The organism is Comamonas koreensis, from assembly GCF_014076495.1.
In the GTDB taxonomy this organism is placed as follows: Bacteria; Pseudomonadota; Gammaproteobacteria; order Burkholderiales; family Burkholderiaceae_C; genus Comamonas; species Comamonas squillarum.
On sequence record NZ_CP043575.1, the window covers coordinates 3,793,801 to 3,851,471 of the forward strand.

General features: G+C 58.4%; 49 protein-coding genes (2 of these 49 only partly in view). 33 read left to right on the forward strand and 16 right to left on the reverse strand.

All coding sequences use genetic code 11. The features are described from left to right. Nucleotides 1–118, reverse strand: the 5' portion of a protein-coding gene (locus F0Q04_RS17190; RefSeq protein ID WP_232539384.1) for an IclR family transcriptional regulator. Its footprint begins 722 nt before the window's first position; the window shows 118 of its 840 coding nt (coding positions 1–118); the start codon lies at nucleotides 116–118; its stop codon lies beyond the left edge, outside the window. Between the two features lie 127 nt (nucleotides 119–245). Between F0Q04_RS17190 and F0Q04_RS17195 the strand changes: the two genes are divergently transcribed. The 3 genes from F0Q04_RS17195 to F0Q04_RS17205 all read left to right on the forward strand — a co-directional run bounded on the left by F0Q04_RS17195 (nucleotide 246) and on the right by F0Q04_RS17205 (nucleotide 3,077). Beyond that, entirely contained in the window at nucleotides 246–1,463 is a 1,218-nt protein-coding gene (locus F0Q04_RS17195; protein ID WP_182342409.1) for a CaiB/BaiF CoA transferase family protein, read from the forward strand. Between the two features lie 150 nt (nucleotides 1,464–1,613). Further along, nucleotides 1,614–2,615, forward strand: a complete 1,002-nt coding sequence (locus tag F0Q04_RS17200; protein WP_182342412.1) for a YhdH/YhfP family quinone oxidoreductase — start codon at nucleotides 1,614–1,616, stop codon at nucleotides 2,613–2,615. A 54-nt stretch (nucleotides 2,616–2,669) separates the two neighbouring features. Beyond that, nucleotides 2,670–3,077 (forward strand): hypothetical protein, encoded by a 408-nt coding sequence (locus tag F0Q04_RS17205; protein ID WP_116924318.1) that lies wholly within the window; start codon nucleotides 2,670–2,672, stop codon nucleotides 3,075–3,077. Here F0Q04_RS17205 and F0Q04_RS17210 read toward each other — a convergent pair. Beyond that, nucleotides 3,070–4,677, reverse strand: a complete 1,608-nt coding sequence (locus F0Q04_RS17210) for a hypothetical protein (protein ID WP_182342415.1) — start codon at nucleotides 4,675–4,677, stop codon at nucleotides 3,070–3,072. The two genes, F0Q04_RS17205 and F0Q04_RS17210, sit on opposite strands and share 8 nt — an antisense overlap. Here F0Q04_RS17210 and F0Q04_RS17215 point away from each other — a divergent pair. Beyond that, entirely contained in the window at nucleotides 4,671–5,051 is a 381-nt protein-coding gene (locus F0Q04_RS17215; RefSeq protein WP_198424328.1) for a hypothetical protein, read from the forward strand. The two genes, F0Q04_RS17210 and F0Q04_RS17215, sit on opposite strands and share 7 nt — an antisense overlap. 121 nt (nucleotides 5,052–5,172) lie before the next feature. Here F0Q04_RS17215 and F0Q04_RS17220 read toward each other — a convergent pair whose 3' ends face one another. The 3 genes from F0Q04_RS17220 to F0Q04_RS17230 form a co-directional block, all read right to left on the reverse strand. Continuing rightward, nucleotides 5,173–6,129 (reverse strand): FecR domain-containing protein, encoded by a 957-nt coding sequence (locus tag F0Q04_RS17220; RefSeq protein WP_116924321.1) that lies wholly within the window; start codon nucleotides 6,127–6,129, stop codon nucleotides 5,173–5,175. After that, nucleotides 6,129–6,632: a sigma-70 family RNA polymerase sigma factor gene (locus tag F0Q04_RS17225; RefSeq protein WP_182342418.1), complete on the reverse strand. Its 504-nt coding sequence runs from the start codon at nucleotides 6,630–6,632 to the stop codon at nucleotides 6,129–6,131. Before F0Q04_RS17225 ends, F0Q04_RS17220 begins: the two co-directional genes overlap by 1 nt. A 123-nt stretch (nucleotides 6,633–6,755) precedes the next feature. Continuing rightward, the gene (locus F0Q04_RS17230) at nucleotides 6,756–7,418 is read right to left on the reverse strand and encodes a TetR/AcrR family transcriptional regulator (protein ID WP_165841101.1); all 663 of its coding nucleotides are present in this window, start codon (nucleotides 7,416–7,418) and stop codon (nucleotides 6,756–6,758) included. 256 nt (nucleotides 7,419–7,674) lie between these two features. Here F0Q04_RS17230 and F0Q04_RS17235 point away from each other — a divergent pair, with 256 nt between their 5' ends. The 11 genes from F0Q04_RS17235 to F0Q04_RS17285 all read left to right on the forward strand — a co-directional run bounded on the left by F0Q04_RS17235 (nucleotide 7,675) and on the right by F0Q04_RS17285 (nucleotide 23,314). Beyond that, complete coding sequence (locus tag F0Q04_RS17235) at nucleotides 7,675–8,751, forward strand: alcohol dehydrogenase (protein WP_182342420.1); 1,077 nt, start codon at nucleotides 7,675–7,677, stop codon at nucleotides 8,749–8,751. A gap of 25 nt (nucleotides 8,752–8,776) precedes the next feature. Next, on the forward strand, nucleotides 8,777–10,207 hold the full coding sequence (locus tag F0Q04_RS17240) for an NAD-dependent succinate-semialdehyde dehydrogenase (protein ID WP_182342422.1): 1,431 nt from the start codon (nucleotides 8,777–8,779) through the stop codon (nucleotides 10,205–10,207). Between the two features lie 67 nt (nucleotides 10,208–10,274). Further along, nucleotides 10,275–13,556: a carboxyl transferase domain-containing protein gene (locus F0Q04_RS17245; RefSeq protein ID WP_182342424.1), complete on the forward strand. Its 3,282-nt coding sequence runs from the start codon at nucleotides 10,275–10,277 to the stop codon at nucleotides 13,554–13,556. A gap of 71 nt (nucleotides 13,557–13,627) precedes the next feature. After that, nucleotides 13,628–15,253, forward strand: a complete 1,626-nt coding sequence (locus F0Q04_RS17250; RefSeq protein ID WP_182342426.1) for an AMP-binding protein — start codon at nucleotides 13,628–13,630, stop codon at nucleotides 15,251–15,253. Then, nucleotides 15,250–17,055, forward strand: coding sequence for a class I adenylate-forming enzyme family protein (locus F0Q04_RS17255; protein ID WP_182342428.1), 1,806 nt, complete (start codon nucleotides 15,250–15,252; stop codon nucleotides 17,053–17,055). Before F0Q04_RS17250 ends, F0Q04_RS17255 begins: the two co-directional genes overlap by 4 nt. Before the next feature lie 155 nt (nucleotides 17,056–17,210). Beyond that, on the forward strand, nucleotides 17,211–18,422 hold the full coding sequence (locus tag F0Q04_RS17260) for an ABC transporter substrate-binding protein (protein WP_182342430.1): 1,212 nt from the start codon (nucleotides 17,211–17,213) through the stop codon (nucleotides 18,420–18,422). 523 nt (nucleotides 18,423–18,945) lie between these two features. Continuing rightward, nucleotides 18,946–20,739, forward strand: coding sequence for an IPTL-CTERM sorting domain-containing protein (locus tag F0Q04_RS17265; protein WP_182342433.1), 1,794 nt, complete (start codon nucleotides 18,946–18,948; stop codon nucleotides 20,737–20,739). A gap of 189 nt (nucleotides 20,740–20,928) precedes the next feature. Continuing rightward, nucleotides 20,929–21,138, forward strand: coding sequence for a hypothetical protein (locus tag F0Q04_RS17270; RefSeq protein ID WP_116924331.1), 210 nt, complete (start codon nucleotides 20,929–20,931; stop codon nucleotides 21,136–21,138). Beyond that, a complete protein-coding gene (locus F0Q04_RS17275; RefSeq protein ID WP_116924332.1) occupies nucleotides 21,119–21,427 on the forward strand; it encodes a hypothetical protein in 309 nt (102 codons plus the stop codon). The genes F0Q04_RS17270 and F0Q04_RS17275 overlap by 20 nt, the downstream gene beginning before the upstream one ends. Before the next feature lie 282 nt (nucleotides 21,428–21,709). Further along, nucleotides 21,710–22,288, forward strand: a complete 579-nt coding sequence (locus F0Q04_RS17280) for an IPTL-CTERM sorting domain-containing protein (protein WP_182342435.1) — start codon at nucleotides 21,710–21,712, stop codon at nucleotides 22,286–22,288. Between the two features lie 165 nt (nucleotides 22,289–22,453). Beyond that, nucleotides 22,454–23,314 carry a hypothetical protein gene (locus F0Q04_RS17285; RefSeq protein WP_232539385.1) on the forward strand — a complete coding sequence of 287 codons (861 nt, stop codon included), beginning with the start codon at nucleotides 22,454–22,456 and terminating at the stop codon, nucleotides 23,312–23,314. Nucleotides 23,315–23,373: 59 nt separating this feature from the next. Here the strand turns inward: F0Q04_RS17285 and F0Q04_RS24260 are convergent, their stop codons facing one another. Together F0Q04_RS24260 and F0Q04_RS17290 are read right to left on the reverse strand one after the other, a co-directional pair. Next, on the reverse strand, nucleotides 23,374–23,541 hold the full coding sequence (locus F0Q04_RS24260; RefSeq protein WP_332839227.1) for an IS3 family transposase: 168 nt from the start codon (nucleotides 23,539–23,541) through the stop codon (nucleotides 23,374–23,376). Between the two features lie 115 nt (nucleotides 23,542–23,656). Further along, nucleotides 23,657–24,757 (reverse strand): acyltransferase family protein, encoded by a 1,101-nt coding sequence (locus tag F0Q04_RS17290; RefSeq protein ID WP_182342437.1) that lies wholly within the window; start codon nucleotides 24,755–24,757, stop codon nucleotides 23,657–23,659. Between the two features lie 2 nt (nucleotides 24,758–24,759). Between F0Q04_RS17290 and F0Q04_RS17295 the strand changes: the two genes are divergently transcribed. After that, nucleotides 24,760–25,173 (forward strand): hypothetical protein, encoded by a 414-nt coding sequence (locus F0Q04_RS17295; RefSeq protein WP_182342439.1) that lies wholly within the window; start codon nucleotides 24,760–24,762, stop codon nucleotides 25,171–25,173. A 434-nt stretch (nucleotides 25,174–25,607) separates the two neighbouring features. On the opposite strand, the gene F0Q04_RS17300 is transcribed toward F0Q04_RS17295, so the two are convergent. Beyond that, nucleotides 25,608–26,558: a hypothetical protein gene (locus F0Q04_RS17300; RefSeq protein WP_182342441.1), complete on the reverse strand. Its 951-nt coding sequence runs from the start codon at nucleotides 26,556–26,558 to the stop codon at nucleotides 25,608–25,610. A 324-nt stretch (nucleotides 26,559–26,882) separates the two neighbouring features. On the opposite strand from F0Q04_RS17300, the gene F0Q04_RS17305 reads away from it, so the two are divergent. Both F0Q04_RS17305 and F0Q04_RS17310 read left to right on the forward strand, forming a co-directional pair. Then, the gene (locus tag F0Q04_RS17305; protein WP_182342443.1) at nucleotides 26,883–27,074 is read left to right on the forward strand and encodes a helix-turn-helix transcriptional regulator; all 192 of its coding nucleotides are present in this window, start codon (nucleotides 26,883–26,885) and stop codon (nucleotides 27,072–27,074) included. Nucleotides 27,075–27,363: 289 nt separating this feature from the next. After that, entirely contained in the window at nucleotides 27,364–28,017 is a 654-nt protein-coding gene (locus F0Q04_RS17310) for an inovirus Gp2 family protein (protein WP_182342445.1), read from the forward strand. A 74-nt stretch (nucleotides 28,018–28,091) separates the two neighbouring features. Here the strand turns inward: F0Q04_RS17310 and F0Q04_RS17315 are convergent, their stop codons facing one another. Both F0Q04_RS17315 and F0Q04_RS17320 read right to left on the reverse strand, forming a co-directional pair. After that, nucleotides 28,092–28,463, reverse strand: coding sequence for a hypothetical protein (locus F0Q04_RS17315; RefSeq protein WP_182342448.1), 372 nt, complete (start codon nucleotides 28,461–28,463; stop codon nucleotides 28,092–28,094). An 8-nt stretch (nucleotides 28,464–28,471) separates the two neighbouring features. Beyond that, nucleotides 28,472–28,969 (reverse strand): hypothetical protein, encoded by a 498-nt coding sequence (locus tag F0Q04_RS17320; protein ID WP_182342451.1) that lies wholly within the window; start codon nucleotides 28,967–28,969, stop codon nucleotides 28,472–28,474. 256 nt (nucleotides 28,970–29,225) lie between these two features. Here F0Q04_RS17320 and F0Q04_RS17325 point away from each other — a divergent pair, with 256 nt between their 5' ends. Next, complete coding sequence (locus F0Q04_RS17325; protein ID WP_182342452.1) at nucleotides 29,226–29,513, forward strand: helix-turn-helix domain-containing protein; 288 nt, start codon at nucleotides 29,226–29,228, stop codon at nucleotides 29,511–29,513. 130 nt (nucleotides 29,514–29,643) lie between these two features. On the opposite strand, the gene F0Q04_RS17330 is transcribed toward F0Q04_RS17325, so the two are convergent. After that, on the reverse strand, nucleotides 29,644–29,949 hold the full coding sequence (locus F0Q04_RS17330; protein ID WP_182342455.1) for a hypothetical protein: 306 nt from the start codon (nucleotides 29,947–29,949) through the stop codon (nucleotides 29,644–29,646). A 304-nt stretch (nucleotides 29,950–30,253) separates the two neighbouring features. On the opposite strand from F0Q04_RS17330, the gene mads1 reads away from it, so the two are divergent. The 5 genes from mads1 to F0Q04_RS17355 are packed head-to-tail and all read left to right on the forward strand — an operon-like array spanning nucleotide 30,254 to nucleotide 41,876. Then, complete coding sequence (gene mads1 / locus F0Q04_RS17335) at nucleotides 30,254–30,457, forward strand: methylation-associated defense system helix-turn-helix domain-containing protein MAD1 (protein ID WP_182342458.1); 204 nt, start codon at nucleotides 30,254–30,256, stop codon at nucleotides 30,455–30,457. Beyond that, on the forward strand, nucleotides 30,454–33,381 hold the full coding sequence (locus tag F0Q04_RS17340; protein ID WP_182342460.1) for an SNF2-related protein: 2,928 nt from the start codon (nucleotides 30,454–30,456) through the stop codon (nucleotides 33,379–33,381). The genes mads1 and F0Q04_RS17340 overlap by 4 nt, the downstream gene beginning before the upstream one ends. A 47-nt stretch (nucleotides 33,382–33,428) precedes the next feature. Beyond that, the gene (locus tag F0Q04_RS17345) at nucleotides 33,429–36,605 is read left to right on the forward strand and encodes a site-specific DNA-methyltransferase (protein WP_182342463.1); all 3,177 of its coding nucleotides are present in this window, start codon (nucleotides 33,429–33,431) and stop codon (nucleotides 36,603–36,605) included. Next, on the forward strand, nucleotides 36,605–39,991 hold the full coding sequence (locus F0Q04_RS17350) for a DEAD/DEAH box helicase family protein (RefSeq protein WP_182342466.1): 3,387 nt from the start codon (nucleotides 36,605–36,607) through the stop codon (nucleotides 39,989–39,991). The genes F0Q04_RS17345 and F0Q04_RS17350 overlap by 1 nt, the downstream gene beginning before the upstream one ends. Before the next feature lie 52 nt (nucleotides 39,992–40,043). Beyond that, entirely contained in the window at nucleotides 40,044–41,876 is a 1,833-nt protein-coding gene (locus F0Q04_RS17355; protein ID WP_182342469.1) for a DUF262 domain-containing protein, read from the forward strand. A 189-nt stretch (nucleotides 41,877–42,065) separates the two neighbouring features. On the opposite strand, the gene F0Q04_RS17360 is transcribed toward F0Q04_RS17355, so the two are convergent. The 5 genes from F0Q04_RS17360 to F0Q04_RS17380 form a co-directional block, all read right to left on the reverse strand. After that, nucleotides 42,066–42,725 carry a hypothetical protein gene (locus F0Q04_RS17360; RefSeq protein ID WP_182342472.1) on the reverse strand — a complete coding sequence of 220 codons (660 nt, stop codon included), beginning with the start codon at nucleotides 42,723–42,725 and terminating at the stop codon, nucleotides 42,066–42,068. After that, entirely contained in the window at nucleotides 42,718–43,809 is a 1,092-nt protein-coding gene (locus F0Q04_RS17365) for a phage capsid protein (protein ID WP_182342475.1), read from the reverse strand. The genes F0Q04_RS17360 and F0Q04_RS17365 overlap by 8 nt, the downstream gene beginning before the upstream one ends. A 97-nt stretch (nucleotides 43,810–43,906) precedes the next feature. Further along, nucleotides 43,907–44,935, reverse strand: coding sequence for a YqaJ viral recombinase family protein (locus tag F0Q04_RS17370; RefSeq protein WP_182342478.1), 1,029 nt, complete (start codon nucleotides 44,933–44,935; stop codon nucleotides 43,907–43,909). 143 nt (nucleotides 44,936–45,078) lie between these two features. Then, nucleotides 45,079–46,074 carry a DUF932 domain-containing protein gene (locus tag F0Q04_RS17375; protein WP_182342480.1) on the reverse strand — a complete coding sequence of 332 codons (996 nt, stop codon included), beginning with the start codon at nucleotides 46,072–46,074 and terminating at the stop codon, nucleotides 45,079–45,081. 18 nt (nucleotides 46,075–46,092) lie between these two features. Further along, entirely contained in the window at nucleotides 46,093–46,416 is a 324-nt protein-coding gene (locus F0Q04_RS17380; RefSeq protein ID WP_232539386.1) for a hypothetical protein, read from the reverse strand. Nucleotides 46,417–46,834: 418 nt separating this feature from the next. Here F0Q04_RS17380 and F0Q04_RS17385 point away from each other — a divergent pair, with 418 nt between their 5' ends. The 9 genes from F0Q04_RS17385 to F0Q04_RS17430 form a co-directional block, all read left to right on the forward strand. Further along, nucleotides 46,835–48,601, forward strand: a complete 1,767-nt coding sequence (locus tag F0Q04_RS17385) for a DEAD/DEAH box helicase (protein WP_182345762.1) — start codon at nucleotides 46,835–46,837, stop codon at nucleotides 48,599–48,601. A 581-nt stretch (nucleotides 48,602–49,182) separates the two neighbouring features. Further along, complete coding sequence (locus F0Q04_RS17390; protein WP_182342482.1) at nucleotides 49,183–50,178, forward strand: HNH endonuclease; 996 nt, start codon at nucleotides 49,183–49,185, stop codon at nucleotides 50,176–50,178. Between the two features lie 510 nt (nucleotides 50,179–50,688). Then, complete coding sequence (locus tag F0Q04_RS17395) at nucleotides 50,689–51,753, forward strand: Sir2 family NAD-dependent protein deacetylase (RefSeq protein ID WP_232539387.1); 1,065 nt, start codon at nucleotides 50,689–50,691, stop codon at nucleotides 51,751–51,753. A 256-nt stretch (nucleotides 51,754–52,009) separates the two neighbouring features. Next, nucleotides 52,010–52,483 carry an HAD domain-containing protein gene (locus tag F0Q04_RS17400; protein ID WP_182342485.1) on the forward strand — a complete coding sequence of 158 codons (474 nt, stop codon included), beginning with the start codon at nucleotides 52,010–52,012 and terminating at the stop codon, nucleotides 52,481–52,483. Between the two features lie 64 nt (nucleotides 52,484–52,547). Beyond that, a complete protein-coding gene (locus F0Q04_RS17405; protein WP_182342488.1) occupies nucleotides 52,548–53,009 on the forward strand; it encodes a hypothetical protein in 462 nt (153 codons plus the stop codon). A gap of 195 nt (nucleotides 53,010–53,204) precedes the next feature. Beyond that, nucleotides 53,205–53,939, forward strand: a complete 735-nt coding sequence (locus F0Q04_RS17415; RefSeq protein WP_182342494.1) for a hypothetical protein — start codon at nucleotides 53,205–53,207, stop codon at nucleotides 53,937–53,939. Beyond that, entirely contained in the window at nucleotides 53,926–54,789 is an 864-nt protein-coding gene (locus F0Q04_RS17420; protein WP_182342497.1) for a PP2C family protein-serine/threonine phosphatase, read from the forward strand. Before F0Q04_RS17415 ends, F0Q04_RS17420 begins: the two co-directional genes overlap by 14 nt. Before the next feature lie 241 nt (nucleotides 54,790–55,030). After that, entirely contained in the window at nucleotides 55,031–55,993 is a 963-nt protein-coding gene (locus F0Q04_RS17425) for a helix-turn-helix transcriptional regulator (RefSeq protein ID WP_182342500.1), read from the forward strand. Nucleotides 55,994–56,864: 871 nt separating this feature from the next. Continuing rightward, nucleotides 56,865–57,671, forward strand: partial view of a DEAD/DEAH box helicase gene (locus F0Q04_RS17430; protein ID WP_332839211.1) — the 5' end (the start) only. Its footprint extends 2,463 nt past the window's final position; only the first 807 of its 3,270 coding nucleotides appear in the window; the start codon lies at nucleotides 56,865–56,867; its stop codon lies beyond the right edge, outside the window.

Consider the following 57,671-nt stretch of genomic DNA (forward strand, 5'->3'; position numbering starts at 1 on the left):
CCAGACCGCGCGCCAGGTTCATCGAGAACTGGCGGTCTTGCGTGAGGTCATGGGGGCTGACAAGCCCGGGCAGAGGGATGGTGTGCACGGCAGGTTTGGCGGTGGTTCGTGTGGTCATGATTGGGCGGCGGCCTTTCCAGGTCAATCGTTTGAGCCGAGTGTTTCGCTAAGCGAAACATGCTATTGCAGCTGCCCATCCGCTGTGGGACAAAGCGGCTATTGCGCTTACTGCACGAAGAGTTTTCATGACCCACCACAAGACCAAGACCAACCCGGGCTCGCTGGCCGGCGTACGCATTCTGGACATGGCCACGGTGCTGGCTGCGCCCAGTGGCGCGACCATGTGCGCCGACCATGGCGCCGATGTCGTCAAGCTGGAGCTGCCCGATGGCAACGATGCGCTGCGCCACATGCAGCCCATCAAGGATGGATCGCCGCTGTGGTGGAAGGTGGCGAACCGGGGCAAGCGCGGCATCACCTTGGATGTGCGCAAGCCGCAGGGGCGCGAGCTGCTGCTGGCCATGCTGGCGCAGTTCGATGTGCTGGTGGAGAACTTTCGCACCGGCAGCCTGGACCGCTGGGGCCTGGATATTGCCACCCTGCACCGCGCCAATCCGCGCCTTATCGTGGTGCGCCTGACCGGCTTTGGCCAGACGGGGCCCTACAGCGCCCGCGCCGGCTTTGCGCGGGTGTTTGAGGCGATGAGCGGCTTCACCAACCTGACCGCACCTGCAGGTGGCGCGCCGATGCACAGCAACTACCCGATCGGCGATTCGGTCGCCGGCATCTTTTGCGCGTTCTCGATCGCTGCAGAAATGGCCCGCCTGCGTGCCGACCCCGAGGCGCTGGGCGTGGAGGTGGACCTGTCAGCCACCGAGGCGCTGTTCCGCATTCTGGACCCGCTGCCCGTCGAGCATGAACAGCTGGGCCTGGCCCGGCGCGGCGAAGGCAATCTGGCCACCTACACGGCGCCGTCCAACATGTACCGCAGTGCCGATGGCGTGTTCTTCTCGATGGTGGCGTCATCGCAGGCCGTCTGGCTGCGGCTGTGCAAGGCCATGGACAAGCCCCAGCTGGCAGACGACCCGCGCTTTGGCAGCCTGCCCCAGCGCGTGGCCCATGTGCATGCGCTCGATGCCATCGTCAGCGGCTGGTTTGCCGAGCATGGCTTTGTGCAGATCAGCCAGAAGCTGGAGGCCTGCGAGATTCCGTTCAGCAAGGTCTATGACATCGCCGATATCGAGGCGGACCCGCATTTTCAGGCGCGCGAGGCCATCATCCGCCTGGCCGATGCCGACCATGGCAGCCTGCCTGCGCCCTGCATTGTTCCGCGCATCATCGGCCGCGACATGCCGGTGCCCCGAAGCGGCCCGGCACTGGGCGAGCACAACGCCGAGGTCTATGCCGCCTTCGGCATCTCGGCCGATGAACTGGCACAGCTGCGCGCGCAAGGCGTGGTCTGACCGTATACCTCATTAGAGTCGCTAACACGACCCCGCAAACCGAAGGTTTGCGATTGAGACTAGGCGTCGAGCCGCAGGCAGTACAGTAGTACGACAAGGTTCGGCAACGACGTATCAAGGGTTGTGTTAGCGACTCTTCAGGAGAACTGCATGAACCGCTACCAGGCCATGGTCACGCGCAGCGCGGACCAAGCCATCCACTCCCAGATAGAGACCCTGCAGCGCGGCGAACTTGCGCCCGGCGAAGTGCTGGTCCAGGCCCACTATGCGGGCGTCAACTACAAGGACTGTTTGTCGCTGCATGGGGCCGCCAGGATCATCACGCAGTTTCCCCGGGTGGCAGGGATCGAGGTGGTGGGTGAAGTGCTTGAATCGCGCAGCGAGCAGTTCCGGCCCGGGGACATGGTGCTCAGCCATGGTTTCGGGCGCGGCATGGATGTCGATGGTGGTTTTGCGGAGCTGGTGCAGGCCCCCGCCGAGCACCTGCAAGCCCTGCCCGCAGGCCTGAGCGCTGAGCAGGTCGCCATCCTCGGCGTGCCCGGCTTTACTGCGGCGATGGCGCTGGAGCGCTTTGAGGAGCTGGGCCTCCAGCCTGACAGCGGCCTGGTCGCCATCTCCGGCGCCGGCGGCGCCGTGGGCCGGCTGGCCATCCATATGCTGCACCGGGCCGGTTACCGCACCGCCGCGCTGACCCGCAACCTTGCCAACGAAACGGCACTGCGCGCGCTGGGCGCCAGCCAAGTGATCGACATCAGCCAGGTGGTGGATTCCAAGCGCCCCATCGAAAAGCCGCAGTTCGCTGCCGGCATCGACAACGTGGGCGGCGCGGTGCTGTCATGGATGCTGCGGTCTCTGGCCGATGGCGGCCTGCTGGCCAGTGTGGGCAATGCCTCGGGCAACAGCTTTGACGGCAGCGTACTGCCCTTTATCATGCGCCGCGCCCAGATGTTCGGCATCGTCGCCAACGCCCCTTGGCCGCAGCGGCGCCGGCTGTGGGACAAGCTGGCGGGCGACTGGAAGCCGGACTTTGCCGCGCTGCAATCCGATGTGCACTTTATCGGGCTGGACGACCTGCTGGGGCATGCGGCGCGGCAGCTGGAGGGGGCGACGAGTGGGCGCACGGTGGTGCGGTTTGGGGCGGCGGCCGCATAGGCCAATACCGAGCCTCCGTAGAATGGCCGATTTCAGCGAGTGCTTGGATCTGCGATGAGGGTGGTAGCGCGAAAGGTATTTCCGGACATTCGACTCCCAGTTGGCGAGACCGATGTTTTTGACAACCGTCGCCACGCCGCATCGCTGGAAATCGTCGTGAAAAGTCTGGTGGACAACACCGTCGCTCTGCACATTTCGATCCCACATTACGAAGTGCTGCTGGAGACCGATGAAGGCAACCACAGCGCCTACTGGTGCAGCGGGCAATTCAAAGGCGGCATCGTCTTTGAAATTGCAGCGGGCGGCCTGCTCTCGCGGGAGCAGGCCATGCCAGGTTTACTGACATCGGCCGCGGCCCTTTTAGATGTTCACGAATGGTTTATCGCCACCAGCGGAATTTGCGTTTCGGTGGTTTCAACGACGCAGCCTTTTTGTCTCTTGAAGCCGCACGGCGCTAATTAAGCGGCACCTGGCCCAGGCCCACTAGATTGCCATAGCGGTCACGCAGACGGACGTAAGAGTTGGAAAGGGCAAACGCATCTTGCAGCTCGATCGGACCCGAGGAACCCGATGTACCCGTGGCAGTGGGCCACTGGCATTCGCCTCGCAGCATCTGCGTGTTGAACTGGCACCGCACGGAGCCATCGTCATTGGTCACAAACTCACCCTCTCTGCGATTGAGGGTGACGGTCAAAGGCCTTCCGGCATACGACAAGCCCGGAAAATACCACTCACCAAACAACTGGTCTTCCAGTGTCTGCCAGGGCTGCAGAGGCAAGCGGCGCATCCGTTTGGCGGACTCTCCCGGGAATTGCACCATCGCCTCTGCCAAGCTGCCAGCCGGCATGCCATACCCACCCGTGCGGCCGGAAACCTGTACCATGACCTCGCCTTCGTCCCGTACCAGCTCGCCACTGGACGCGGCACCGCCTACGCTGCGGCCACCCCGGTACTGTTGCAAGCTAAATCGGGCGCTGCTGACATCTCTCAATTCTGGATCGGGTGCGAAGTCGCCCACCCCCATAGCGAAAGTCGGCTGTCCATCGGCCCGGTAAGCAAATACCTGCATGACCATTTTTCCGCCCTGCACATCCAGGCTCACGCCACGCCCAGGCTTGCCCGTCAGCTCATCGTCCATCACCCAGGTGCCATTGCTGGGCTGGTAGGCAGGCCGCTGCGCATAGCCAAAAGTGCCTGGCATAAACGATTCAAGCCCATTGGCGCAGCAGCCGACGATGACACCCCCGCTGTATGGATAATCCGCGCGCGTATTGATGCCCAATAACTGCAATGGCGCAGCACCTTCGGCTTGCAGGCTGACGGCGCCAGCAACTTGAGCGCCCAAGAGGCGGAACTGCGCCTCTTTCACCACGGGTGCTTGCCCAGCATCTGCAGCATTTGCAGCAACGCAGCGGATGCTGTCGCTTGGCGTAGTGAGGCTGCACTCCAGCGTCTCGCTCGTTTGGCCATCGGATAGCGTCAGACGCATGGGTTCGGTGGGACTGGTCTTGAGCATCGCAAACCAGCTTTTCTCGACCTGGCCCTGCGCATTCAATCCAAACCAACGCGCCATCCTTGAAGAAGTCTTCCACTGCTCAGTCTGGTAATAGGCGGCATCTGGCGCGGTAAAAATAAAGCGCTCGATGTCCTTTGCTGGTTCGCCAGGCAGCTGCATGGTTCCCTGCAAGCCATTGCGAAAGCTGAGCTTCACATCGCCAATGCTTTTGTCTTCTTGCGCATCGCGCGGCTCGCTGCCAAAACTGCGGCCTCCTTGGTAGCGCAGCAGCGGGGCTGTGACGGTGTCGCCCTCCATCTGTCCCGTGGCAGCGTAGAAAGTAGCATCGCCATTTTTCTCGTAGCCAAATACCTGCATAAAGAAAGTATTGCCCTGCACATCAATGGCAAAACCTCGGCCTGGTTTGCCATCTACTTCATCGCTGATGACCCAGGTGCCTGCCTGTGGCGTAAAACTGCGTGCTGCCCAGTTGGGAGATAGGGACAGACCCAGTGCAGATACTGCGAGAATGGATGCCAGCTTTGGAATGCGCGTTTGGTGTGCCACTTTATCTCCCTGGATTGAATCATTTTCAGATGCACGTCATTTGTACTTATCACCTGGATGCCAGCGATGCGGACGAAGCTGGATTCCATGAATACCATTATGAGTATTACATCTTCCAATTCTCTGAAGGCGAAGAAAGTTTCTTTGCGCGCAGCTATACCGATGAGCCCCATAGGGCGCACTTTCTCAATGCAGAAAAAGCCGGTCGATCACGACCATTGACGACCAAGGATTCAGGCGCACCACTTTTCCTGGAAGCACAGGCCTATTTAAGGCAGGCGGGGAAAACCGAGCTGAGCTGGCTCAGCGGTAAAGGCAATGGTTATGAGCCGCTGCAAAACCCGGTGATTCAGGACCCCATCAAACAGCGCTGATGCCTTCGCAAGCACACAAAGACCAGCACAAATCGCCGGTTGCAGATAAGCGATACCGACGTTTGGCGGCCCTGGTGGGTGCGCCGATTCAAAGCGATGGATGGCGCACCCAGCACCCCGATTAACGCCTCACCACCCTCACCACCCCATGCGCCAACCGCTCGATCCGCACCGGCAGCGACTGCGCCAGCAGCGCCAGGCTGGCGTCCGTATCTTTGAGCGACAAGGCGCCCGATAGCCGCAGCTGGGCAACCGCAGGATCACACTGCAGCGGTCCCGCACGGTAGCGGGCGATCTCGGCAACGACGTCGGCCAACGGCATATTCTTGGCCAGCAGCATGCCCTGCTCCCACAGCGCGGCGCTGGCTTGCACATCGGATTGTGGGCCGATATGGCTGGTGCTGAAATCGGCGGTGTGCCCTTCTTGCAGCACTTGGGTGGCGCCCTGCTGGTTGGTAATGGCGACGGCGTGGCTAAAGACCGCCACGCGGCTGGTGCCCGCATCCACACGGCGCACGCTAAAGCGTGTGCCCAGCGCCCGCACGGTGCCTTGCCGTGTCTCCACGACAAAGGGGCGGTAGCTAGGCGAAGGGTCGGCCTGCGTGGTCACCAAAATCTCGCCTCCGAGCAGCCGCACCAGGCGCTCCTTCGCGTTGAAATGGATCGCCACCGCGCTGGCGGTGTTGAGCGTCAAGGTGGAGCCATCGGGCAGCAGCATGGAGCGCGATTGCCCCACGGCGGTGGCCTGGTCGGCCATCCAGTCCCGCCAGGACAGCTCGCGCCAGGCCAGCCAGCCGGCCGGGGCCGCCACCAGCAAGCCACCCAGCCAGGCCAGGCTTTTGCGCCGGTCGGGCCGTTGCACGGCGTGCAAGGTTTGCTGGCAGACCTCGGCTGGCACTTGGGCAAACATGCCCAGCATGGCTTCGGCCTTGTGCCAGGCGGCCTCATGCGCGGGGCTTTGGCGGCGCCATTGCTCAAAACGCGCCTGCTCCTTGGCCGTGGGCGTTTCGTAGCGCAGCACGATGAGCCAGTCGGCCGCTTCGCTCAGCAAGGTATTTTGTGCGGCAACACCGGCCATCACGCGGCCTCCAGGCACAGCAGCAAGGCCTTGTGGATATGGCGGCGCACGGTGATCACCGGCATCGCGACCTGGTCGGAGATCTGCTGCAGGCTCAGGCCTTCGAGCTGCGCCAGCAGAAAAACCTGGCGCGTCTTGGGCGCCAGGCCTGCCAGCAGCCGGTCGATCTGCACCAAGGCTTCGATGACCTGCATCTGGGTCTCGGGCGATGGCGCATGCGGCTCGGGCAAGGCCTGCAAGGTCTCCAGGTAGGCGCGCTCGATCTCGCGCCGGCGCCACAGATCGACGACCAGGCCCTTGGCCACATGGGTCAGGAAGGCGCGCGGCTCGTCAGCAGCGCCCAGGTGGCGGGGCGAGAGCATCAGCCGCAAAAAGGTGTCATGGGCCAGGTCTGCCGCATCGCCTGCATTGCCCAGACGGCGCCGCAGCCAGGACTGCAGCCAGGCATGGTGGTTCTTGTAGAGCGCTTCGATGGGCGAAGCCGAGTATCCGGGAGATGCCATGCGATGTCCGCGCCCTGGTGCCACAGTGAATAGTTGAGAATGAATCTCAATTATATTCAAATGTAAAGACCGTCTTTACGCAGGACATTGGCGGCTGCCTGGCGCGCCAGTGGCGCGGGTAGATCAGCGCTGCGCAATAGGCGGCACCGGCAGCACATACTGCCCCGTCCAGCCGACCAGGCGCAGCGCCATCTGCGTCATCTCCTGGCACAGCGCCTCGATGGACAGCTTGCCATTGGGCTGGTACCAGCGGTGCGTCCACTGCACCATGCCGCTGATCGCAAAGGCGGTCACCTTGGGGTTGCCGACCTGGAAAACACCGGCCTCCACGCCGTTGACGATGAGCCGCGTCACCAGCGCATCAAAACCGTGGTACTTGCTGCGGATATCGCTGATTTTTTCCGGGCTCAGGCTTTTTTCCTCTTCGAGCAGGATGACCGAGAAGGTGCTCAGTTCGATCTTGCGGCGCGTGTAGGTGTCGATAAAAAACTCGAAGCGCCGCACCGGGTCCTTGTCCTCCAATTGCTCGCACTGGCTCACCGCCTCGTAAAGGCCAGCAAACACCTTGTCAAACAGGCGCTCGAGCAGCTCGTGCTTGGACTTGAAGCGCTTGTAGATAAAGGGCTTGGTCACGCCGATCGAGGCCGCTATCTCGTCGAGCGTCGCGCTCTTGAAGCCGCGTTTGTAGAACAGCTCGGCGGCGGCATTGATGATCAAGGTGTCCTTGTATTCCTGGATCTGGTTTTTGGCATCGCCTGCATTGGTGTCGGTGGGTTGAAGCTGCACTGTTGAATATCTCCTGGTGGGCGTGGGGGCTGCGGTGGTGACGCGCGCCGGCACGCTGTACGCATGGCCCCAGCATAGTGGAAAGGCGGGCGGTTTTGCACAAGATGCCAAGCAGCATCCATGCGTGAAATCCCCAATAGTACCAAACGATACTGATCAGTATCTTTGGACTTTTCCAACGCTGAGCTCGCGCCAGGCCCTTGCCGACGCGCCGCGCCTGCAGCCACAGAGCCCTTTGATTACAGGAGACAAGCGCATGTCGAACGCAACCGCCAGCCCTGGCGAACAGCTGAGTTACCAGGTCGTCGATTTTGGCCAACCGCTGCAACTGGCGCGCCGCGCCATTGCCTCGCCCCAAGGCAGCGAGGTGCTGGTGCGCATCAGCGCCTGCGGCGTCTGCCACAGCGATCTGCACATGGCCGAGGGCTTTTTTGACCTGGGCGACGGCCGCCACTTCGGCCTGGAAAAAGTGCTCAAGCCGCCGCGCACCCTGGGCCATGAAATCGTCGGCACCGTGGCCGCCAACGGGCCCGATGCCCAAGGCGCGCTGGGCCGCTCGGTGATCGTCTTCCCCTGGATTGGCTGCGGCCAGTGCGCGCTTTGCGCCCGGGGTGATGAACACATGTGTGCCCGCCCCGAGAGCCTGGGCACCACGCGGGATGGCGGCTTCAGCACCCATGTGCGCGTGCCCCATCCGCGCTACCTGATCGACCATGCCGGCATTGATGCCGCCTTTGCCGCCACCCTGGCCTGCTCGGGGCTGACGGCCTACTCGGCCCTGAAAAAAGTGGCGCCAGCGACCGAGCAAGCGCCGCTGGTCATCATCGGCGCGGGCGGTGTGGGGCTGGCTGCGGTGGCGCTGGCCAAGGCCCTGCATGGCCTGGGGCCCATCGTTGTCGATATCGACCCGGCCAAGCGCCAGGCCGCGCTGGGTGCCGGCGCCAGCCGCGTGGTGGACCCGGCAGAAGCCGAGGCCGCCAAGACCCTCGCGCGCTCCAGCGCCGAAGGCGTGTCGGCTGTGCTCGATTTTGTCGGCTCCACGCGCACGTTCGAGTTTGCCAATACCGTCGTCGGCAAGGGCGGCAAGATCCTGATCGTGGGCCTGTTTGGCGGCAGCGCCAGCATCCAGCTGCCGCTGATCCCCATGCGCGCCATCTCCATCGGCGGCTCCTATGTGGGGTCGCTGGCCGAGCTGCGCGAGTTGGTGGCGCTGGCCCAGCAAGGGGTACTGCCGTCCCTGCCGCTCAGCAGCCGCCCGCTGGGCGATGTGCAGACCGTGCTGGACGAGCTGCGTGCAGGCAAGGTCACCGGCCGCGCCATTTTGCAAAGCTGAAGCCAGAAAGAATAAGGAGCACCGCATGAACTACCAAGTCCAATTGCTGATCGACGGCCAGTGGCGCGACAGCAGCAGCCAGGAGTGGCTGGACATCACCAACCCCGCCGATGAAAGCACGATTGGCCGAGTGGCCAAGGCCAGCCGCGCCGACCTGGATGCCGCGCTGGCCGCCGCCCAGACCGGCTTTACCGCCTGGCGCACAACCTCGGTGATGGAGCGCTCGACCTATCTGCGCAAGGCCGCCGCGCTGGTGCGCGAGCATGCCGAGGAAATGGCGCTGATGCTGGTGCACGAGCAAGGCAAGCGCCTGACCGAGGCGCGCATCGAGCTCTCAGGCGCCAGCGAGGTGCTGGAATGGTTTGCCGAAGAGGCGCGCCGCTGCTATGGCAGCATGATCCCGCCGCGCTCACCCGAGCTGCGCCAGTATGTGCAGTATGAGCCGGTGGGCCCCGTGGCGGCGTTCACGCCCTGGAACTTCCCGATCAACCAGGCCGTGCGCAAGATCGCGGCCGCGCTGGCGGCCGGTTGCTCGATCATCGTCAAAGGCTCGGAAGAGACGCCGGTGGCCCTCGCCCGCTTTGTCCAGGTGCTGGAGCAGGCCGGCCTGCCCGCAGGCGTGCTCGGCCTGGTCTATGGCGTGCCCGGTGATATCTCCGAGCACCTGATTGCCTCACCCGTGGTGCGCAAGATCTCGTTCACCGGATCCACCTCGGTGGGCAAGCTCTTGAGCGCGCAAGCGGGCGCAGCGATGAAGCGCGTGTCGATGGAGCTGGGCGGCCATGCGCCCGCCATCATCTGCGACGACGCCGACCTGGCGCGCAGCCTGAAGCTCCTGGGTGTGCAGAAGTTCTGGAACGCCGGCCAGGCCTGCATCTCGCCGTCGCGCTTTCTGGTGCAGGCACCCTTGTATGACGAGGCCATTGCGGGTTTCCAGCGCATTGCCGAAGGCTATGTGATGGGCAATGGCCTGGACAAGGCCACTCGCATGGGCCCGCTGGCCAACCCGCGCCGTGTGGCTGCCATGCAGGCGCTGGTGGATGACGCGGTGGCCAAGGGCGCCCGTGTGGTGACGGGCGGCAAGGCGCCGGACGGCAAGGGCTACTTTTTTGCGCCCACCGTGCTGGCCGATGTGCCGCAGGATGCGCGCATCTTCAACGAAGAGCCCTTTGGCCCGATTGCCGCCTTTGCCCGCTTTGACAGCGATGCCCAGGCACTGCAAGAGGCCAACCGCCTGCCCTGGGGCCTGGCCGCCTATGTGTTCACCGGCTCGGCTACACGCGGCGAGTGGTTCAAGAACGAGATCGAAAGCGGCCTGGTCGGCATCAACTCGATCGCGCTGGGCTACCCCGAGCAGCCGTTTGGCGGCGTCAAGGATTCGGGCTATGCCAGCGAAGGCGGCGCCGATGCGCTGGCCTTCTACCTCAGCAGCAAGTTTGTCAGCCAGACCATCTGAGCGCGCGGGCCCGCAGCCTGCGGGCCCCTTGCGCGGCGCACCGCGATTGAAGAGACAAAGGAGTTCCATGCACAAGGTATTGATCGCCAACCGGGGGGAGATTGCGGTGCGCATTGCGCGCACGGCCGCAGACCGGGGCATCGCAAGCGTTGCAGTCTATGCCAGCGACGATGCAGCCAGCCTGCACCGGCGCGCGGCCGACCATGCCCGCGCATTGGGCGCCCAGGGCGCAGCCGCCTATTTGAATGGCGCGCATCTGATTGAGATTGCCCGCCAGGAAGGCTGCGATGCCATCCACCCCGGCTACGGCTTTTTGAGCGAGAACGCGGCCTTTGCGCAAGCCTGCAGGGCAGCGGGCCTGCGCTTTATCGGCCCCTCGGCCCAGGCGCTGGAGACCTTTGGCGACAAGGCCCAGGCGCGCGCGCTGGCAGAGCGCGAACAGGTGCCGGTGGCGCAAGGCACGCACAGCGCCACCAGCCTGGCACAGGCCCAGGCCTTCATGCAGCAGCTGGGCGGGCCGGTGATGCTCAAGGCGCTGGCAGGCGGCGGCGGGCGGGGCATGCGCGCGGTGATGGCCGTGGAAGACCTGGGCGCAGCCTTTGACCGCTGCAGCTCCGAAGCGCTCAGCGCCTTTGGCCGCAGCGATCTGTATGTGGAGCAGCTCATCGGCGGCGCCCGCCATATCGAGGTGCAGATCGTGGGCGACGGCAGCGGCGCGGTGCAGCACCTGTTTGAGCGCGATTGCACTTTACAGCGCCGCCACCAGAAGCTGCTGGAGATTGCACCCAGCCCCTTCATCAGCGCCGCGGTGCGCGCGCAGCTGCTGCAGCATGCCTGCCGCCTGGGCGCCGCGATGCACTACCAAGGCCTGGGCACGGTGGAGTTCCTCGTCGACAGCCGCAGCGGCCAGTACATCTTTATCGAATGCAATCCGCGCCTGCAGGTGGAGCACACCATCACCGAGGCCATCACCGGCCTGGACCTGGTGGCGCTGCAGTTTGCGCTGGCCGATGGCGCCAGCCTGCAAGACCTGGGCCTGGACCAGGCACGGCCGCTGCCCTGCCAGTTTGCGCTGCAGGCGCGTGTGAACATGGAAAGCATGCAGCCCGATGCCCAGGCCCTGCCCACGGGCGGCACCCTGGCGCGCTTTGAACCGCCCACCGGCCCGGGCGTGCGCGTGGACAGCTTTGGCTATACCGGCTACGAGACCTCGGGCAACTATGACTCCCTGCTCGCCAAGGTGATCGTCAGCGGTCCCAGCCAGTTTGAGGTGCTCTGCGCCAAGGCCGACCGGGCGCTGGCCGAGTTCCATATCCAGGGCCTGGAGACCAACCTGGACTACCTGCGTGCGCTGCTGCGCGATGCGCAGGTGCTACGCGGCGAGATCGATACCACCTATGTGGAACGCCAAGGCCCGGCGTTGCATGCGGCTGCCACGGTGCTGGCAGCACAGCGCCAGCCTGATCCGCAGCGCACCAGCGAGAACGCCGCGCAGACCGGCACCAACGACGAGCCCGCTTTGCCAGAAGGCGCCCATGCGGTGCGCGCTGCGATGCGCGGGCGGCTGATTGCGCTAGAGCGGGATGCCGATACCGTGCAGGCCAGGGGTGCCTCGGTGGCAGTGCTGGAGGCGATGAAGCTCGAGCACAGCGTGGACCTGGCCCAGGGCGGCCGCTTTGTGGCTCGCGCGGCGCTGCTGGGCGAGGTGGTGGCGGCGGGCACCCTGCTCGGCTGGGTGCTGCCCGATGCATCGGCCAATGCGATGGCCGCAGAGCAGCAACAGGCCGACCTCGATGCGATACGCCCCGACCTGGCCAAGGTGCTGCAGCGCCAGCAGGGCCTGATGGATGCGGCCCGCCCTGAAGCGGTGGCCAAGCGCCGGCGCCACGGCAAGAACACCGCACGCGAGAACCTCGACCAATTGCTCGATGCCGGCAGCTTTGTGGAATACGGCGGCCTGACCTTGGCCATGCAACGCGGCCGTCGCAGCGAGGAAGAGCTGATTCGCGTCAGCCCCGCCGACGGCACCATCACCGGCCTGGGCCGTATCAACGGCCCGCAGTTTGGGCCCGAGCAGTCGCGCTGCGCGGTGATGGCCTATGACTACACGGTGTTTGCCGGCACCCAGGGCTTTATGGCCCACCGCAAGATGGACCGCATCGTGCATACCAGCGAACGCCTGGGCCTGCCCTTTGTGCTGTTTGCCGAAGGCGGCGGCGGGAGGCCCGGCGACACCGACTATGTGGGCGTGTCGGGGCTGGAGTTCACGACCTTCACGCACATGGCGCGGCTGTCGGGCAAGGTGCCCACCATCGGCGTGGTCTCGGGCCGCTGCTTTGCCGGCAATGCCGCCTTGCTGGGCTGCTGCGATGTGATCATCGCGACGCAGGATGCCAGCATCGGCATGGCCGGCCCGGCGATGATCGAAGGCGGCGGTCTGGGCGTGGTGGCGGCCGATGACGTTGGGCCAGTGAGCGTTCAGACCCGCAACGGCGTGATCGACCTGCTGGCCCGCGACGAGACCGAGGCGGTGACCCTGGCCCAGACCTACCTGGGCTTTGTGCAGGGCAAGCTGCCGCCCGGCGCGCATGCCGACCAGCGCCTGCTGCGCGCGCTGGTGCCCGAGAACCGGGTCAAGGGCTACGACATCCGCGCGGTGGTGCAGACCTTGTTTGACAGCGGCAGTTTTCTGGAACTGCGCGAGCACTTTGGCCGCAGCGTCGTCACCGGCTTTGCCCGGCTGGAAGGCCAGGCCGTGGGCGTGCTGGCCAACGATGGCAGCCACCTGGGCGGCGCGCTCGATGCCAACAGCGCAGACAAAATATCGCGCTTTCTGGAGCTGTGCGACAACTACGGCCTGCCGGTCGTGTCGCTGTGCGATACGCCGGGCTTTATGGTGGGGCCAGAGAGCGAGAAGGCTGCAGCCGTGCGGCACTTTGCCCGCATCTTTGTGACGGCCAGCCATATCAAGGTACCCGTGCTGGCCATTGTGCTGCGCAAGGCCTATGGCCTGGGCGCGCAGGCCATGCTGGGCGGCAACCTGTTTGTGCCGGTGGCCACCGTGGCCTGGCCCACCGGCGAGCTGGGGCCCATGGGCATTGAAGGCTCGGTACGCCTGGCCTACCGGCGCGAGTTGGAAGCACTGGAGGACGCCGCCGAGAAGGCCGCCTATTTCCAGGCCAAGACCGATGAGATCTATGCCCAGGGCAAGGCGCTGAATGTGGCCAGCTACAACGAGATCGACGATGTGATCGACCCGGCGCAGACCCGCAACTGGCTGGCCAGCATGCTCGCCAGCCTGCCAGCGGCCAGCCCGGGGCGGGCGGCATCGGGTGTATCGCCCTGGTAGCCAACCCGCCCCCGCCTCACCCAAACACTGCGACCGAGATCCCCAAAAACACCAGGACCGTAGGAGACACCATGAGCCCCATCGCATACCGGCAACAAGAAAAGCCCTTGCATGAGTACCTGCGCCAGCATGCGCGCACCCAGCCCGACAAGCCGGCCTTTATCTGGTACGGAGCCGCCATCAGCTGGGCGCAGCTGGACCAGATGAGCGACACCTTTGCGCACCAGCTGCAGCAGCGCGGTGTGGGCAAGGGGGACCGGGTGGCCCTGTTCATGCAGAACTGCCCGCAGTATGTGATTGCGCATATCGGCATCCAAAAGCTGGGCGCGGTGGTGGGGCCCTGCAGCCCGCTGTTCAAGGGCCATGAGCTGGAGTACCAGCTCTCCGACTTGGGCGCCAAGGTGATCGTCGCGGCCGATGTGCTCTACGAGATCGTGCAGGCGGCGCGCCCCAAGACGGCGATTGAACATGTGTTCCTCACCCACTACGCCGACCTGCTGCCGGCCCAGCCGACGATCGACCTGCCCGCCGAGATCGGCACGCCCAAGCGCCATATCGATGGCACGACCGACTTTGTGGACTGCCTGCGCACGCCTCTGCGCGCGCCCGATGTGGGCCCGCTGGACATGGACGATGTGGCGCTGATGACCTATACCTCGGGAACGACCGGCCTGCCCAAGGGGGCGATGCTGAGCTACCGCAACGCCCTGTTCAAGGCGCATGCCGCGGCCGACAACAACCCGATCCGCGATGACGACACCATGCTGGCCGTCGCGCCGCTCAACCACATCGCGGGCATGCTGATCGGCCTCAATGTCACGCTCTACACCGGCATCCGCTGCGTGCTGCTGTACCGCTTTGACCCCGTGCAGGTGCTGCAGGCGCTGGCGCGCTACCGGGTGACCTGGTGGTACAGCGTGGCGAGCATGAATGCAGCGGTGATGCAGGTTGACGCTGCACACAGCTACGACCTCAGCGCGCTGCGCATCAACCCCAGCACCAGCTTTGGCATCACCATCAACCAGGCGCTGGCCGAGCAGTGGCGCGGCTTTGCGCCCAACTGCCAACTGTTCGAGGTGACCTATGGCATGTCCGAAACCCATACTTGGGACACCTCGATGCCCGTCGATGCCATCAAATGGGGCGCGCACGGCATTCCGATCGACGGGGTGGAATGCCGCGTGATCGACGCGGGCACCGGCCAGGACCTGCCCGTCGGCCAGGTCGGCGAGCTGGTCTTGCGCAGCCCGGGTAACTTCAAGGGCTACTGGAACAAGCCCGAGGCGACGGCCAGCACCTTGAAGGACGGCTGGGTGCACACGGGCGACATGGCCAAGATCGACAGCGATGGCTACCTGACCTTTGCCGGCCGCTTCAAGGAGATGATCAAGGTCTCGGGCTACAGCGTCTTCCCCGAGGAGGTCGAGTCCATCATGATCAAGCACCCCTCGGTCGCGCAGGTGGCAGTGATCGGCATCGATGACCCAAGCAAAGGCCAGGCTGTCAAGGCGGTGGTGATTGCCCGCAAGGGCGCGCCGGCGGTGAGCGCGCAGCAGCTGATCGACTGGTGCCGCGAGCAGATGTCGGTCTACAAGGCACCGCGCGAGATCGAGTTTCGGGAGGCGCTGCCGACGACGGGTACCGGCAAGGTGCTGCGGCGCCTGTTGAAGGACCCGCAGAAAGCGAGCGCCGCATGAACGCGCAAGCCCACCCCGTTGCGGCGCTGGATAACCAGGCGCTTTTGGAACTCTTGCAGCGCGATGGCGAACTGGTCACCGAGCGCCTGGCGCACTGGGCGCGTACCAAGGGCGAGCAGCTCTTCTACCTGTATGGCGAAGACGATGTGCGCCTGAGCTATGCCGAGTTTGACCGCATCACCGATGCCATCGCCGGCAATCTGGCCGCTGCCGGTATCGGCCGGGGCATGCCGGTGTCGGTGTTCATGCGCAACCAGCTCATCAGCGCCTTGGCCATGTTTGGCATCTGGAAGGCCGGCGCCATCTTTGCACCGATCAACTTTGGGCTGACCGAGCGCCTGCTGGCCTACCAGATTGGCGACACCCAGCCGGTGATGCTGCTGGCCGAACGCGCGCTGGTGCCGGCCCTCAATGCCATTAGCGAAGAGCTCAGCCAGGTCGCGCCCTTGGCCCATGTGGTGGTCTACGAGCCGCCCGCCGGCAGCCATGATGCGGTGACGGGCGGCCTTGCCTACCGCGGCCCGCAGTTGGAGACGGACTGGGCCGCGCTGCTGCAGCCCGCAGCCAAACCGGATGTGGCCCTGGCCTATGACGACCTGTGCAACATCATCTACACCTCGGGCACGACCGGGCCATCGAAAGGCGTGGTGCAAAGCCACCGCTGGATGAACCAGTACACCTATTTGTTCCGCCAGATGCTCAACGGCCACGACGTGGTCTACAACGACCTGCCGATGTACCACGTGGGCGGCGCGGTGTTCAATGTGGTGCGGGCGGTGTGGGCCGGCAGTGGCCTGGCCTGCTGGGACCGCTTCAGCCCCAATGACTTCTGGCGCCGCATTGCGCTCAGTGGCGCCACCAGCGCGGTGCTGGTGGACACGATGATCTCCTGGCTGGCCAAGGCGCCGCCAGCGGCCACCGACCACCACAACAGCCTCAACAAGGTCTACATGCAGCCACTGCCCCAGCGCCATGCGGAGATTGCGCGCCGCTTTGGCTTTGACTTTGTGACGGCCGGCTTTGGCCAGACGGAGTCGGGCATGTCCTGCTTCACCATCATCGAAGAGACAGACGCCAGCTGCGAATCCCCGCCCGCCTACCGGCGCGGGCAGACGCGCGAGGCCATCCGCGCGCAGGCGGCCGCCCTGGGCCTGGAGCTGCTGGGCCCGGCGCAGGCCGGCCAGGTGGGCAAGGGCTACCTGGGCCATCCGAGCCTCTTTGTAGAGGCAGCGGTGCTGGACGAGCGCGATGGTGAATGCGCCGTGGGCGTGGCCGGGCAGCTGGCTTTTCGGTCCAAGCTTCCCTATTACCTGCTGGTCGAATACCTGGGCAAGCCCCAGGCCACCGCCAAGGCCTTTCGCAATCTCTGGTTCCACACCGGCGACTCGGCGCTGCGCCATGCCGATGGCAGCCTGAGCTTTGTCGACCGCATGGGTGACCGCATCCGGGTGCGGGGCGAGAACATCTCATCCTTCCATATCGAGGACATGGTCAACCAGTACCCGGCCGTCGAAATGACGGCCGCCTTTGCGATCCCCGCGCACGAGGGCGATGAGGACGATGTCGTCGTCTATGTCGTGGCGCGCGAGCAGCAGCTGATCGACCGCCAGGCGCTGCACGACTGGTGCGAGCGCAAGATGCCCAAGTTCATGCGCCCGCGCCATATCCGCGTGGTCGAGCAGTTCCCGCGCACGCTGACGCAAAAGATCGAGAAGTTCAAGCTCAAGGCGATGATCCTGGCCGAGCTGCAGGGCCAGCATGCCAACGAGACACCACCCACCAAGGAGCGCCGCATGACCTGACACCCCCGCCCTGCCCCACCTGGCTTTGCGCCAACCCCTTTGTGTGATCCGCTACGCCGTGCCCACCAGGCCCAACCCCTTGCCCTGAACCCTTTGACAGCGGGGCAAACCCACCTGGCCGTGGCCAACGATAAAAATACCAGGAGACCATTTCCATGAAGTTCAGAACCACTTGTTTGACGACCCTGCTTGCATCTGTTGGCCTGGCCTCTGGCGCATGGGCGCAGGGCATATCCGACAACGCCGTGCGCATTGGCGTGATCAGCGATACCTCCAGCGCCTACGCCGATATTGGCGGCAAGGGCACGGTCGCAGCTGCCACGATGGCGATCAAGGATTTTGGTGGCAAGGTGCTGGGCAAGCCGATCGAGCTGCTGTCGGTGGACCACCAGAACAAGGCCGACATTGGCGCCACCCGCGCCCGCGAATGGTTTGACCGCGAGAACGTGGACATGGTCATCGGCCTGGGCAACACCGCCGTGCACAACGCAGTCGCCACCGTCGCCAAGGAAAAGAACAAGGTGCTGATCAACACCGAAGCGGGCTCGAGCTCGATCACCGGCGAGAACTGCGCGGCCAACATCGTGCACTACACCTACGACACCTATGCCACGGCCAACAGCACCGTCAAAGCGGTAACCGAAGGCGGCGCCAAGAGCTGGTACATCGTGGCGGTGGACTATGCCTTTGGCCAGGCGCTGTCGAACGACATCACGGCCGCCGTCGACAAGAACGGCGGCAAGGTGATCGGCACGGTCAAGCACCCGCTCAATGCGCCCGATTTCTCGTCCTACATGCTGACGGCGCAGGCCTCCAAGTCCGATGTGATTGCGCTGGCCAATGGCGTGAACGACACCATCAACTCCATCAAGAGCGCCCGCCAGTTCGGCATCACCGACAAGCAAAAGGTGGCCGCTGCGCTGATGTTCATCTCGGACGTGCATGCACTGGGCCTGAAGACCGCCCAGGGCATGTATGCGACGACCGCCTTCTACTGGGACCGCACGCCCGAGAGCCGCGCCTGGTCGCAAAAGTACTTCAAGGTCATGAACAAGATGCCGACCATGGCCCAGGCCGGCACCTACTCGGCAGTGATGCACTACCTCAAGGCAGTCGAAGCGGCCGGCACCGACGATACCGCTGCGGTGATGACCGCGATGAAGAAGATGCCTATCAAGGATTTTTTCAGCGACGACGGCAAGATCCGCGAGGACGGCCGCATGGTGCATGACATGTACCTGGTGCAGGTCAAGAAGCCCGAGGAATCCAAGGCACCCTGGGACTACTACAAGATCATCGCCACCATCCCGGGCGAACAGGCCTTCCGGCCGCTGTCCGAGGGCAAGTGTCCCCTGGTCAAGTCCTGAGCCCGCCACTCAGCCGATCTGGACCCTCCAACCCGATGGACCCGACCTGGTCCATCGGGTCGTTTCATTTCTGCCCAGGGTTTATGACCATGTAAGCATCTAGTGATTTTCAGTGTTTATTTTCATGCAAGGGTAAGCATTTTTCCGGGGCACGATGCTCCTAATTTAAACAATTGCAAATAAATTCAATAGTTTTGAACAAATGTTTATTATTTATAGATTGCATTTGACATTTAAAGCCATAAAAAACATAGCATCGCAGGCTTGCAAATCAATAGGTATACTACAAACTCTATTCAGAGATTTACCAGACAACTATCAGAATAGATTACTTTAATATTAATAAAAATCACCAGCAAGGGTGTTTAAACATTCATTGACAATACGCCACTGGCATTCACAGAAAGGCTGTTTACGATGTAATCCTTGAAAAAGGAGATTGTCCATGTTGTTAAATAACAAAATAAAAATACTCAAAACAGGATTAGTCACAATAGCTGCGGCCTCTCTGGCCCCGGTGGCCATGGCAGCATCGGGCGCTCCGCTTCCGCGCTGCGATGCCAGCGGGCAATCGTTCTATCTGACCCGCTACACCGGCCCGGCCGCCACCGGAACACCGCCCACGGCGATCCTGGATCTGGCGACCGCCCCCGCCACCGGCGCGGTTGCCATTGCTCCCATCTGGAGTGGTGCCGCAGCGCCCACCGTGTCCGCGCGCGAAATTGGACTGACGCCGCCCAATCCGCCATTGCCGGCGGGCGCCTCCGTCGCCGGCGGCATGGGCAAGGATGGCTATATCTATACGATGCGCGCCGTCGACGGGGACAACAACTGGGATACCAGCCCGGCAGCGGGTTGGGGCAGTGCAGCGGGCGGTGGATGGCGCAGCCATACTCGTTATTACGAGATGCTGCGCTATGGCCGCAATGGCGTGGACAACCTGGGCATCGTGAGCGGACTGGGAACCTACCAGACCGACCCCACCGATCCCAGCACCTTGGTCAGCGGTGCGATTGACCTGCGCCTGGGGCCCAATTTCAACGCCGCCGATATTGACCCGGTCACCGGCATCATGTACCTGGCGAACTTCCAGACCGGCGGCGCACTCAACCGCGTCTTCAAGATCGATGTGACGCAGACCCCGCCGCTCTATGTGGGCACCTTGAACCTGGCCAGCAATATTCCCGGCGCGCAATCGGGCGACTTTGCGATTGACGCCAGCGGGCAATGGGCCTATGGCATCGCAACGACGGGGAATGTGATCACGGGAACATCGGTGAGTTACCGATTCAACCTGTCTTCCGGTGCCGTTGAGACGTTGGCAGCTGTATCACCAGCCCCGTTCAACAGCCCGTATGGTGCAGCAGCACGGCTGCCCAATGCAACTGACAAGCTGGCCTTTTATGGCCTGGGCACACGCATCATGAGCATCCCTGCAGGCACCGTAGGACCCAGCCAGAGCACCGCAGGCGCCACCAGTGGCGATGCCGCCGCCTGCCTGCCCAAGCTGACCGCGACCCTGGTCTGCACCCCCGATGCGCTGGTCGATGCGGCGGGCAATATCTCCAACTGCACAGTCACCTTGGACCAGGCTGCGCCGGCGGGCGGCATGGCCATTGCTCTGACCCCACCAGCAGCCAACCCACGCTACACCAGCAGCTGCGGCAGCTCCATCGTGGTAGCAGCCGGGCAGACAACGGCCAGTTGCTCGATCACCGCCACGCCCAACACCACGCCCGGTGATGGCGATGTGACCGCAGCGCTGGCGTTGGCCACACCTGCCGCAACAGATGACTATGTGCTGGGCACCCCGTCAGGGGCCGAGGTCCGCATCCGCAACGACGACGTTGACATCCCCATTACGCCCGTGGTCAACCTCAGCTGCACACCCAGCAGCTTGGTGGACGCTGCAGGCCAGGTCTCTACCTGCATCATCAATCTGAGCGCGCCCGCACCCGCCGGCGGTAGCAGCATCAGCCTCAGCCCGCCACCCGGCAGCAGCCGCTACACCAGCAGTTGCACCTCTCCCGTGCTCGTCGCAGCAGGGGCGACGCAGAGCAACTGCACGATCACCGCAACGCCCAATACCGTCATAGGCGATGGCAGCGTCAGCGCGTTGTTACAGCTGTTGGCCGGGCCCGGTTATACGCTCGGGCCCGACAGCCAGGCCAGCGTGCAAGTCAACGACGACGACCTGCCTATCGATGTCGGCGATGCCAAGCGTGTGCCTACTTTGAGCGCATGGGCACTGGCTTTGATGGGCATGCTGCTGGCAGCTGCAGGCGCGCTCTTTGCACGCAAGCGGCACCAGGGCTAGGCACCGGCCATCCAGACCACCGCGTCCAAAAGGGAGCCTAGCTCCCTTTTTTGTGCGCCTCATGGCAAGCGGCGCTACAGAATTTCTTACGCAGCAGGGCGCAGTCACGGAGAACTCCCGAAGTCGATGTTTAGACAAAACCAAGGTGTTTTGCAAGGAGCTCCTGGCTGAAGAGATCCAATATGGGTCGTGGGCGGCGCCACCGAGCCTGCCTGCATTCTGCAAACCCTGGCCGTGACGCTGGCCGTGCAGGCACCGCGCATCACCACCGCGCAGACGCAGGACTTGAGCGGCATCGCAACGTCGGCGGCACCAGGCGGCAGCGCATCCACGCCCTTGCCTCCGGGCACCACCATCACCTTGCAACTCTCCGGCCCTGATGGATTTAGCACCATTTAGCACCAGCCAGACCACCACCGTCATCGGCAGTGGTGGCGCATATTCACTGACTTGGCCGGCTGGCCTGGCGCCCGGCCACTACGAGGTCATTGCCCACCTCAGCGACCAGCCAGGCGTTCAATCGAGCGTGGGCAGCTTTACCGTGCAAGCGGTGGTCGTGCCGCCCCCTCCACCACCACCGCCCCTCACGCCACAGGCTGTGCCAGCGCTGGTGCCCTGGGCCACCATCGGCCTGGGAGCGCTGCTTGCACTGCTGGGCAGGCAGCGCCTGCGCCGCCGTACAGGCTGAGCCGATCCAAGGCCGCCTTCAGGCGGCTTGATTTATTTATCAAATGAATCATGACAACAATTAGCTGCATATCCATTTATTTTCGGAGGGGGCACCTGCTACTCCACAAGCACAAGCACAGAGGTGCTTGGGGAGGGATGACAGCTAGCGAATGGCCTTTTTCTCAATAAACTGAGATTTAGACAACGAAACAAAGAATTTTCTGAAAACCAGCAAATATATGGATTGCTATTTAAGTTACATGTTGTTAATTTCGTCTCCTTTTACACCGAGGGAGACACCATGAACAAACTTTTGGCATCCGCCGCGCTGGCGCTCAGTTCTCTGGCGTTCACTGCCGCCGCCCAAGCCGCGCCGCTGCAGTGGACCTTGAAGGACGTGACCTTTGACGATGGCGGCGCGGCCACCGGCTCTTTTGTCTATGACGCCGACAGCGACACCTACAGCAACGTGCAGCTGAGCACCACGGCAGGCAGTGTCGGAGGCGCCTCAGACTTTCGCAGCAAATGTGTCACGCCCCACTGCATCAACGCCCTGCCGGAGCTTATCTTTGTCGCCTCCAGCAACCAGAGCGACTTGACCAATGTGACCTACCTCGACATTGAACCGTCGGCACCCCTCTCCAATACACCGGGTACCGTCGAGCTGGCGTTTGGCATGTCCACCACCTGCGGCAATGCAGCCTGCTCCACCAATGGCCCCGGCTTGCGCGCGTTCTTCAGTGGCCAGCTCGTTGGGGTACCTTATATCGCTCCACCTGCTGCACCCACCAGCGTTCCGACGCTGAACCAATGGAGCCTGGCCGGACTCAGCATGCTATTGGCTGCATGGGCCTTGCTGTATCGCCGCTGCGCATCCTGATATAGGATCGTCCCTTATTCCCCGGATACCAAGCGTTCTGCACTGATCCTTTACCCAGCCCAGCCTGCGAGTAAGCCTCCACGGGTGCCTCAAGACAGTCCCTGACATTCAGGCAAGCAATATGTAAGGATAGGTTGATAGAATGTAAAGATTAACAACGGGGATATGATGATTTTCAAGAAAATTGCATTGGTTGGCGCCTTGCTCGGCACCGGTTTGGCACAGGCGTTTGCGCCTCAGACAGGCACCTGGATTGTGACCAGCGAAGTCAATGGCAAGCCAGGCCGTGGCTTGGCGATTGATGTGCAGGACAATACCTTGGTCATGCAAATGTATGCATACGATGCCAGTGGTAACGCTACGTTCTATATGACCAGCGGCACCTTGGCCAATGACAATTACGCAGCACCCCTCAACAAATACCGTGGCGGTCGTTATCTCGGTAGCGGCGAGCTGTCCGGCAAGGAAGATGGCAGTGCAGGCACTGTGTCGATGCGCTTTGTCTCGGGTACCAAAGGCTACATAACGCTTCCTGGCGAGGCAGAGAAAGAGATTTCGCGTTTTAACTTTGCTTACGGCAATGATCCCCAAGGCCTCAAAGGCATATGGCTGTTCAGTCCCCTCAATTCACTGACGCCAACGGCAGACTTTTTCAGGCTCGAAAAGGCGCAACCAGCGACGCAGTATGGCAATGGCCTCATGGCCAGCTCAGATGGCAGCTTTGGCTGCGAACACCAAGTCACCGGTAATGCCGCCGGAACCGTACTCTGTGTCAAGGTGAACTCGGCAGGTAAAGTTCTGCGCGGCTACCAATTCATCTATAGCGTGAATGACGGAGAAGGCAATTTGCTCAATAGCCTTGGCCAGGCTACGTCGATTGCCGCCATGCGCCGTTTGGCAAACCGCACAGACACCGGCACAGGGATTTTCCTGAAATCCGAGTCGAGTGAAGAAGCTGCAGCAGCTGTGGTAAGCCCAGACCAACTGCGCCTGGCCATCGAAAGCGTGGCAGCACAAGTGGAATAAGCGACAGCGCTCTCAGACCCCACTTTTCAACTGCCTCCAAGAAGTTGGACAGTTGAATCTTAAAGGCTCGAGGCCTGGGTTCGGTACTCTATCGGACCCAGGCCTTTTAGTTTGAGCTTCAAACGGATGAGGTTGTCGTTGTGAATGCTGTCTTGTAGCCCTTTAGACAGTTGAACGATGCCCCCAAACCTGCCAAACCATAGGAACCTCGGCTTGCGTGTTCCCAGTTTGGCGCTCTCATCTTATTTCGCCTTGGAAAAAACCCCATGGCTTGAACTGGTGTCCACCTTCAGAGGTGCAGTTCCTCCCGCGGTTTTTAGTATCCGCGTTGCCGCGTCCGTTTCAAGAAACACTAGAGATCGATTTGCGCCTGAATCCCAGCGAGAACTCCTTCTTGCTCCATGTCTTGAACAGCGCCAATGCGGGCTCCTCGACAAGCTTCCACGACACCAGTGCCACTATCCAGGTCAGGGGGATGGCCACCGCCGTCATCTGCAGCGGCGTAGCGGCAGGGTAGAACTTGGCGATCAACTGCTGTATCGGCCAGCCATACAAGTAGGTGCCATAGGAGATATCCAACATCCAGGGCGGTGAAGGCAGGCGTGGAACATATGCCAGCCAGAATATGAAATAGACAAGCGCGACGGAAAAAACCCACTCATAGTGAACCGTGTGCCGGCATACCCAGGCCACCAGTGCCAATAGCGCCACGATGGAGAGGTGCAGTGGAATACGAGTTTTGTGAATGTAGAACAGCGCGCCACAAGCAAAAAACAAGGCCAGCCGGGCGGCTTCCTGCAAGGGAACAGATTGGAGCTGTGCGGACTGGTAGGTCCAGATAGCAAATCCCGCAATCAACGCGCTCGTCAGCCAGCGCCAGGAAAAAATACCCAAGACCCCCAGCACCCCCATATAGAGGTACATAGTCCCTTCAATGGGCAAAGTCCAAAGCGAGCCATTGACAGCGGGGCTGTAACGGTTCCCCTCAAAAACTCCGGGGAGCAGCCACTGTATTTCCGCCAGGGATGCGTTGGACCACACATACGTCCACGTCAGCGGAGATGACCAATAATCGGCCTGCGATTGCACGGTGACAAGGGGGCCCAGCACGAGCGCACAGACAAGTACGCAGACCCATAAGCCAGGAAACAAGCGAACAGCACGCGCCAGGGCGAACCGCACGATGGACTTGCTTCTGTCCAAGCTGCCGGCGACCAGAAAACCGCTGATCAGAAAAAATACCGCTACCGCGACATCGCCTGAATAGCGGTAGTTCAGGTACTGGGTAAAAAAATCGCGCTGAGCGCTGCCCAATGCCGCAAGGGCAAAGCCATGCCCGTAGATGACGAGGGTTGCTGCCACCAGGCGTATCAGCAGAAAATTATCCCTGCGCCCCTCTGCGCCGCCTGCCACCTCCAGGTAGTGTCCAATGGTGTATTTCATAAATGCTTATCGTTCGCCCCATGGCGGTCGTCCTCGATTGGCGTAGTTTTTACAACACCACGGACCTGCTGAACCTTGGCTCAGCCCGATTGCGTGGATCGACTGCAGCACACGCTATACGCTTTCCGGGATCCGTCGCCCTACGCATCATCAAAAAAAGCGGGCTGGGACCACCATGCCGATGGCAGGTGAGGCGCAATGAACGCGCCGCTGGCACCAATGACAAAGCGGATGCACGCGTCAATGGCAAACAGGAGGGCCCACCGATCCATCAACCATGGGATGCCGCTGGCGACAAAGCGCAACTATGCCATGTTTACACGGCCTTTACAGGCTTTTTCGTCACGAATGCGCTCAAGCCCACCGTGCCCTGCGAACAACAGACACCCCAAAATAGCGGACTCTGCTTTGCATAAAAAAAGCGCCCACTGAAAAACCAGTGAGCGCCTTTTTGGCTTGTATGGGCTGGCGTCAATTGAATCCTGCCTTCTATACTACAAAACCTTAGATTTCAAGAATTTTTCTTGTGCCTTATACCCCCTCCTGTACCCCCACTTTTTGAGTGCTACCAAGTTACTCCGATGGGGCAAATCAGAGTCAGCTGACGCCGCTGGTCCTATCGATGGGATAGAAAAGGAAATGCCACATCATGCGAGCCCCACAAAAATCTGTACGGCGAGGGCGTCACAACAAATTAGTCAGGGCTCAACAAGAAGGCAATGGGATGGAAAGACTCCCTTGAAGAGAGAAACGGAAAGTGAACTGCAACGCTTACACCCCTCGCCGATGTCCAGCCTCAGCCAGATCTATGCATCGCATGCGCCGCCCCCAAGTTCCGCCAGCGTCACCATCAGACTCCAGAGCTCCCCGCAGGGAGCCAGCCCTGGCGATACCCGCCATTTCTTTTTAAGTACTCTGCCATGTAGCGCACCAAATCATCATTTCCAAAAACAGCATCGACTATTTTTGATCTATTCTCTCCTTGTTCCATTGATAGTTTTTTAATGTTTTTTATAGATTTTTCAGACAACGAAAAATTCACTTGCTTAGTTGCCTTTGTCGCCCTTGAATTTCTATTATTAAACAGCATTTGTATTTTTTTTATACTCAAATCCACTTTCTCTGGATTTTCTCTGCTATTTTTATAAAAATAAATTCTTATTTCATCAGAATCAGAAAATCTACTGCACCCCGCGCTTGCATTCTTCAAATGGTCATAGGCAGCCAATAGTCTATCAGGTTTACCATCAAACCAACTACATCTTTGCGTCAACTGCTGCGCCTCAAAAACACGAACTTCCAATCGTCTAAGCTCAATCTCTTTCGCAGATGGTGCAACATCCCAAGCGTCAAAAAGAAATATTATTTTTTCCCGAATTGAAAAACCGATATTCCCAAATATCAACCTTAACCCAGAAAATTTCTCATTGAATGAAAATCTATTACCAGGAAGTTGATTTGCAAAATCAGAAACAAAAATTTCATCAATGTACGAGTTGCAAATAAACTCCTCAAACTTAGATTCACCAATAAAACCAAAGTTAGACTCATGCAACCTTTTTGAAAGAGTATATCTCTTGAAATCCCTTACTATTGCCTCAGTCCACCCTGCATTGGAACTCAACACCTGCATTACGTCAATTTTAAATGAAGACTGCATACGAAATCGCGAGTCAGCCCCTAATCGAAGTGCTGCGGCAAGATACCTAAATCCTCTTTCATCTATTGAACATCCTTCAAAAATTTTATCAAATTGATCGATCAAATTTTGATTAGGGTTTGGTGCTTTGTAAATTGGCATTTATACGTAGGTATTTTCAAGATGAAATCAAGCAACTTTCTAGCCGCCATCTAGACATCATATAGGCATTCTTTGAGCGTGTCACCTTCGTGGCAACTCAAGCCTTCCGTCGCTAGTTCCCAGGTCGAGTGCAGAACGATCAGCAAACCTCATGGCATCGACTTACGAGCGTTAGCAGCGTGGCCGCCCTTAAAACGAAATAGACGTAACAGGCAACGCCTCACCGTACAACGGTATTTCGATTCTCTGGCTTGAGTCAGTGCTAATAAAAAATCAATTTATCGCGTCATTAATGAATCCAATGAATCAACCTTGGAGTTCATCATGCGCATTCTAAAACTGAAAGAAGTTCTCAATCGAACGGGTCTTGGTAAAACCACCTTATATATGCTCATCAGCAATGGGAATTTTCCTCAGCAAATCCCTTTAGGATTGCGTGCAGTTGGCTGGCTGGAGAGTGAGATTGATGCATGGATTCTTGATAAAATTGAATCCAGGAACAGGATAACTTCTTAATTATTTTACAGAGTGGAAATTTATTTAAAAATCTCGGAAAATTGCCTTTAACATCAAAAAACAAAGGCAATTTCTCGTGATTTCAGAGGAAAGTCATCAATCCCAACCTGAAGGGTTTGTATGTTTAAGTATTATTAATAGAAGAACTTATAAACATACATTGATCAGAATTCCTCAATATCCAACTCATTATTAATTAACAAAAGGTACTTTTAATTACTTTAATTTTAAAAATTAAAATATTAATCCTAAAGTGAAGTGTATGTCTAATCCACAAAGGACATACTTCATGAATCAATTTTTATTCAACAGTAATTTTCACCCGTGTAACCAACATAGCTATCGCGGCTATGACACTCAATCAAAGCATGGCCCACTCATTCAGAATTACCTAAATAGAACTCATACGTGTTTTACCAAAGCACTAGACGACTATGGTCGCGTATGCCTCATTCGGTTTGATCTGCACGTACCTGAGGTGTGCACACCAGAAGCATTGACGGACAATAGGTTGATTTATCGATTCTTCTCTTCACTCAAAGCAAAAATCGCATACTCTCAAGATCAAAGCATAAAGCTTGGAAATCGTGTTCACCACACGGAATTGCGCTATATCTGGTGCAGAGAGTTAAGTACTCAAGGGCGCGTTCACTTTCATGTGGCGCTGCTGCTCAATGCTGCTGCGTATTCATTCATTGGTAAATTTAATTTATCAAACAACAATATGTACTCCCGCATCCATCAAGCATGGGGAAGCGCTTTGCACGCATTTCCAGAGGATTTACAGGGGCTTATTCACATTCCTGAAAACCCATGCTACGAGATCATTCGTGGTAATGATGCGTCGTTCAATGAGGCTTTCAAGCGCGTCAGTTATCTGTGCAAAGTGAACTCTAAGGAGTTTGGCAATCACTACCATTGCTTTGGGTGCAGCAGGGTTTAGCCGTGCAGTGAGATCAAGCGGACAAGAAAAAAGCAGTGGGTTATTCATCCACTGCTTGTCTTTCGCGTGTGAGGTCACTTGTAGTACTTCTGACACTCACTGCTCTCAAACGCCTTAGTCAGTATCTCTGCCTGTGCCCTGGGCCCATAGCGGTATAGCGGAACGTCGTCCTGGAACCTCTCGTTCATGCGTATTCCAAGATAGGTCGGGCCAGTGGATGTGCTCAGCTTTTCCATCTCAATCGTCACCGTTGCCATGGCTCTTTTGGCGGCGGCATCTTTTCCAAGAAGACTGGCTACCTTTGCGCACCTGAAGGCCTTGTAGACCTTGTCTTCTGCCGAGCTGCAACCCGTCAGAACCAATGTGCTTATTGCCAGTACAGCGAGCAGTCCAATGGATCGGATTTTGTAGATATTCATGTCCAATGCGATCTGGGTAGTGCTCATGATTCGTCTCATAGCTTCTTGACGCATTCCAAGCCCTTTGCGACGAAGCCGGCAAAGTCTTCATCGTCGAAGTGATCCATGACCTTCTTCTCCAACGCTTTGAAGTACGGTTCTGTGCCGCTTTGCACACTGCCCCAAGCACCCTTTTCATCAATGATGCGTTTGTCGGTATCGAATGACAGCACGCATGCCGCCAAGGACTTTTCCATCATGCGGCGGTTCTCGCTTCTGCGTCCGCTGTCACTACTTCCTGCGAACCATTTGCTGTTGCGGTATTCCAGAACTTCTAGAAATGAATTTCCAAAGTCCTCTACAGAGTCTCCATCAATCTCTGGTTCGATGGAGAACACATACGAGGGCCAGAAAAGCAGGCCTCCCGACAATGCCTGCCCTACATTACGCGCCGTCCCACCGGATCGATAGCCATTGGCACTGTTCCAGTACACAAGTGGCACACACAGGAGACCTACCAACAGGTATCCACCAATCACCTTCCCAATCGTCATCTCAAAGGCTCCCTCTTAAGATCCAGAACACACTGTCCTTAGTGGGCCTGCGCCCCGTCGCACAGTCCTCCTTCAGCGCTTGCCTCCCTCGGCCAAGACTATCAAGCCCCATACGGCCAAGGCCGGTATCAACCACCAGCCAAACAGATACATAAAGAAGATCGCGAACAGCACGCACAGAATCAAATTGGCAATGAACGAGACCATGTGATCACCCATATGTGAAGCAAACTCCGTAGATACAAATGTATCAGAAATGCATCCTGATGAGGTGTCAGCCAAGCCTCAGCCCCCTACCCAGTTGCCCGATCCAGACAATCTGCGTGATGTCTTGGCGTACTGGGTACGTCTCAAACGTGTGGAAAAGGGTTGGTCGCAGGAGCGCTTGGCGCTGGAGTGCGAGCTCGACAGAACCTATGTGTCTGCTGTGGAGCGGTCGCGCTGGAATGTGTCGCTCTCCAACATGGAGCGGCTTGCCCAAGCTCTGGGGGTGGATGTCTGGACGTTGCTAAAGCCACCGCAATCAGACGGCAGCGTGCAGTAAGCGAGTTCATCGGCCTTCAAACCAGATGACATATGGCCATGAACTCCCCCCAAAGGAGCAGTTCATGGTCCATAAGATAGTTCCCTGAATGGTTGGCTGCTCGTGCTTTCTCGCATTCCTTCAAGCGGGCTTACGACTCTTCTAGTACCTTCTGCTTGATCGATTTCATGATGGAAATCTTCTGCCGGTTATTTTTCGACCAGCTCAGCTCAAAGCAACTGCGACCGAACTGGGCTCGCACAACCTGCACTTCCCGTATGGGAGCTATGTATCCAGCTTGCTGAGCGGAGAGCAGTTGCAGCACATGCTGACGATCTTCCTCGATCAGAGTGGCACCAACTGGGTAGCGATGCAATATGCCAGTAAAACAAAGCCGGGCCTGGTTGATGCTAGAAAACGATTGATCACCGACATGAACGGGAATCGGCTGGGTCATCGGAACCTCCTCTGTGAATCCTCTTATTAACTGCTGCACACAGCGTGAAGCATTCACAATATTTGGTCGATCGAGTGGGCGAAGAGATGCATTTTTGCTACCAAACTGAGCCTGCAGGGAAGACGCAATCTCACCGTCCTACAGTTAGCTCAAATCCGAGCACTGGTTAGATGTAGAAGCCAGCTCTGGCCTTTCTCAGTCAAGTCGAAGGCACAACCTTTCGAAATTCAATCGTTTTTTGTCAAGAATTGGAAAATTTTGCACTATCCTGCAGTCTTCCAACAATCATTTGACCGCCCTCTCCATGTTCAACAACACCAGCGAAAGCGAAATCCTGACGATCAAGGAAGTCGCCGAGTTCCTGAAGGTGACGGAGCGCACGATCTACCGACTCGCAGCTGCCAAGCAAATACCTGCTTTCAAGGTCGGCGGTACATGGCGCTTCCGGGCGACAGATATCGACGGCTGGATAGCCGACCAGTCGAAGAAGGCGGAGAACACCGATTGATCTCCGCCTACCACGCAAAGTACTACGCCCAAGAGCTGACGCGGCGACATGCCGCCGATGGCGTTGATCGCCTCTCCCAATCGCTGTTCGATGCCAGCGTAGATCTGAACCCGCATCAGATCGAGGCGGCTCTGTTCGCACTTCGGAACCCGTTGCAAGAAGGCGTGCTGCTGGCTGACGAGGTGGGGTTGGGCAAAACCATTGAGGCCGCGCTGGTGGTTTGCCAGTACTGGGCCGAGCGCCGTCGTCGGCTGCTGGTCATATGCCCGGCTAGCCTGCGCAAGCAATGGGCGCAGGAGCTGCACGACAAGTTCGCTGTGCCCACCACCGTGGTGGATGCCGTTTCTCTGCGCAAGCAGTCCGCTGGCGACATGCTCGCCACCCTACAACGGCAGGTTGGCAAGGCGGTCGTCATCATGTCCTACCAGTTTGCCGCCAAGCTGGAAGCCGAGCTGCGGGCCGTGCCTTGGGATGTAGTGGTCATCGACGAAGCGCACAAGCTGCGCAATGCTCACCGCGCCAGCAACCGCACGGGGCAGGCGCTCAAGCGTGCGTTGCAAGGCCGCAAGAAGCTGCTGCTCACCGCCACGCCGCTGCAGAACTCGCTGATGGAGCTGTACGGCCTGTCCACGCTGATCGACGAGCACATGTTCGGCGACGAAACCGCCTTCCGCAAGCAGTTCATGAACAGTGGAACGGGTTTAGACGAACTGCGCGCGCGTCTTGCCAGTTTTGCCAAACGAACACTGCGCCGCGACGTGTTGGAGTACATCAAGTACACCGAGCGCAAGGCGCTCACCCAGCCATTCAACCCCACTGACGACGAGCAGGCGCTGTACGAGCGCATCTCGGCCTTTCTGCAAAAGGAAGACTCCTACGCCCTGCCCAAGCAGCAGCGCCACCTCACAGCACTGATCTTGCGCAAGCTACTGGCCTCCAGTTCGCACGCCGTCGCTGCCACCTTGGTCTCCATCCGCGAGCGCCTGCAGGGATTGCTCACAGCAGACAAAGCGGAAGACGATGGCAGCCAACTGGTCGAAAAACTCATTGCCGAGGACGACCTGGAGCAGGACTACCTGGAAGAGGAAGCCAGCGAGGCAGAAGAAAACGCCGAAGGCCCGACGCTTGCGCCAGCCGAAGAAGGTAAACCGGGCGCTGCAAAAGATGCCCATGCCGTCCGCGCCGCCATCACCACAGAGATCGCGGAGCTGACCGCATTCGTCGATGCCGCCCAAGCCCTGAAAACCGACACCAAGGCGCAGGCGTTACTCAAGGCGCTCAACCTAGGTTTCGGCAAGATGACCGAGCTGCGCGCACCACGCAAAGCTATCATCTTCACAGAGTCCAAGCGCACGCAGGAGTACCTGCACCGCTTTCTCTCCGCCAACGGCCACGCAGGCAAGTTGGTGCTGTTCAGCGGCACCAACAACCATGAAGACTCCACCGTCATCTACCAGCGCTGGCTCGAAGAGTACAAAGGCACGGATCGCGTCACCGGCTCGCCGCAGGTGGATCGCCGCACCGCGCTGATCGACCACTTCCGCAAGGATGACGGCACCGGTGCGGAAATCATGATTGCCACCGAAGCGGCAGCCGAAGGCGTCAACCTGCAGTTCTGCGCGCTAATCATCAACTACGACTTGCCATGGAACCCGCAGCGTGTCGAGCAGCGCATTGGCCGCTGCCACCGTTACGGTCAGCGTTTTGATGTGGTGGTCATCAACTTTCTCAACACCCGCAACCAGGCCGATCAGCGCGTGCTGGAACTGCTCACCGAGAAATTTAACCTGTTCTCGGGGGTGTTTGGCGCAAGCGATGAAGTGCTGGGCCGCATCGAAGGTGGCCTCGATTTTGAGAAACGCATCCTCCAGATTTACGATACCTGTCGTCAACCCGAGCAGATCGAAGCCGCTTTCAATGCACTCCAAACAGAGCTGGAAGAAGCCATTGCCGACCGAATCAAAGACACACAGTCACAACTGCTGGAAAATTTTGACGAGGATGTTCACGACCGCCTCAAACTGCGTCTTCAAGACGCCGAAGCGCGGCTCGACAAGCTGGGGCGCTGGTTCTGGGGTGTCACCTGCTTTGCATTGGACGGCCGCGCGCGCTTCGACGAGCAGTCCTACGCGTTTTCTCTGAGCACGCCGCCAACTGGGATCGCCACAGGTCGCTATCAGCTCATTCGTGGTGCGGCGCAGCCGGACATGCTGGCGCACGCCTACCGCCTCAGCCACCCGCTGGGGGAGTGGAGCATTGATACCAGCCTGAATGCGGCAACGCCCGTCGCCACCTTGAAGCTCGACTACAGCAAACATGGCGCACGCGTCTCAGTCATCGAGAGACTGCGCGGCCTATCCGGCTGGCTGACGCTGGCTCGGCTGGAGGTCAGCGCATTCGAGACCTCCGAGACGCTGCTGTTCTCCGGCCTCACCGACGATGGCCAGGTGTTGGATCAGGAGACCTGCGAAAAGCTGATGGCCATTCCAGCAGCAGACAAACCAACGCCTTTGAGCACTGCCGCGCCCGAGGTACTGATAGCCAATAGCCAGCGCGCGGTCGCCGCCACCATTGCTCAGGTGCTGGAAGCTAACCAGCGCCTATTCAATGAAGAACGGGACAAGCTGGAGCGCTGGGCTGATGACAAGCTGCTGGCCGCAGAGGAAGCCCTGAAGAACACGAAGGCACGCATCGCACAATTGAAGCGCGACGCTCGCAAGGCTGTCACGTTGCAGGAGCAAGACGGCATCCAGCGCGAACTGTCTGAGCTGGAACGCAAACAACGCCGTCTGCGGCAGGAAATCTTTGCCGTCGAGGACGAGATCATCGCCAAGCGCGACGAATTGATTGCATCGCTTCAGCAGCGCCTGCAAGAAAAAACGAGTAGCGAGACCCTGTTTAGCGTGCGCTGGCAGTTGATCTGAAACACAAATCCTTTAAAGAATCAGAAATCCCGAGATCGGTGCAAATCATGACTAACAAAAACAATCCGAAATTCCAGGAGCTCGTCGCCAAGTTGCGCGAGATCTTTCAGATAGATCGTCCAGAACTGGATTTCGGTATCTACCGCATCCTCAACGCCCGCGCGGGCGAGATCAATGACTACTTGCAAAACCGGCTGGCGGAGAAGGTCCAACAAGCGCTCTCTGCAGGCTCTACCGAAAGTAACAAGCAACTGCAAGTCGAGTTGCAGGAAGCCGAGAAGAAGGCCCAAGCCTTGGGCGTCAGCCCCGAAGCCGTGCCCAAGGTGCTGGAACTGCGCACAAAGCTGCAGGAGACAGCAGCAGGCAATAACGAACACGAAAATGCTGTGTTCTCCCATCTGCTGACCTTTTTCTCGCGGTATTACCAAAATGGCGACTTTATTAGCCAGCGCCGCTACAAGGGCGATACCTACGCCATCCCGTACGCGGGCGAAGAGGTGATGCTGCACTGGGCCAACAAGGATCAGTACTACACGAAGAGCGGCGAGAACTTCAGCAACTACAGCTTCAAGTTGGAAGATGGCCGCACGGTGCATTTCCGCCTCGCCGCCGCCGACACCGCCAAAGACAACCGCAAGGACAACGACAAGGAACGTCGATTTGCCCTGGTAGCGGCCAAGACCGTTACCCGCGTGGATGAAAACGGCGACGAGGTCGAAGAAGAGCTGGTGCCAGTGGCGGAAGTTTCAGGCAGTGACGGCGACCAGGAGCTGATCATCCGCTTCGAGTACGCTGCCCAGCCCAAAGGCACCAAGCAGGAGGTGCTGGTCACCAAGGCCGTAGAGGTCGTGCTGGCGGACGCAGTCGTCAAGGCCCGCTGGCTGGCCCTGGGCCAGCGCGCACCTACAGAGAAAAACCCGCAGCGCACCCTGCTGGAAAAACACCTGAACGACTACACCACCAAGAACACGGCGGACTACTTCATCCACAAGGATCTGGGTGGTTTCCTGCGGCGTGAGCTGGACTTCTACATCAAGAACGAAGTCATACATCTAGATGATGTGCAGAACGCGAGCGCGTTCGCGGACATCGAGAAGAACCTTCGGATGATCCAGTGCTTGCGCGGCATCGCGCTGGAGCTGATCACTTTCTTGGCCCAGTTGGAGGACTTCCAAAAAATGCTGTGGCTTAAGAAGAAGTTCGTGGTTTCCAGCCACTACTGCATCACGTTGGATCGGGTGCCGGAAGCGCTATGGGAGGAGGTGGCGGCGAACGAGCAGCAGTGGGCGCGGTGGAAACAGCTGGGCGTTTGGGATGGCGATGGGGCCGGCACGGTGGATGACTTGAAGGGTGCACCGTATCGAATGGTGGATACGAGTCTGTTTTTGACCGATTTCACAGCCCGTTTGCTGAATCAAGTGGCCGATATAGACGAAACAACAAATGGCATTCTCGTACACGGCGACAACTTTCAAGGGCTCTCTCTTCTTCAAACGAAGTACAAGAGCGAAGTTAACTGCATTTATATCGACCCCCCATACAACACAGATGCAACCGTAATTGAATATAAAAATGGCTACAGGGACTCAAGTTGGCTTTCTTTGATTTCTTCTCGCTTGCCTGCTGGCAAGAGTCTTCTTCGAGAAGAGGGTGTTCATATATTGACAATTGATGACTACGAACACTCGGCCGTGAGGCAACTTTTGGATATTGAGTTCGGATCAGAAAATTTCCTGGCAACAGCTGTAATCAGAAACAATCCATCCGGAAGATCAACTGTTAAGGGATTTTCTGTGAACCATGAATTCGCAATTTTTCATGGTGCCAACGCGGAAAGATCTAGTGTCGGGAGGCTAGAGCATAACGATGAGCAAAAAGGAAGATACGACCTCATAGATGAAGTTGGACCATACGAGTGGGAGAACTTTAGAAAAAGCAGCGCAGGATCAGATAGGGCCAGTCGGCCAAAGCAGTTTTATCCAATCTATGTAAACAAAAATACCTTGTCGCTAAGGATTCCTGAACTTAGGTGGATCGACGAAATTACTGCGTATGACATTTTGGATCAGCCTGAATCTACTGAACTGATCGTTTATCCGGTTGATGGAAGCGGCACGGAAAAGGTTTGGCGCTGGGGGCTTGAAAGAGCAAGAAAAGATTCGAATACTCTTATGGCTAAGTGGACCAAGGACGATACACGCCTTGAAGTTTACGGGCGCAAGTATCTAAATCAAGAGGGTTTGCTCCCAAGAACCTGGTGGGACAAACCTGATTACTCAGCCCGAGACAATGGAACCAGATTACTGCGAGATATGTTCGAGTCGAATGTGCCATTCGATTTTCCAAAAGCTTTAAATGCGGTTATTGACAGCATAAAAATTGGATGCACAGCACCTTACGGCATCGTACTCGACTACTTTGGTGGAAGCGGAACTACGGCTCATGCTGCTATCGAATTGCGACGAACCGCCAAAATGGCTGGAAAAGACTACGATGTTAAATTTATCCTCATCGAACAAGGAGAGTACTTTGATGCGGTAACGAAATCGCGAGCAATCAAGGCCACTTATTCTTCGAAGTGGAAAGATGGTAAGCCGACAGAACCAAAATCTGGTTTTTCCAATTGCTTCAAGGTCATTAAGCTCGAAAGCTACGAAGACACCCTGAACAACCTGCAACTGCGCCGTACGTCCGCGCAGGGCGATCTGCTGAACACCCTGCCGCAGCAGGCCAAGGAGGACTACCTGCTCAACTACCTGCTAGACGTGGAAAGCCGTGGCTCGCTACTGTCGGTAGAGGATTTCAAGAAGCCCTTCGACTACACCCTCAACGTGGCCGTGGACTCGGCGGGCGCGTTCGAGCCGCGCAAGATCGATCTGGTCGAGACCTTCAATTTCCTGATCGGCCTGCGGGTCAAGCACATCGACGCCCAGCCGCAGCGCGGCTTCGTCACGGTCACCGGCACGCTGCCCAGTGGTGAAACCTGCCTCGTGCTGTGGCGCGACTGTGATGTTCTGGACTACGAAGGCATCAGCAAGCTCTGCGACAAACTGGCCATCAACCCGGCGGACAACGAGTTCGACGTGGTTTACATCAACGGCGACCACAACATCCCCACCGTGCTGACGCAAACCGCCGAGGAAGGCGGTGTCACCCGCGTGCTCAAGCTGCGCCAGATCGAGCCGGAGTTTCTGGAGCGCATGTTCTCCGTGGAGGACATCTGATGGCACGGCCACGCAAGACGACTGCCGCTGCTGGCGGCACTGCGACCGCTCGTAGTGGTGGCAAGAAGCGCAGCTTCCATCAGGAACTGGTGCTCAACCGCTGGGTGCTGGGTTTTTTTCAGGGCGGCACACTGGCGGCACTAAAGATGCGCCTGGGCGATGACCGCCTCGAGGGCAGCGACGAGGACGGCCAGACCAAGTTCTTCCACGAGCTAACGCGAGGATTGTTCGATCCCAACAAGGTGCCTGAGGCAGACCTGCGGCGCTACGACTTGAACATCGTTGCCCACTGGCAGGCCATCACCGCCCAGCGCAACAAGATGGAGGGCCATGAGCTGCAGATGAAGTACTTCCAGTATCTCTCGCTGCTGTTCACCGAACTGTATCTGGACTGGTATTTCAACCACCGCCAAGACCTGCTCGACGGGCTGAACGAGGAAATGGCGCGCTACCGCACCGAGGCGGGCGCAGAACCTTTCCGCGATTTCGAAGCGGACGACCTGAACAAGATCGCCTTCTGGAATGCCACCGGCAGCGGCAAGACGCTGCTGCTGCACGTCAACGTCCGCCAATACCTGCACTACTTTCAAGCGGGACACATCGATCAGCTTCCAGACAAGATTATTTTGCTCACGCCCAACGAGGGCTTGAGCTTGCAGCACTTGGACGAGCTACAGCTTTCAGGCTTTACGGGGCAGCTGTTCAATAAGTCGCTTTCCATGAGCTACCGTGGTGCCATTGAGGTCATTGACATCAACAAGCTCGGCGACCAAATGGGCGATAAGACTGTCGCCGTAGAGGCCTTCGAAGGCAATAACCTAGTACTGGTGGACGAAGGCCATCGTGGTACGGGCACAGCAGCAGGCGCCTGGATGGCGCGACGCGAGGCGCTGGTCCGTGGTGGTTTTGCCTTCGAGTACTCGGCCACCTTCGGGCAGGCGGTGGCCAAGGGCATGACCGTGGCGGCAGCGGAAGAAGACATCCAGAAGAAGCGCGCCAAGATGCTGTTCAACACCACCAGCCTGCGCAGTCTGGACGACGGACAAAAGGCGCAACTCGCGCTGACCGCCGAGGACAAGCGCCGCGCTCGCATCACCGCTACGCGCGAGATTTACGCCAAGTGCATCCTCTTCGATTACTCGTACAAGTTCTTCTATGAGGACGGCTACGGCAAAGAGTCGCTGATCCTCAACATGAATGGCGATGCCTACGAGCAAGCAGACAACGCGCGCAAGTATTTCACCGCCTGCCTGTTGGCCTACTACCAGCAGCTATGGCTGTGGAGCATGCACCGCGACAAACTCGCCGACTTCAACATCGAGAAGCCACTCTGGGTTTTCGTTGGCAACACGGTGTCAGGCGAGGAGTCGGACATCCTGGAAGTGGTGAACTTCCTCGCCGACTTCCTGAACAGCGAAGCGCAGATCAAGAGCTGGCTGACCGACCTGATTGCGGACAAGGCGCAGATTTTGGACGCCAAGGGCAATAACATCTTCAGCGGGCGTTTCACGCCCCTGATGGGCTTCGGCGGTCGCGTGGATGATCTGTACGCCGACATCCTGCTGCGCGTGTTCAATGCCTCGGCCCGCCAGAGATTGAAACTGGTCAACATCAAGAGCAGCAAGGGTGAGCTGGCGTTGCGCGTGGGCGATGCAGAGCCCTTCGGCCTCATCAACATCGGCGACGATGCGGGCTTCTTCGGGATGGCGGAGGACGTGGAGGCCTTCGATAGCGAACGCGACGACTTCGGCGGCGCGCTGTTCGGCACGCTGAACAACAAGGACAGCCACCTCAACGTGCTGATCGGCTCGCGCAAATTCACGGAAGGCTGGAGCAGTTGGCGCGTGTCCACGATGGGTCTGCTGAACATGGGCCAGGGTGAAGGCTCGCAGATCATCCAGTTGTTCGGACGCGGGGTGCGCCTCAAGGGCAAGGGATTCTCGCTCAAGCGCACCCTGCCGCAGGACCGACCCAAGGGCGTGCATCTGGACAAGCTGGAGGCGCTGAACATCTTCGGCGTGCGCGCCAGCTACATGGCCGCGTTCAAAGAGTACCTGCGGGAGGAAGGCATCACGCCCAGCGATGAAGTGCTGGAGCTGGACTTCCCAACGCGGGCCAACCTGCCCAAAGGCAAACTCAAGACCTTGGCGCTGAAGGATGGCTACAAGGACAACCAGAAACTTGGGTTCAAGCGCACACACTTTCCGTGGCTGTACGAAATACCCACGCAGTTCCAGGGCAAGATCAAGCCCCCCCATGTGGTACTCGACCTGTACCCGCGTGTCGAAGCGCTGTCCAGCAAGGACAAGGGCACAATCCCCACGACGGAAGCCCGCAACAAGGGCAAGCTGAATCAGACGCTGTTCCCGGCTTTCAATTGGGATCGCATCTATCTGGCGTTGCAGGATTACAAGTTGCAGCGCAGCTGGAGCAACCTGCGGTTGGAACAGCAGAAGCTGATTGACTTCTGTGCGGGCACGCAGGATTGGTACACGCTGTTCATCCCGGCGGCGGAACTGAACGTGACGACCTTCGCCGACATCCGCAAGCAGGAAGACATCCTGCTTCGACTGCTGACGGACTACACCGACCGCTTCTACAAGGCCCTGAAGACGGGCTACGAAGGCCAGTTCTACGACATCACCCACATCGATGAAGATCACGGGTCGATGCTCAAGCTGTACCAGTTCGAGATCGAGAACAGCGACGACGGTCTGGAATATCAGGCGAAGCTGGAAGTGCTGAAGAAGCTGGTGGCGGACGGCAAGATCGGCGAGGCCAGCAAATGGAACGCACCACACATGGTCGCCATCAGCTTCGACCGCCACTTGTACTACCCGCTGCTGGCATTGGAGGACAAGGATGCGGTGCCGCTGAAGCTGCGTCCGTTGGCGTTTGACGCGCCGAGCGAATGGGACTTTGTCCGCGATCTGGAGGCGTTCTACAACTCCAGCGAAGGCAAGGAAGCGATTGGCCCGCGCAGTCTGTACCTGCTGCGCAATGCGGATCGGGAAGAGAAAGGCCTGGGCTTTGCGTTGGCGGGCAACTTCTATCCGGACTTCCTGCTGTGGCTGGTGGACGATGCCAGCGGCAAGCAGTGGCTGACCTTCGTCGATCCGAAGGGTCTGCGCAATCTCGACCTGTCGCACCCCAAGCTGGGTCTGTACAAGGAAGTGAAGACTCTGGAAACGACGCTGGCGGGACAGGCCAAGGCGGGCGAAGCGCCGCTCGTCCTGAATGCCTTTGTCCTCTCGCCAACGAAGTTTGCCGACCTGCTCAACGTGGGCGACCCGACAAAAAAGGCCGATCTGGAAAGCCGCAACGTGTTGTTCATGGAAGATGGTGCCAGCACCTACTTGAAGAAGTTGTTCCAGGTGCTGGTCTGAACAATCGCTAGTTCCCAGCTTTGTGCATTGAAAGATTTAGAGAAGACGAGACATGGCCCGCATCGAAAACCACAAATACAGCATTGAGGAAGCCTTCAGGGAGTGCTTCTACATCGTCCCGGATTACCAGCGCGAGTACGTCTGGACGGACAAGGAAGTGCATCAGCTACTGGAGGACATCGGCGAACAGATCGATGCGGGCACAACACGGGAATACTTCATCGGCACGGTGCTGGTGTCGCCGACCGATCAGAAGAACCACTACGAGGTCATCGACGGCCAGCAACGTCTGACCACGTTCTTCCTGTTACTGTGCGCGTTGCGGAACTTCCTGCAACAGGAACCGGAAGCCCAGCACCTCAACCGGCTGATTTCCGACAGCTACACCGGTAGTACCGGGATCGTGACTCGTCTCAAGCTTGATCCCCGTTACGAAAGCGCGGCTGAGGTCATGGTTAAGGTGGTCGAGATCAATGGCGATCCCGTGGCCGTGCGCTCCGGCGTTCAGGCATCGGGGATCGCCAGCTTCGGATCGCTGGAAAACCTCATCAACGCCTACTCAACGTTGTACCGTTATCTGAAAGACAACTACGACGACGCCGCCAAGCTCAAGAAGTATTGGTTCTATCTCGCTACAAACGTCGTGTTCATCCAGATCTCCACTGACGTCAGCAGCGCGCTGAAGATTTTCGAGACCATCAACGAACGCGGCGTGGGCCTGAACCCGATGGACTTGCTGAAAAACCTGCTGTTCACGCAGGTCAAGCAAGCCCAGTTCACCCAACTCAAGGACGAGTGGAAGAAGATCACCAAGCCGCTGGAGAAGCAAAAGGAAAAGCCGCTACGCTTCCTGCGCTACTTCCTGATGGCCAACTACGCCATCAAGAACGAACGCGGGGACGCGGTAGTCCGCGAGGACGAAATCTACGACTGGTTCATCGCGAAGGACAACGCGACACTGTGCGATTACGCAGGCAAGCCCTTCGAGTTCGTGCGCAAGGTGATTCGCAACGTCGAGCACTACCTGGCCTTCGCCAATGGCCTCGGTAACGATGGAAAGCCGAGTCTGGCGATGGACAGCCTGAAGCGGCTGGCAGGCGGCGCGTTCAGTTTGCACTTCGTCCTGCTGCTTGCAGCGGCGAATTTCCCCAAGCCGCTGTTCGACCATTTCGTGGCGCAGCTGGAAAGCTTCCTCTTCTACTACATCTTCACCAAGACGCCAACCAAGGATCTGGAACGCAGCTTCTCCCAATGGGCCGACGAGCTGCGCACGATTGCAGAGACGACCGATCCGGTGAAGCAGAAGGCTCAGCTCAACGCGTTCATCGCCGAGCGCTTCGAGAAGAACATGGCGGGCAAATCACAGGAGCTGGCCGACGCCCTCAAGCGTTTCACGCTGTACTCGATGCAGCAGTACCGCACGCGCTATCTGCTGGCGCGCCTAACGCAGCACGTCGAGATGGCGTTCAGCGGGCTGAAGGTGCCGGGCAGTCTGGAGCCTTTCACCAATCTGGAAATCGAGCACATCCTGCCCAACAAGCCAGAGGACGATCTGCGCGGCAGGTGGGCGGCCGAAAACCCGGAGATGGCCTACGACGACTACAAGAACCGGCTGGGCAACCTGACCTTGCTGGAGAAGCCCATCAACATCGTTGCTGGCAATGATTTCTACAAAGGTAAGCAGATCGAATACAGCAAGAGCGGCAACTACTTGACTCGCAGTCTGGTGGCGCTAACCGACGTTGGGCAAAACACGTCCATTTCGCGAATTAACGCAAAGCTGGCGGCATTCCCCGCATGGAATGCCGCAACCATCGAAAAACGGCACGCAATGCTCATCGCCCTGGCGCAGAATGTCTGGAAAACCACCGCTATCGATGTCTGATCAAGGGCTGTGCGACGGAGCTTGTTCTGCCGCACTACTCTCTATCTCACGCATGAAATGGCATTAACAGTCTAACGCTTCCATCACTTGTCGAGTGTGATCGGAATCAGTATATTCAGGAAAAAAAGATCTCAGAAAGAACTACCTACCAAAAGGCAGGCGATCTAAAGAGACCCAAGTGAATTGGTCTTATGCTGGCTTTATTTCAACCAAGGAACTGAGCACAGCACGCCATGCGTGACCGTCTACGCTGCGGACCATCCAGCCCCCAGAATCCAAGAACGTAGCTTTCGCCCCATAGCCAGATGCCCACGGCGGACTCAACTCTCGTCCAACCAACAACATTGAAACCGGCTGATCGTTCAACGCACAGAGCGAAGCAGGCTTTACCTCCACACCAACTAACCACACCCAACACGGCGGTATCTGCCGCAGTTCATGCTGACGCTCCAAACGGGCAATCGCGCCACCACCAGATCCAATGGTATTTGCGACCTTGTGAATGAGTTCCTGACCTGGTCCGAATTGCACATCAATTTCGAATGTTGGCAAAATCTCTCGCAACGCAGAAGCCACATTTGCAGGATCACCTGTTGGAACAGGCGACTTCTGCATACGCGTCAGCGACACAGGACGCTGCCCCAAAACAGAGGCGCAGCAACGCACGCACCATCCGGCACCTTCCGGGTCATCTTCAACGGCCCACGGATACGCGGCTGATCCCATATCTAGTCGCGCCCAGCTTCTGCGTCCCGATCGGGATCGTGTCTGGTAATCCCACATGCTGTCGAAGCACAGGCCACGCATGTAGTGGTGCTGCACGCCTCCAGTGTGCGCACGATCATCCATGGCTGACCTCCCGCTGGCGCATTCTTGGCTGAACGTCTGCCGTGACGTGTTCGTTGCTCGATGGATAAAACTCCTGGACGATCTCAGCAGCTTCCGCACTCAACTCCTCGAACAGTCCCAAGGCATAGCCCGTTCTTGCCGCTTGCTCTAATGCACCCTGATCGTGACCAGTCTTGCAGTCATGCGCTGCTGCATCTATGGCTTGGCCGATGGCTACGTCCAATGCCATGCCATCCCGAACACCAAGATCCACGTAGTAGATTGGTGTCCTGCGTGACATGGTGGTGGATTTGGCGCGCAGGCGAATTTCCAGAGGAAGATACGCAAGCAAACCGCCACTCACCGCCTGAAGATACTGCATGCGTGTCAGCAAGGTACGCATAGAGTTTATGCCTGTCGTTCTCAGCACAAAGGTGCTCAGTGCATCCGCCTGACATTCCGGATGATCAATGCGGACATGGAAGCGTCCGAAGGGTTTGCAGCCCCCATCGATGGCCAATGCGCATAGATCCGGACCTTCACACGGCATGGATTCAATGCCTTTGGCTGTCATGCGCTTGCATGTCTGCCCATCGCCCACGCAGATGGGCCGTGCCGTGGCACGATCAAACAACGTGTAGTTGGCACGCAGGTTCAATGCGGGATCATTGAACAAGACCCTCACCGGAATGCTGCGCAATTTGGTTCGCGCCGATGTCGTGTTCGACGGAGCATGTTCATGCACGCTTGCGAGCGCGTCCTCCGAATTACTCGATTCGACAGTCTGGGTTTTCTTGGCATCGGTTGCTCGCTTCGCCAGCTTGGAGCGAAGCGTGGCGGGCGCTTGTGCCGGTGCAGAAAACTCTTCAGGCAAATGCGGAAGCTCTTTGACTTCAACCCCATTGACCATCAACTGCCGATCTTCCAATTCCCTGCGCAGAATGCCATCCATGGGATGGAGCATCCAGCCATTGCGGCTTTGCACCTGGGTCGTGATGGTGAACTCGTCATCCTTTTCAGGAAGACGCTTGCCATTGCGCTCCACGACCCGGCCAATCGAAATTCGGCCCACCACGGGCGGGGTCATCATCAGACCTTTGATCATGTGTTTCTCCATTCATAAAAGCAAAAGACCCGTCTGCCTTGTCTGGCGGACGGGTCCTATGCGTTGGGTTGGTAAATTGCTTGGTTGTGTGTAGTGTTCAGTTCTCTGCGTGAAGCAGAAACCGCCGGGAACCTGATTTGGTGCCCATGTATGCCTTGGCAATCTCCGGTTGCTCTTGCTGCAACAGCGCTGCATTGAAGACCTTGCTGTCCTTGCTTCGCTTCCAGCTGACTGTCCCTCCTGCAAATCTGGCAAAGCTGGCTGCACCCATGCGTTGCTGGATCTGGTGCTTGAGCAAGGCTTCTTGAGATTCCCAATCGCTCATGAGTTGGCGAACCTGTAGGAGTTGGGCAAAGGCGCCAGACGCCGCCTCGTCCTCCGACAAATCGATGTCCTCCCCTGTGTCTTGCGGATACAGGCATCGAAGTGCAGCTGAAGCACTTTCCGACGCATCGACGGGAGGCTCTTTCTCCGCCTTGACCAGCTCCCAGAATTGCTCCTCCAAAGCAATCAATTGGGCGATCATGGTCTCGTCGCGTTCGATCCGATGCACTTGCAGTTCCTGTCCGCAGATGAGCACGGCAACGTCAGCGGCCTGCTTGCCGGTGACCGCCAGTTGATGCATGACCTGCAGTTGGATGTACTCAGGCACGCCGTCCTTCCAGAACTTGGCGCCGTTGATGCCTGCGGTCTTGCATTCCAGGATCTGGACATCTGGAGCCCCGACCACTTCCCGGTCGATGTTGGCCAGCATCCATGGGATCTGGGGATGGCCCAGCACCGCATTCACGCGACGCACACGGTTGCCGGTGCGTTTGGTGTAGTGCGCTGCCACAATGGGTTCCAGCAAAGTGCCCCAATACATGGGACTGGTTTCGTCATTGGGATCCACCGCAGGCAGGAGATCTCCCTTGCCGGTTTTGTGCATCCATAGCTCCAGTTGGGACTGGTAGGGATTCAGTCCCACAGCGGCCGCTGCATCCGAGCTGCCGATTCCCTTGCGACGAACATCCAGCCAGGTCTCACGCGGCATGTTCTTGGTGGACACCAATCGCAGAGCGGGACGGGTGTTGGTTGACCTCTCTGCAGTGACTTGCACTGCCGGTGTTAAAACGGTAACGGGCATAGTGCCTCCTGAAGATTCCAGCCCCACAAAGCACAAAGCCCTCACCGCACTGGCGAGGGCTTTGCCTTATAGAGAGATGGTTGGGTTGGTTGAGAATGAACGAGTGGTGATGGATTGCATTCGAACGGTCAGACGACCAATGGCTACGCGACCAGTTGCAATGCGTGCTCCAAGGCACGCTGCTTGAATGCAGCCCCTTGGCCGAACCAAGCGCTGTCCAAGCGGTTGTCCTGGCTGCGTGCTTGTTTCTCGTGGTCTACGAACTCGGTCACTGCACTGAGCAAGCCCCATGCGGTGTCCTTGGCGGCCTGCAATTCAGCACCACGACCATGGCCTTCGAACAAGGTTTGCACCTTCTTGAGGGCCCGTTCGTTGGCAAGGCCCTGTACACCTGAGCCTCCGCCCTCCCCCACTTGATCTGTCTGGCAGATCACCTTGAGGAAGTAGTTCATGGCTTCATGCGTCTTGACCTTGCGCTCTGCCAGGGTCTTCATGCGGTACATGAAGCTGTCCCATTGGCCGACAGCAATACCGAGTTGGCGTTTGACGGCCTGTGCATCGAAGCTGGTGGAGTGCGGAACCTTGATGACGCCCAATCCCAAACCGGCTCCCTGCAAAGCAATAGCCAACGTGTTGTTGCACACCACACGAACTGACGTTGGAATTGCCATAGTGGCGAGGGTTCCGTCGCATGACGTTGCCAGCAGCAGATAGCTGTGAACGACATCGTTGCCTTTTAGACATGCAGATTTTCCGGTGCGGGCTAATGCCCAGAAACGTCGGCCTGCTTTGAGCACACCAGCGGTTTCGAGCTCGAAGCCTGCAACTTCGGACAGATCGCGGTAGAACTCCAGCACCTCCTGGGGTTGCACAACCTTGTAGCGCTGACTCACCACCGACAATGCAGCGTTGGTGTCACTGCGATAAAGCACCTTCTGTTCTGGAAACTCCAAAGCTTCGCCATACAGGGCATCAGCATCACCAGTTGCCATGTAACGCACGGGCGTTTCCTGAATCTTCCACTGCATGCCAGCGGCCTCTGCCCAGACATTGATGGATTGCTTTTTAGGCAATGCGTGGCCCAGTTGGTGCCAAGGGGTTTGGCCGGTGTAGGCCATGGTGTCGATCAGATGGGACATGAGAAAACTCCTTGAAGATCAAATATGAAAGACGTGACCGCAGTCTTGGCACACATAGTTGTCGAGGTAGGTGTGGTCGATTTGCTCACCGATACGGCCTCCAACTTCGTGACCCACGGTGCCGCCTACTACGCCACCGATGAGTGCGCCCAGCAAAGTGCCTAGCGCGCTGCCCACCGGGCCTGCGACCATGCCCACGGAGGCACCGGTTGATGCGCCTTGCACCGCACCGGCTACACCGGTCGCCGTGCCTGCAGCGCCGCCTACGCGCTGACCGATCTGTTTGGCTACGCCTTTGCTGCGCACATTGACGGACTGGCAGCGGGAACATTGGATTGACATGAATACTCCTGACGTAAAAAAACGCCCTGGGCATTGAGCCGAGGGCGCTGAGATGAATGAAAGAGGTTGATACTGCGTCAGTTCAAAGCGAACTTGTCTCGCATCACGTCAAGAATATATTGCCGAAAAATTTTTATTTGAAGGTCAGACTAAGGCTGGTCTCCGACGTTCGCTCACTGTCCCAGCTTACTTTCCCGCACACCTGCAAACGGTTCGAGAGTGTCAGTTCGCAGAACTGGCTGTCACCGGTCATGTCTACTCGGTCTGAGTGAATGTGATGTAGTGCAGGTTGGATGTGGGAACCGGAATACGCGCCGATCACCGAGCGGAAGCACGTGCTTGGGGTATCCTCAGCCACACTAGGGAGGAGAACAACGTGGCGGTATTGATTCCTGCAATGGGAGCCTGCGCTGGTCGGATGACGGCAGGTGAGCGTCGTTTGGCCGAGCGGCTGGAGCAAAAACTCGATGACGACTACATGCTCTGGTACGACGTCCCCATCGGTCCCAAGCAAACGCACCCAGATTTTGTCGTGATCCACCCACGCCGTGGCATCCTGATTCTTGAAACCAAGGACTGGCGGTTGGATACGGTTCAGGAGGCGACCAAACAAGCGTGGACACTCAGGGTTGAAGGCAGACCCAAAGTCGTTATTAATCCAGCCGCACAGGCCCGGCACTGCGCCATCCAGGTCGTCAACGCGCTTGAGCGAGATTCGCAACTGATACAGAGCGAAGGGCCGCATCAAGGAAAGCTGTCATTTCCATGGGGGAGCGGTGTTGTTTTCACCAACATCACGCGCAAGCAATTCGAAGACTCCGAACTGAATCGCGCTATTGATGAACATCTCGTCATCTGCAAGGACGAGATGTTGGAATCCGTCGATGCAGAAGCCTTTCAACAGCGGTTGTGGAACATGTTGCCTCACGCATTTGGCAAGGCCATCTCCGTGCCACAACTGGAGCGGGTGCGGTGGATCATGTTCCCGCAGGTACGCGTTCCGGTGCAAGGCAGTCTGCTACCCGATGACGCGGACGATCTGCCGGACATCATGAGGGTCATGGATCTGCAGCAAGAGCAACTCGCACGTAGCTTGGGAGATGGACATCGTGTTATCCACGGGGTTGCAGGCTCAGGCAAGACCATGATTTTAGGCTATCGCGCCGAGCATCTTGCCAAGTCATCTTCGGCCAAGCCCATCCTAGTGCTTTGCTACAACGAACCGTTGGCTGTAAAGATGAATGCTTGGTTCACCGCCAAGGGGCTTGCCGACCGCGTCCACGCTCGCAACTTCCACAAGTGGTGCCGCCAGCAATTGGTGGCCTATGGCCAAACATTGCCCGCTCAGGGCGCTGGCATGTTCGATCAGATGGTGGAGTTCGTGATCCGCAGCGTAGATCGACAACAAATTCCATCCGGGCAGTATCAAGCGGTCTTGGTGGATGAGGGACACGATTTTCAACCCGAATGGCTCAAGCTCGTCACCCAGATGGTTGACCCCGAGACCAACAGTTTACTGATCTTGTACGACAGCGCACAGAACATCTACGGCAAAAGCAAGGCCCGTGGGTTCAGTTTCAGGAGCGTGGGTATCCAAGCCTCAGGTCGCACCACCATTCTCAAGATCAACTACCGCAATACCAAGCAGATCCTGCAGATCGCCAACCGTGTTGCAGCAGAGTTCTTGCAGCCCGATGCGCAAGACGATGATGGCGTCCCACTGGTGCAGCCAATCAGTTGCGGTCGCGATGGACAGGAGCCATTGATCGTGCGCCTGCCCACGTACAAAGACGAGCCAGCCAAGATTGCAGAGCTTCTTGCCGCTGCGCATCAGGAAGGCCACGCATGGGGCGATATGGCCATACTCTGCCGAGATCACGAATCCATGAATCAATGCGCAGTAGCGCTTGCCCACCGCAAACTGCCTCATCGTGTGCGGCATCGGTCAGGGGACTTCGATCCGTTGGCAGACACCATCAAAGTCATGACTATGCACGCGAGCAAGGGACTGGAGTTTCCGGTGGTAGCGATTGCCGGAGTCGGTCAAATGCCTCGCGAAGGCGAAGAGCCAGCGGACGAGGCCAAGCTGTTCTATGTGGCGGCCACACGGGCGACCCAGAAGCTGGTGCTTACGGTCGCAGGTACAGGGGCCTTTGCGAGCGCTCTAGACGCAGCACCTGAATAGGACGGACAGTATTTGAATCCCAGGAATGTGCATTTGGACTTGCTACTTTGTCGGAAAAAGGCTGGCTGCCGTCATTCCGTTTTGGTGGATTGATGACCGCTGCCACCTATAGCAGCCATTGGGCTTGTCGCATCCCGAGTGACAGCTCCTCCGTCAGCAGCAGAACTTTCGCAAGGGCGACCAAGTTCCGTGGCTCCACGCAGGTCAAAGGCTGCTTTCACGAGTTGCGAACTGGCGGTGCCGACCCGAAGCGATATCTCTGAGCAAGCATAGAGAAGCGCCAAATGATGCATATGTTACATTTCTTGTAACTCAGTCGGGCAGGACATGCACCCTGGCGGTAGGTTAGCGATCGGCTTATAAAAAATCTTTGTTCATTCCTAGAATGACCTCACGCTCCGCTGCACCGACCACGTTTATCGGCCGGCGAATTAAAAGTTAAGCCACATAGAACTATTGTCGGGGGTATATGGCTTGAAAGCAGTAGAGACTCTGCAAGAGACTGGTTGGGCTGGCCACAGTAGTGAAGCCGTGCCGTTTAGCGGCGGTGTGAGATTTTTTCTCAAGAAAATGGGGGGATCATGCGCAAAGGATTAGATCGGGTCGTCGATGCATTGAGGCTAGCAGCAGCTGGGCTGGACCAGCTTTTCGAACGCAAGGGGATTAAGTCCCACATGATGCCCAACCCAGATGGGCACCCTTGGATTCGCGTCATGCATCCCATGCACGAAGTGCGCTTCATAGGGATCACGCCAAACCGCGGAGATGGCCCGATATACTTGAAGCTGCGCGTATTTCTGTACGAGCAATACAAAGATGAGTTTGATCGGTTGCTGTTGGGCAAATTCTTCTCATTTGAAGGGGTGGCGCTGCTACGCAATCCCGCATATCCGGGCGCGTCTTGGTTGCGTTATTTGGAGGATGAAGGTAGACCCGTTGTCGGTTACGAAACAACAATCAATGTGTCCGCTTGGCCTGACGAAACCTTTAATGCCCGCATTCACTCTCTGTGCGAGGAATTTTGCTTTTTCGCTAGGGCTGTTGTGACTGGTGGCGCTGAATACGACGCGCTGCCGGACACTAGGCCTAGCAAACCTGCACCTGCGTGGCTTCGTGATGAGGCGGCGCTAGAGGAGCTACAGGCCAATTCTGACCTTAGCGAGTCAGAAATTTTGGCTTTGGTGAAGATCCGTATAGGGCAGAGCAACTACCGGCAGCAGCTCATCCAGAGATGGGGTGGCTGCTCGGTGACGGGCTGCAAATTGACGGAATTCCTCATCGCATCCCACATTCATGCTTGGGGCAAGTGCGAAAGCGCTGATGAGCGCTGGGATCCAGATAACGGACTGCTCCTCACACCAAGCCTAGATAAACTTTTCGACCGCGGATTAATTGGTTTCGACGACAGCGGTTACGTGGTGATCCATCCTAATCTGGCACGCGGCCAAATGCATCACTTCGGAGTCGATCAGAACATTCGATTACGAAGAGATGTGCTTAACAAGCATCTAGGCATCATGAAGTACCTCAAGCGTCACAGACAAGTCAACGGGTTGGAGCCGATTTCAGTTGCTTAGAAACTATAAGCGAACCTGTTCGATTGACTGCATTCAGTCTGACTGCTGCTGCCTTCAGAGATGCTTTCAAGGACTGCTTCTGGCCGCGTTGAGCCTTAGGTTGAGGCTGCCGAAAGCTGACTTTGGCTGGCGCGGCTGTCGAATCGAAGGGCGGCTTTCTGGAGCGGCTTCGCACTTATCTTACCGGCCACAAGCCGTCAGCCGAACCCCGAAATCATACGGCCGTCCACGACCTCACCGTTGGCAGTTCTTATCTTCGACGCCTGTCATGACCTCCTCCAGCTTAAGCCTGTGAATTTGCACACCGATCCCTATCAATCAGTCTGAACCAGCACGCAACGCGGCTATTGGGCAAAAAGACGGTAAAAAAGGGCCGCTGCGGTCGACTTGCAGCCGGTGATTTGCAAGTCCGACAGGCCCCTAGCGCTTGATGGATATGCGCTACAGGACAATTTGCTGAAATTTTCGGCACACGACACAGCTTGTCGCACATCGGCCCATGATGGCGGCATGACCACCGAAACACCCTCCACCGGCCGCGGCGACCCGCTGTACCTGCGCGCACGCCAGCTCGTGCTCTTTCGCCGCGACCCCGGCATTGCCAACCTACAGCGCGCCCTTCGCATCGGCTACCAACACGCCACGCACCTGCGAGACGCCATGCGCGGCGACATCCTGGACTGCGATGATCTGGGCCAAAACTGGCGCATTGCCGAAGGCGCCCACAACGGGCCCGACTTGCTGCTGCAAGAAAAAATCGTCCAGGCCGCCCACTGGGTCCGCACCGCGCACAGCATGGTTGTGGCGGCAGGCGCAGGCATGGGCATCGATTCCGGCCTGCCCGACTACCGGGGCGACGAAGGTTTTTGGCGCGCCTATCCCGCGCTGGGCCGCAGCCGCCTGCGGTTTGAAAGCATCGCCTCGCCCCAGGCATTCCAGGAGCGCCCCGCAACCGCTTGGGGCTTCTATGGCCACCGGCTCAGTCTGTACCGAGCCACTACGCCGCACTCTGGCTTCGACCTGCTCCACGCCTGGGGGCAGCGCATGCAGCAAGGCTGCTTCGTGTTCACCAGCAATGTGAACGGACACTTTCAAAAGGCGGGCTTCCCGTCCGCCCGCGTGTACGAGTGCCACGGCTCCCTCCACCGGCTGCAATGCACGGTCAACTGCCAAGGCAGCATCTGGCCCACGGTGGACCTGTACCCTCAGGTGAACGACGCCGCGTGCGAATGGCTGGGCGATCTGCCCACATGCCCCCACTGCGGAGCGTTGGCGCGGCCCAATATCCAGATGTTCGACGACTGGCACTGGAACGAAAAGCGCAGCGCCCAGCAGCGCATGCTGCTCGACATGTGGCTGGACAGCGCTCATGCCCCTTTAGTCATCGAGATTGGCGCGGGCCGCGCCCTGCCCACGGTGCGCAACTTCACCCGGCGCATGCAGCAGCGCGGCAGCCGGCTGATCCGCATCAATTTGCATGAGGCAAACATCCACAACCCCGGCGACATTGAACTGGCGCTGGGGGCCAAGGAGGCTCTGGAAGGGATTGCGGCACAGCTGCTTCAACACCACTGAACATGCCCCAGCATTTTTCCGCAAGGCGTTCGGGCGCTGGCTCGGGCAGAACCGTCGCCAATTCAACCAACCGCCCCGCATCACGTTGCAGCGCAGTGACTACCGAGTCTGTGCTATTAAACAGCGCCTACGAATGAAAGGGGCAATTTCTGAAGGTCCTCCATACCCAGCGCAACCTGCTGTAGGTGACACGATTTACCATGCTCATGCCGGATGATTCCTGCAGCCCCCCTGATGTACCGGAGTCATTTCGCCGATGGTTGATTTTCTTTTTCTGGACTTCGATGGGGTGCTGCACCCCCAATATGATGGCGAGCCGACGCCCAAAGAGATCTGCTTTTGCCATCTACCCAGGTTTGAGGCGGTGATGCGCCGGCATTCCGGTGTGCAAATCGTCCTCAGTTCCACATGGCGCCAGCAATTTGGCCTGCCGCAACTGCGCGCCATGTTTTCTGCAGACATTGCGCAACGCATTGTCGGAACTACGCCCACCTATCCGGTTGACGGGCCACCACGCTTGCACGTAAGGGAATGGGAAATACTCCAATGGCTGCAAGAACACCACGCTGCCGACAAACCATGGATTGCATTAGACGATTCGCAGGGTGATTTTCGGAACTGCAAGCACCGGGTCGTCTTCTGCCACCCATGGGAGGGACTGAGCGAACACCGGGCTGCTGAACTTGACCAGACGCTACAGAACTCCATCCTTACGCCCAGCCGATCCTGATCCACCGGAAGCGACACACTTCGTCGCACCCGTGCCGGATGATGCAGCTATGCAAGGAGTCGCCATGCCTCAACTGATCCACACCATCGACCACATCGCCCGCATCCAACAGCGCGGCGTGCTGAGGCTCTTGTTCTACGACCGCGCCCTCAAGGAGCGACTGGAAGCAGCTCCGCCAGACGACCAGCTTGATGCCCAGCAGCAATGGCGGGATCACCGGCTGGAAGCCTGGGAAACCCTGCTCGTCCGCCAGCAGATTATCGACTGGCTGGACGCCAAAGACATCGTCTGGCAGCCCTGCGCGCCCTTCATGTTCGGCTGGGTGATGATGGGCGGCTACATGGGCGACATTTACCTGGACGTGCCCTGTGACAAGGACTTGCCGCTGTACCAGGCATTGGAAGCGTATCTTCAATACCCGGACGACCGCATGCGCTTCGACAATGTGATGTTCTTCTACCTGCCGCTGGAGTTGGCGATGGAAAAAGCCGAGCAGGATGAACCTGGCTTCATTGACGAGATATGAGAAAAATAAAAATGAGAAATCCCGAACGAATCCCCGCAATCCTTAATGCACTTCAGGAGGTGTGGAAGAAACACCCTGACTGGCGGCTTGGACAACTACTGATCAATGTCGCGAATCGCCCTGAGCCATGCCCTCGGCTTTTTAACTTAGAGGATGATTTACTCCTGCAACTTCTTCTAGAAATTTCGAAATCCGATGACAGCAAATCCAATTTTTGAAACATGGGCCAAGTCCTATTCAGGCTGCGACGGCGGAGACATTGGCAGCCCTGAACGTCGTGCCATCTGGCTGTGCGGTATCGAGTGGGGCGGATCCCGCACTGCCGAAGATCTCCAGGCAGAAATGCAGCGTGATGAATCCCACCCGCGCGAGGGCTACGACCATGCCTCGCACAACCTGGCCTACATCTTCAACCGTCAGGCCCTGAAAATACTTAGCGCCATTGATGGCATAAACGTATCTGGCTACCGCGACTTCTGCAGCCGTGCCAAGCCCTTCACTCAGGGCTCAAGCGGCTACTTCAAGCTGAACCTCTACCCTGTAGCCTTCAAGGATACCAGTCAGTCCCGCTGGCATGAGCAGTACGCCGCCGTAACGGGTTTTTCCTCCAAGCAGGAGTACATCGATTGGTGCAAGATCCACCGTTTTGGGCAAATGCGAAAATGGGCGAGCACTGCTCGGCCCAAGCTTATTTTGTGCTTGGGCAAGCAATATCGCGCCGACTTCAAGCTGGCATTTCACGAGGAAAGTGCCACGTTTAACCACGAATTCATCGATGGCCGCGACCTGTGGTGGAGCCTCAATGCGGAAGGTACGCTTGTCGTAATCATCCCCTTCATGGTTAACAGCCATGGCCTGACTCGAAATGACAGTATTCAGGTATTCGGCGATCGAATTGCCCGGCTGATGGAACTGCATGGCTGCCGGTAAACAAAACAGCCTGCGCGTCACGGCCTTCCAACAATCCATGCACCCTAAAGCCCTGCGCCACGCTCGCCCGGTGCCGCAGCAGGATGCCTTGGCGCTACAAACGCTGAACGAGCGCCACGTCCAGCAAACGCCGCTCGGCCAATGGGCTTGCGATGCGCCTGGCGGCTTTGCATGGCTGTCGGTGGCCGATGGCGTGGCATCCAGCCCCCACGCAGACCTGGCCAGCCGCAGTTTCTTGCAGGTGTTGCACTCCGCCCAAATCACAACCCCACTACAAGCCCGGCAACTGCCAGGGATGGTGCGTCAGGCGCGGCAGGATTGGCTGGCCCGGTACCTGAAACCCCGTACCCGTGGCGCAGCCTGCACGCTGGCAAGCCTGTTGTATGTCGATGGACAAGTGTGCGCCGTCAACAGCGGCGATGCACGCATCTGGCGCCTGCGCCCGCAAGCCGATGGCAGTGTGCAGTGGCTACAACTGAGCCGCGACCACACGGCCTGGCAGCAGATGCTGGACGAAGGCGAGGCCGACGCCGGGCAGGCGGATACTTACGCTTCCATCTACCAGGGTCTGCTGCACTGCCTGGTGCTGGATGCAGATGACGACGCAGGCGAAGACGGCACCGTGCCGGACGACTGGCTGCACATCTGGCACGGGCAAACGACCCCCGGCGATGCCTACCTGTTGGCCACCGATGGACTGCACGGCACTCTGGACGATGTGCAGATGCAGGCCATCTGGCAGGCTGCGCCATCGTCGCACGACGGTCTGTGCGCATTGCACGATGCATTCCGGCGGGCGGGAGCACAGGATGATGTTTCAGTGGTCTTGCTGCATGCTAGCAACTACTGATAAAAGCTCAGAATTGAAAGCTATCAGCGCCAGACAACAAACTGCTGAAGGCCAAAATTAACCACAAAACCATAAGCGACACAATTCGTCGCACCGCCAAGGATGGTGCCATCCATAACACCAAAACAATCCAGCCCCATGCCTCCAGAACTTGAAGCCCTGCTGTATTGCCGCTTGGACACCTCGACCAAGGTGCAACTGTGGAACGCCTTCACCGGCCAGCCCGTGTCAAACTAACGCCATGCCCCAGCGCCCTGACACCTACGAAACCGTGCTGCTCGCCGTGGAGTTGCTGCGCCGCATTCCACGTAGCCACAAGATCACCGCCGCCGAGTTGCACCGCCAGCTCAAGGATGCTGGCTTGGAGCGCACCGAGCGCACCATCCAGCGCCAGTTGGAAATGCTCTCACGCCACTTCGAGATCGAGCGAGACGACCGTAGCAAGCCCTACGGCTACAGATGGCGCGAGCGCGCCCAGCACCTCGCCGTGCCTCATCTCACACCGCAGGAATCGCTGTTGCTGCAACTGGCCGAGGAGCACCTCAAGTACCTATTACCCGCACGGTTGATGCAATCGATGAACAGTTTCTTTACCCAGGCTCGGCGCAACCTGGGCGGCAACTCCAATGCTCGGCTAGAGCGCGAATGGCCGCGCAAAGTGCGCGTGGTCGCTACTGGCCAGCCCCTGTTGCCCCCCACTTATGCCCCCGGCGTGCTGGAAGAAGTGAGCGACGCGCTGTATGCCAACCAATGGCTTGATCTGGACTACAAAAATGCCTCGGGTAAGCACCAATCCATCAAGGTCATGCCTTTGGGCTTGGCCCAGCAGGGCTCGCGTCTTTACTTAGTGTGCCGGTATGAAGGTTTTGACAATGAACGCAGTTTGGCATTGCACCGCATCCGGAAGGCGCAGAAGTCCACCCTGACTTTCGAGCGGCCGGCGGAATTCGATTTGCAGCGATATGACAACGACGGACGTTTTGGATTCGGCGAAGGAAAAAAAATTCGCCTCAAGTTCTGCATTCGGCACGAGGCGGGATTTCATCTGATGGAGACGCCACTCTCTAAGGATCAGCAGGTGCGGAAACTAGAAGAGGGATGGCTGGAAATTACCGCTACTGTCGTAGATAGTCTTATGCTGGAGCAGTGGATGATGGGCTTTGGTGACAGGGTCAAAGAAATTCACAAGGAGCTATTGAACTGAACTGACATAGATTTTCGAGTACACATCGGCTGCTGGCAAAAAAAGATCTCATCACCGCTTCCGCCTACCGGCAGGCATGCTGACAAGATCTGAACTGGCGCTTTCACCTCGGGAAAATTCTGACTGCGGAGCTCACCATCCCTTGCAAGACCTGAGCATCCACACCTCGGACTGACCAAATGCCGTGCTCATCCCAAATTGCTTTAGCTCCATAGCCTGATGCCCATGATGGCAAGAGTTCGCGTCCGATCAGCAAAAGCGCTTTGGTGTCCGCAAGCTGCTCTGCGCCAAACACACTTGACACACCATGTTCCGGATTTCTCAGCTCTACTCCAACGACCCACATCCAGCAGGATGAAGTCTGGTGTTTTCCACTTGCCCGCTCCAGTCGCAAAAGCATATTGCCACCAGCTTGAATCAACTGATGCGTATCCTCCAGCAGCGCCCGATTCAGTGCATTTTGAATATGGACATCAAATCATGGAAGGAGCGCGGCCAGCCAGGTAGACACCCGGCGTGTCACTGCGGTTCAACTGTTGGCCGCAGGGCTGCTGTCGTTTTTCACCACCCCTGCCGTTGGCGAAGCCATACCCGCGTTCTCGTGGATACCCACTGGGCTAGCCGCTCGATTGCGCGGTTCGCCGCATACCGGCTCGAAATTCAGATTTGGGGTATGGCGAGAGAGGTGCATCAATTTGTTTCGCCATCCACTTCGTTAACCCTGAGCAACTGCTCTGTATGAAGTTGGCTCTATTACCCCGACCTTCGTTAATGGACGCGACTCACGGCGTGATTAGCGGGGTGCTACAACTTGATTTACGATTAGGCACAAATTAGAAAAACCCGTCCAACCGTCCCCTTCGGAGGAACCGTGATCCAACTAACCGTGCCGCCCGTGAAAGGCGTGGAGGCCAAGACTTTGCGAGGCAATATTGCTCAGCTTGCACACCCCTCTACTATTGTCGAAGGTACGTTATCAAAGATCACGGTGGCCTCGAGAACGGGATGGAAGCTGACCCGCTCTGATGGCGGCGTGCTGTATGTCATTCCTAAAGCACCGCAGGCGAGCCAGATGCCAAAAGACGGTCCCGTTCTACTTGGCAATCTCGATGAGGAGTCGTTCGAGGTCGACTTGAGTGAAAGCAAATGGCTTTCCCACCCAGACCTAGGCGCATGTCCCACGCCAGACCAGATACGCGACAGTTGGTTTGCCGCTTTCAACTTCGTTGGCGAAGACCAACTGCGCGCCAGACAAGTCGGCCTTCGACGCCCTCAATTGGGGGCACTCCACGCAATTCATTCGCATTGGTCCACCAAGAGCGATGTTGCGACTATCGTCATGCCGACCGGCACAGGCAAAACAGAGACGATGTTGGCCACCATGATCTCTGCGCAATGCAATCGCGTTATGGTGATTGTGCCTACAGACGCGTTGAGGACACAGATCGCATCAAAGTTCTTCACACTGGGCATTTTGAAGGATTCACGCTCAGTGCTGCTCGCAGCATGCGTGCTGAGGCCAATAGTCGGCACGCTTGAAAAGCGGCCCACGACTATTAGTGAAATGGACGACCTGTTCAGCCGGTGCAATGTCATCGTGACAACCAGCGCACTTGCAGGGAAGTGCAGCCCAGAGGTGCAGGCCAGGATGGCCGAACTCTGTACCCACCTGTTTATT

Excerpts from the sequence above, each read along its gene's own strand:
- F0Q04_RS17195 (WP_182342409.1), top strand. The coding sequence starts at position 246 with ATGACCCACCACAAGACCAAGACCAACCCGGGCTCGCTGGCCGGCGTA.
- F0Q04_RS17200 (WP_182342412.1), top strand. The coding sequence starts at position 1,614 with ATGAACCGCTACCAGGCCATGGTCACGCGCAGCGCGGACCAAGCCATC.
- F0Q04_RS17205 (WP_116924318.1), top strand. The coding sequence starts at position 2,670 with ATGAGGGTGGTAGCGCGAAAGGTATTTCCGGACATTCGACTCCCAGTT.
- F0Q04_RS17220 (WP_116924321.1), bottom strand. The coding sequence starts at position 6,129 with ATGGCCGGTGTTGCCGCACAAAATACCTTGCTGAGCGAAGCGGCCGAC.
- F0Q04_RS17225 (WP_182342418.1), bottom strand. The coding sequence starts at position 6,632 with ATGGCATCTCCCGGATACTCGGCTTCGCCCATCGAAGCGCTCTACAAG.
- F0Q04_RS17235 (WP_182342420.1), top strand. The coding sequence starts at position 7,675 with ATGTCGAACGCAACCGCCAGCCCTGGCGAACAGCTGAGTTACCAGGTC.
- F0Q04_RS17240 (WP_182342422.1), top strand. The coding sequence starts at position 8,777 with ATGAACTACCAAGTCCAATTGCTGATCGACGGCCAGTGGCGCGACAGC.
- F0Q04_RS17245 (WP_182342424.1), top strand. The coding sequence starts at position 10,275 with ATGCACAAGGTATTGATCGCCAACCGGGGGGAGATTGCGGTGCGCATT.
- F0Q04_RS17250 (WP_182342426.1), top strand. The coding sequence starts at position 13,628 with ATGAGCCCCATCGCATACCGGCAACAAGAAAAGCCCTTGCATGAGTAC.
- F0Q04_RS17255 (WP_182342428.1), top strand. The coding sequence starts at position 15,250 with ATGAACGCGCAAGCCCACCCCGTTGCGGCGCTGGATAACCAGGCGCTT.
- F0Q04_RS17260 (WP_182342430.1), top strand. The coding sequence starts at position 17,211 with ATGAAGTTCAGAACCACTTGTTTGACGACCCTGCTTGCATCTGTTGGC.
- F0Q04_RS17265 (WP_182342433.1), top strand. The coding sequence starts at position 18,946 with ATGGCAGCATCGGGCGCTCCGCTTCCGCGCTGCGATGCCAGCGGGCAA.
- F0Q04_RS17275 (WP_116924332.1), top strand. The coding sequence starts at position 21,119 with ATGGATTTAGCACCATTTAGCACCAGCCAGACCACCACCGTCATCGGC.
- F0Q04_RS17280 (WP_182342435.1), top strand. The coding sequence starts at position 21,710 with ATGAACAAACTTTTGGCATCCGCCGCGCTGGCGCTCAGTTCTCTGGCG.
- F0Q04_RS17285 (WP_232539385.1), top strand. The coding sequence starts at position 22,454 with ATGATGATTTTCAAGAAAATTGCATTGGTTGGCGCCTTGCTCGGCACC.
- F0Q04_RS17290 (WP_182342437.1), bottom strand. The coding sequence starts at position 24,757 with ATGAAATACACCATTGGACACTACCTGGAGGTGGCAGGCGGCGCAGAG.
- F0Q04_RS17295 (WP_182342439.1), top strand. The coding sequence starts at position 24,760 with ATGCTTATCGTTCGCCCCATGGCGGTCGTCCTCGATTGGCGTAGTTTT.
- F0Q04_RS17300 (WP_182342441.1), bottom strand. The coding sequence starts at position 26,558 with ATGCCAATTTACAAAGCACCAAACCCTAATCAAAATTTGATCGATCAA.
- F0Q04_RS17305 (WP_182342443.1), top strand. The coding sequence starts at position 26,883 with ATGCGCATTCTAAAACTGAAAGAAGTTCTCAATCGAACGGGTCTTGGT.
- F0Q04_RS17310 (WP_182342445.1), top strand. The coding sequence starts at position 27,364 with ATGAATCAATTTTTATTCAACAGTAATTTTCACCCGTGTAACCAACAT.
- F0Q04_RS17315 (WP_182342448.1), bottom strand. The coding sequence starts at position 28,463 with ATGAGCACTACCCAGATCGCATTGGACATGAATATCTACAAAATCCGA.
- F0Q04_RS17320 (WP_182342451.1), bottom strand. The coding sequence starts at position 28,969 with ATGACGATTGGGAAGGTGATTGGTGGATACCTGTTGGTAGGTCTCCTG.
- F0Q04_RS17325 (WP_182342452.1), top strand. The coding sequence starts at position 29,226 with ATGCATCCTGATGAGGTGTCAGCCAAGCCTCAGCCCCCTACCCAGTTG.
- F0Q04_RS17330 (WP_182342455.1), bottom strand. The coding sequence starts at position 29,949 with ATGACCCAGCCGATTCCCGTTCATGTCGGTGATCAATCGTTTTCTAGC.
- mads1 (WP_182342458.1), top strand. The coding sequence starts at position 30,254 with ATGTTCAACAACACCAGCGAAAGCGAAATCCTGACGATCAAGGAAGTC.
- F0Q04_RS17345 (WP_182342463.1), top strand. The coding sequence starts at position 33,429 with ATGACTAACAAAAACAATCCGAAATTCCAGGAGCTCGTCGCCAAGTTG.
- F0Q04_RS17350 (WP_182342466.1), top strand. The coding sequence starts at position 36,605 with ATGGCACGGCCACGCAAGACGACTGCCGCTGCTGGCGGCACTGCGACC.
- F0Q04_RS17355 (WP_182342469.1), top strand. The coding sequence starts at position 40,044 with ATGGCCCGCATCGAAAACCACAAATACAGCATTGAGGAAGCCTTCAGG.
- F0Q04_RS17360 (WP_182342472.1), bottom strand. The coding sequence starts at position 42,725 with ATGGATGATCGTGCGCACACTGGAGGCGTGCAGCACCACTACATGCGT.
- F0Q04_RS17365 (WP_182342475.1), bottom strand. The coding sequence starts at position 43,809 with ATGATCAAAGGTCTGATGATGACCCCGCCCGTGGTGGGCCGAATTTCG.
- F0Q04_RS17370 (WP_182342478.1), bottom strand. The coding sequence starts at position 44,935 with ATGCCCGTTACCGTTTTAACACCGGCAGTGCAAGTCACTGCAGAGAGG.
- F0Q04_RS17375 (WP_182342480.1), bottom strand. The coding sequence starts at position 46,074 with ATGTCCCATCTGATCGACACCATGGCCTACACCGGCCAAACCCCTTGG.
- F0Q04_RS17380 (WP_232539386.1), bottom strand. The coding sequence starts at position 46,416 with ATGTCAATCCAATGTTCCCGCTGCCAGTCCGTCAATGTGCGCAGCAAA.
- F0Q04_RS17385 (WP_182345762.1), top strand. The coding sequence starts at position 46,835 with ATGACGGCAGGTGAGCGTCGTTTGGCCGAGCGGCTGGAGCAAAAACTC.
- F0Q04_RS17390 (WP_182342482.1), top strand. The coding sequence starts at position 49,183 with ATGCGCAAAGGATTAGATCGGGTCGTCGATGCATTGAGGCTAGCAGCA.
- F0Q04_RS17395 (WP_232539387.1), top strand. The coding sequence starts at position 50,689 with ATGACCACCGAAACACCCTCCACCGGCCGCGGCGACCCGCTGTACCTG.
- F0Q04_RS17400 (WP_182342485.1), top strand. The coding sequence starts at position 52,010 with ATGGTTGATTTTCTTTTTCTGGACTTCGATGGGGTGCTGCACCCCCAA.
- F0Q04_RS17405 (WP_182342488.1), top strand. The coding sequence starts at position 52,548 with ATGCCTCAACTGATCCACACCATCGACCACATCGCCCGCATCCAACAG.
- F0Q04_RS17415 (WP_182342494.1), top strand. The coding sequence starts at position 53,205 with ATGACAGCAAATCCAATTTTTGAAACATGGGCCAAGTCCTATTCAGGC.
- F0Q04_RS17420 (WP_182342497.1), top strand. The coding sequence starts at position 53,926 with ATGGCTGCCGGTAAACAAAACAGCCTGCGCGTCACGGCCTTCCAACAA.
- F0Q04_RS17425 (WP_182342500.1), top strand. The coding sequence starts at position 55,031 with ATGCCCCAGCGCCCTGACACCTACGAAACCGTGCTGCTCGCCGTGGAG.